The sequence below is a fragment of the Kineococcus rugosus genome, from assembly GCF_050871975.1.
Lineage (GTDB): Bacteria > Actinomycetota > Actinomycetes > Actinomycetales > Kineococcaceae > Kineococcus.
Map to the genome: position 1 here is coordinate 1 of NZ_JBJLSJ010000003.1, position 57,671 is coordinate 57,671.

Consider the following 57,671-nt stretch of genomic DNA (forward strand, 5'->3'; position numbering starts at 1 on the left):
CCCCTCGCGAGGGGCGGGCGGCCGCGGGACGGTGGGGCTCAGGCGCCGAGCAGGCGCGCCCCGAGCCACTGTGTGACCTGGGACAGCCCGACGCGCTCCTGCGCCATGGTGTCGCGCTCGCGGATCGTCACGGCCTGGTCCTCCAGGGTGTCGAAGTCGACCGTGATGCAGTACGGCGTGCCGACCTCGTCGTGGCGGCGGTACCGGCGGCCGATGGCGCCGGCGTCGTCGAACTCCACGTTCCAGTGCTTGCGCAGCTCGGCGGCCAGGTCCTTGGCCTTGGGCGAGAGCTGCTCGTTGCGCGACAGCGGGAACACCGCGGCCTTGACGGGGGCGAGCCGGTGGTCCAGGCGCAGCACGGTGCGCTTGTCGACGCCGCCCTTGGTGTTCGGCGCCTCGTCCTCGGTGTAGGCGTCGACGAGGAACGCCATGAGCGAGCGGGTCAGGCCGGCCGCGGGCTCGATGACGTAGGGCACCCAGCGCTCGCCCTTGGTCTGGTCGAAGTAGGACAGGTCGACCCCGGACTCCTTGGAGTGGGTGGTGAGGTCGTAGTCGGTGCGGTTGGCGATGCCCTCGAGCTCGCCCCACTCCGAGCCCTGGAACCCGAACCGGTACTCGATGTCGACGGTCCGCTTGGAGTAGTGCGACAGCTTCTCGGCCGCGTGCTCGTAGAAGCGCAGGTTGCCCGGGTCGATGCCCAGCCCGGTGTACCAGGACATGCGCTCGTCGAGCCAGTACTGGTGCCACTCCTCGTCGGTGCCGGGCTCGACGAAGAACTCCATCTCCATCTGCTCGAACTCGCGGGTGCGGAAGATGAAGTTGCCGGGGGTGATCTCGTTGCGGAAGCTCTTGCCGATCTGGCCGATGCCGAACGGCGGCTTCTTGCGGGCCGAGCCCATGACGTTCGCGAAGTTCACGAAGATGCCCTGGGCGGTCTCGGGGCGCAGGTAGTGCAGCCCCTCCTCGTTGTCGACCGCGCCGAGGTAGGTCTTCATGAGGCCGGAGAAGTCGCGCGGCTCGGTCCACTGGCCGCGGACGCCGGTGTCGGGGTCGGGCACGTCGGCCAGGCCGTTGACGGGCGGGTGCCCGTGCTTGGCCTCGTAGGCCTCCAGGAGGTGGTCGGCGCGGTAGCGCTTGTGCGTCTGCAGCGACTCCACCAGCGGGTCGGTGAAGACGGCGACGTGGCCGGAGGCCTCCCACACGCGGCGGGGCAGGATGACGGAGGAGTCCAGGCCGACGACGTCCTCGCGGGTGGAGACCATCGTGCGCCACCACTGGCGCTTGATGTTCTCCTTCAGCTCCACGCCGAGGGGTCCGTAGTCCCAGGCGGAGCGGGTGCCGCCGTAGATCTCCCCCGACGGGAACACGAACCCCCGCCGCTTGGCGAGGTTGATGACGGCGTCGAGGCGGGATGCGGCCACGCTGGGGTCTCCTGTCCGGCTGGGTGTCGGCGGTGCGCCCGCGCAGGGTCGGCGGACGCGGGCACGAGGTTACGCGCTGAGCGAGCACCGGCGTCGACCGGCCGCATCCGTTCGGCCCACGCCGATCGCCGGACGTAGGGTGTCCTGACCGCCCGGGCCCGTCCCGGGCCGACCTGAGGAGGAGGAGTCGTCGTGTCGGTCCCGGCCCGTCGATCCACCCGCCAGCGCTCGGCCGTCTCGGCCGCCCTCGACGAGGCCGACGCCTTCCTGTCCGCGCAGGACCTGCACGCGCGGCTGCGCGAGCGGGGCGAGAACGTGGGGCTGGCGACGGTCTACCGGGCGCTGCAGGTGCTCGCCGAGGACGGCGACGTCGACGTCCTGCGCACCGACGACGGCGGCGAGGCCGTCTACCGCCGGTGCAGCACCGGTCACCACCACCACCTGGTCTGCCGCCGGTGCGGGGCGACGGTGGAGGTCGAGGGGCCGCAGGTCGAGGCGTGGGCCCGGCGCGTGGGTTCCGAGCACGGCTTCACGGCCGTCCAGCACGTCGTGGAGGTCTTCGGCGTCTGCGCGGACTGCTCGGCGCGCGCCTGACCGCCCCGGCGGGGCTCAGCGGTCGCCCAGCCAGGGCTCGAGGCCGTCCTCCCGCGCGGTCCACCCGCGCGTCTCGGCCGGGGTGGCGAGGATCCGCGCGAAGGCGGCGCTGACGCGCTCGGCGTCGCCCTCGTCGACTCCGGTGACCACCAGCCGCGTGCGCGGCCGTTCCCCGCCCGGGGTGTCCCACTGCCCGATGGCGCCGATGCTGAGCTGCCCGCCGGCGCCGTCCCAGGCGCACGCGACGTCGGGCCGGGAGGGGACCCAGAACACGCCGCGGGCGCGCAGCCGGCCGGCCCCGACGGCCTCGATCTCGTCGAGCAGCCGCTGCGGGTGCAGCGGCGCCGGGGTGCGCAGGTCGAGGGTGAACACCCCCAGCCGGTCCCCCGCCCCGCTGGGCCGCACGGCGCGCAGGTCGCTGCGGCGCAGCGGTTCCGCCGTGGCCACCCGACGCGGGGCGAGCAGGTCGGCGGCGTCGGCGGCGAGCAGGTCGGCCACGGTGCAGCCGGGCGCGGTGACGTGGTCGAGCAGGACGGCGGAGCGCTGCGGCAGGGTCCCGTCGACCAGGACGAGGTCGGCCTCGTCGAGCTGGTGGGCCAGGACCTCCCCGACGGCCCGGTCGCCGTCGGCGAGCAGCTCGTCGCCCAGGAGGTCGTCCAGCAGCCCGGGGCCGCCGACGACCGACACGACGCCGCCGACGGTGACGAGGTCGGCGAGGTCGTCGCCGCCGTCGACGCCGTGGGCGAGGGCCTGCAGGGCGGCCAGCGGCTCGGCGGCGACGGGCAGGGCCAGCACGAGGCGGGTGAAGCGGCCGCTGCGGGCGATCGCCGCCACGGTGGGCAGGACGTCCTCGCGCAGCGCGCAGCCCAGGCAGGCGTGCTCGAGCGGGACCGTGACGTCCTCCACGACGCCGCCGAACTCGGTGACCAGGCGGTGCAGCGCGCCGGGCAGCAGGTCGTAGCGCAGCAGGGCGGTGCCGGGCTCGCCCCAGAGGGCGGCGGCGGTGGCGCTGTCGCGCAGCACGGGGTCCATCGACGTCAGGACGGTCACGGGAAGTCCCACGGAGCACTCCTTGTTGAGATTCATTCTCAGAATGCCGACCGTAGCAGACGCCTCGACGCGCCCCGACGCCCGCCACGTGCCGGGGACGAGCCGTGACCACGGGTAACGTCAGACCCCAACCACCGTCTTCGAGACAACGGGAGAAACCGTGAACCGCTCCGAACTGGTCACCGCCGTCGCCCAGCGCGCCGGTCTGACTCAGTCCGACACCGACTCCGTCCTCAACGCCTTCGGCGACGTGCTCGTCGAGGCCGTGAGCAAGGGCGAGGCCGTCAAGCTCCCCGGTCTGCTGACCGTCGAGCGCGTCGAGCGGGCCGCCCGCACCGGCCGCAACCCCCGCACGGGCGAGACCATGGAGATCGCCGCGTCCTTCGGCGCCAAGCTCACCGCCGGCTCCAAGCTCAAGGCCGCCGCGAACGGGAGCTGAGGCTCCCGCCTCCCCCCGTCCGCCCTCCGGTTTCGCATCGGAGGGCGGACGCGTCAGACTGCCCCCGCCGCTCGCCCGCGAGCGGTGCTGTGACAATGGCCACAGAGGAAGCAGTCAGCACGTGCACACGGAGTCAGCGTCGACGCCCGGGCACCCGGCAGGGAGGCGAGGCGTCGAATGAGCGCACAGACCGACGAGCAACTCCGAGGTGCGCCCGCGGCACCCGGTCCCCAGGAGGTCCCGGCCCGCGCGCAGGACGTCATGACGGTCGACGGGGTGTCCTCCGACGAGGGCCACGCGGCGCTGCGGGCCTCGGTCCGCAAGCTCGGCGAGCTCCTCGGGGAGTCCCTGACCCGCCACGAGGGCCGCGAGCTGCTCGACCTCGTCGAGCAGGTCCGCGCCCTGGCCCGCCGCCCCGACGACGGCGCCGAGCTGGCCCAGCTGCTGTCCGGCGTCGACGACGCGACCGCCATCAACCTGGCCCGCGCCTTCACCGCCTACTTCCAGCTCGCCAACGCCTCCGAGCAGCTGCACCGCGGCCTGGAGCTGTCGCGGGCCTCCACCGGCGGCGGCCTGGACGGGGCCCTGGAGCGGCTCGCCGCGGCCCTGGGGTCCGGCGACCTGGACCGCGACACCGCCCGGGAGATCCTCGGCCGCCTGCAGCTGCGCCCGGTGTTCACCGCGCACCCCACCGAGTCCAGCCGCCGCTCGGTCCTGGACCTGCTGCTGCGCATCACCACGATCGTGCAGGCCTCCGAGGACTCCTCCCAGCGGCCGCTGGACGCCCGGCGCGGCCAGCGCCGGCTCGCCGAGCTCGTCGACGAGCTGTGGCAGACCGACGAGCTGCGCGTCCTGCGCCCGCGGCCGGCCGACGAGGCCCGCTCCGCGCTGCACTACCTGCGCAACCTCACCTCCACCGTCCTGCCCGACCTGCTCGAGGACCTCGCCGTCGGCCTGGCCGACCTCGACCTCGACCTGCCCGCCGACGCCCAGCCGCTGCGCTTCGGCAACTGGGTCGGCGGTGACCGCGACGGCAACCCGAACGTCACCCCCGAGGTGACCGCCGAGGTCCTGGCCATGCAGCACGACGCGGCCCTGGACGTGCTGACCGCCGCCACCCGCGACCTCATGACCGAGCTGGCCGCCTCCACCCAGATCGTCGGGTTCTCCCCCGAGCTGCTGGCCTCCCTGGAGGCCGACGCCCAGGCCCTGCCCGAGGTGCGCGCGGCCCGCGCCCACCTCAACGGCGAGGAGCCGTACCGCTTCAAGCTGTCCTACGTCCTGGCCCGCCTCGAGGGCACCCGCGCGCGGCTGCACAGCGGCGCCGAGCACGTCGAGGGCCGCGACTACGCGAACGTCGAGCAGTTCACCGCCGAGATCCGGATGCTGCAGGACTCCCTGCGCGCCAACGAGGGCGACCTCGTCGCCGACGGGGCGGTGGCCCGGCTGCTGCGCGTGGTCCGCGCCGTCGGCTTCAGCCTGGCGACCCTGGACGTGCGCGAGGACGCCGGCAAGCACCACACCGCCCTCGCCGCGATCTACGACCGGCTCGGGGAGCTCATCACCCCGTACGCCGACCTGGACCGCACCGCCCGCACGAAGCTGCTGTCCAAGGAGCTGACCGGGCACCGCCCCCTCATCGGGGCCGCGGCGCGGACCCTGACGGGCACCCCCGCGAAGGTCGTGCAGCTGTTCTCCACGATCCGCGACTCGCTGGACCGCTACGGCGACGACGTCATCGAGACCTACATCGTCTCCATGACCAAGGGCATCGACGACCTGTTCGCCGTCGTCGTGCTGGCCCGCGAGGTGGGCCTGGTCGACCTGGCCGACACCGACGGCGCGCACGACGTCGCCCGCATCGGGTTCGCGCCGCTGTTCGAGACCGTCACGGAGCTGGAGAACGCCGAGGAGCTGCTGGAGGGGTTGCTCTCCGACCCCTCCTACCGCCGCGTGGTGGCCGCCCGCGGTGACGTGCAGGAGATCATGCTCGGCTACTCCGACTCCTCCAAGGACGCCGGGATCGCCGCCTCGCGCTGGCAGATCCACCGCGCCCAGCGCGCGCTGCGCGACGTCGCCCGCCGGCACGGGGTGACGCTGCGCCTGTTCCACGGCCGCGGCGGGTCCGTCGGGCGCGGCGGCGGCCCCACCGGCGAGGCGATCCTGGCCCAGCCGTACGGGACGCTGGACGGCCCCATCAAGGTCACCGAGCAGGGTGAGGTGATCTCCGACAAGTACGTCCAGCCGCGGCTGGCCCGGCACAACCTGGAGGTCGCCCTCTCGGCGGCGCTGGAGGCCTCCACGGTGCACCGGACCCCGCTGCAGTCCGGGGAGGTCCTCGACGGCTGGGACGAGACGATGTCCGTCGTGGCCGCCAAGGGCCAGGAGGCGTACCGGGCGCTGGTCCGCGACCCGGGCCTGGTGCCGTTCTTCCTCTCGGCCACCCCGGTCGAGGAGCTGGGCAACCTCAACATCGGGTCCCGCCCGGCGCGCCGCCCCGGCGGCACCGGCGGGCTGGAGGACCTGCGGGCCATCCCGTGGGTGTTCGGCTGGACCCAGAGCCGCATCAACGTCCCCGGCTGGTTCGGGGTGGGCTCGGGGCTGGCCGCGGCGCGCGCCGCCGGTCACGAGGACGACCTGCGCGCGATGGTCGCCGAGTGGGCGTTCTTCCGCAGCTTCATCTCCAACGTGCAGATGACCCTGGCCAAGACGGACCTGGGCATCGCCGCGCACTACGTCGAGGAGCTCGTCGCCCCCGAGTCCCGGGGCGCGTTCGAGACGATCCGCGCCGAGCACGCCCGCACGGTGGAGCAGGTGCTGTGGCTGACCGGGCAGGAGGAGCTGCTGGAGACCGCGCCGGTCCTGCGCCGGACCCTGGAGCTGCGCGACGCCTACCTCGCCCCGCTGCACGCGCTGCAGGTCTCGCTGCTGGGCCGCTCGCGGGCCAGCGGGGAGGACGTCGACCCGGCGCTGCGTCGCGCGCTGCTGCTGACGATCAACGGGATCGCCGCCGGGATGCGCAACACCGGCTGAGCCCCCGCCCGGGTCCGGGTCCTCGACCCGGACCCGGGCGGTCCTCAGGAGGAGGTGGTGGGGGTGTCGAGCGCACCGCCGTACCGCCGGTTCCGGGTCGCGTACGTCTCGATCGCCGCCCACAGCGCCCGCCGGTCCACGTCGGGCCACAGCACGTCGGAGAACACCATCTCCGCGTAGGTCGACTGCCAGGGCAGGAAACCCGACGTCCGCTGCTCGCCGGAGGAGCGCCAGAACAGGTCCACGTCGGGCATGTCGGGTTCGTCGAGGTAGCGGGCCAGGACCTTCTCGTCGACGCGGTCGGGGTTCACCTTCCCCGCCGCGACGTCCTGGGCCAGCGCGCGGGCGGCGTCGGCGATCTCGGCCCGGCCGCCGTAGTTCACGCACATCGTCAGGGTGCAGACGGTGTTGTCCCGGGTGAGTTCCTCGGCCGCCTCCAGCTCGTTGATCACGCTGCGCCACAGGCGGGGACGGCGGCCCGCCCAGCGGACGCGGACGCCCCAGGAGTTCATGACGTCGCGGCGGCGGCGGATCACGTCGCGGTTGAACCCCATGAGGAACTTGACCTCCTCGGGGCTGCGGCGCCAGTTCTCGGTGGAGAACGCGTACGCCGACACGTGCGTGACGCCGATCTCGACGGCGCCGGCGACGACGTCGAGCAGCGACGCCTCCCCCATCTTGTGACCCTCGATGCGCGACAGGCCGCGCTGGTTGGCCCAGCGGCCGTTGCCGTCCATGACGATCGCGACGTGCCGGGGGACCAGTTCCGCCGGCAGCTGCGGCGGCCGCGCGCCGGAGGGGTGCGGCGGCGGGGCGACGACCTCCCGGGGTTCGGGCAGACGGCTGGCGCGGCGGAGTCCTGGCACGGTGCCCAGGGTGCCAGGTGAGACGATGCGCCGGTGCACCCCCACGAACCCCTCCCGGTGACGGCACTGGTCCGGCACGGCCAGACCGACTGGAACCGCGACGGACGCCTGCAGGGACGCACCGACGTCCCGCTCAACGACACCGGCCGTGCGCAGGCGCTGGCCCTGGCCGCTCAGCTCGCCGGGCAGGGCTGGGCCGCGATCACGTCCTCGCCGCTGTCCCGGGCGCGCGAGACGGCGCAGATCGTCGCCGACCACCTGGGCCTGGAGCTGCTGCCCCCGCACGACGACCTGGTCGAGCGGGACTTCGGCGAGGCCGAGGGCGGCGACGCCGCGGACCTGCTGGCCCGGTACCCCGACGGCGAGCGACCGGGGCAGGAACCGTGGCCCGAGCTGACCGCCCGGGGCGCGGGGGCGCTGCGCCGGATCCGCGCCGAGCACGGCGACGTCCCGCTGGTCGTGGTCGCGCACGGCACGTTCCTGCGCGCCACGGTCGAGGGCCTGGCCGGGGTCGAGCTGCCCCGCATGGCGAACGCCTCCTCGGTCGTGGTGGAGGGCGCCGGCGACGCGTGGCGCCTGGTGCGCGAACCTCAGCAGGCGTAGGCGGCGAAGTCGTCCAGGAACGCCGGCGGCACCGGTGAGTCCAGGACCGTCTGGGTGAGCAGGACCGCGGTGGCGCCCGTCGCCGGGGTGACGTGGGCGCTGGTGCCCGTCCCGCCGACCCACCCGTAGCGGCCGGTGGCGGGGTCGACGGACCCGCCGAACCCCCAGCCGTGGCCGTCGAGGAACAGCTGCCCCTCCCCGGCCCGCTCCGGCCCGAGCTGGTCGGTCGTCATGCGCTGCAGCGACTCCGGGCTCAGCACCCGCCCGCCGCCGTGCAGCTCCCGCGCGAACGCGGCCTGGTCCCCCAGGGTGCCGACCAGGCCGCCGCCGCCGGAGGGGAAGCGCGGCGGGGCGCTCCACCGGCCGTCGACGCCGTCGAACAGCTCCAGCCCGGCGGGGGTGGCCCGGTACGCGGCGCAGAACCGGTCGCGCTGGTCGGCGCGGACGGCGAACCCGGTGTCGCGCATGCCGAGCGGGCCGGTGACCCGGTCGGCGACGACGTCGGGCAGCGGCCGCCCGGCGACCCGGGCGAGCAGGACGCCGAGCAGGTCGTAGCTGGTGCCGTAGAGGTACGTGGTGCCCGGCTGGTGGCGCAGCGGAACGGTGGCCAGCCCCGCGGTCCACTCCGGCGGCGGCGGCAGCCGGGTGATCTCCAGGCCGGTCTGCCACCGGGACAGGGCCTCGACCCACGCGCCGTCGAACCGGGACGGGAACCCCCAGCCGGTGCAGGAGACCAGGACGTCCTCGACGGTGATCGGCCGCTGCGGCGCGACGGTGTCGCGCAGGTCGGCGTCGGGGTCACGCAGGACGCGCACGTCGCGCAGCTCCGGCAGCCACCGCTCGACGGGGTCGCCGAGGCCGAGCGCGCCGTCCTGGACGAACGTCATCGCGGCGGCCGCCGTGACGGGTTTGGTGAGGGAGGCCCAGCGGAAGACGGTCGCGGGCGTCACGGGCCGCCCGGAGGCGAGGTCGGCGACCCCGGCGGCCGCGACCTCCCGGGTCCCGTCGCGCTCGAGGAGGGCGACGGCCCCCGCGACGGTCCCGGCGGCCACGTGGTGGTGCAGCAGGTCGGTCAGCACCCCCTGACGACCCGGCGGGGCCGCCGGACTCATCGCCCGGCTCAGCGGGCGGTGAGGGGTTCCGCGCGCTCGACGTGCTGCAGGGAGCGGATGCCGCGTTCGAGGTGCCACTGCAGGAACGCCGCGACCAGGCCGCTGCCCTCGCGGCGGCAGCGCTCCTCGGCCTCCTCGGCGACCGACCAGTCCCCGCTGAGCAGCGCGGCGAGCAGCGCGAGCGTGCGGGGGTCCGGGGCGGCCGACCCGGGGGGCCGGCACGAGGAGCAGACGGCTCCCCCGGCGGCGACGTTGAAGGAGCTGTGCGGGCCGGGTTCGGAGCAGCGGGCGCAGTCGGCGAAGCTCGCGGCGTACCCGGCGACCGCCAGGGACCGCAGCAGGAAGGCGTCGAGGACCAACGGACCGTCGTGCTCGCGGCGCGAGAGCGTGCGCAGCGCCCCGACGAGCAGCAGGTACTGCTGGGTGGCGTTCTCCCGCTCGACCTCGGTGAAGCGCTCGGCGGTCTCCAGGAGGGCGTGCCCGACGGTGTAGAGGCCGTAGTCGGTGGCCAGGACCTGCCCGTAGGGGGCGAGGACGTCGACCTGGGTGACGGTGTCGAGGGAGCGGCCGCGGTGCAGCTGGACGTCGACGCAGGTGAACGGTTCCAGGCGGGCCCCGAAGCGGGAGGAGGTGCGCCGCACGCCCTTGGCGACGGCGCGGACGCGGCCGTGGTGGCGGGTCAGCAGCGAGACGATGCGGTCGGCCTCGCCGAGCTTGGTGGTGCGCAGGACCACGGCCTCGTCCCGGTAGCTCTTGGCTCCCCCGATGCTCGAACCCCTCGACCGGCCAGTCACCGCTCCACCGTAGCCGCCGGCACCGACACGACCCCCCGCCCGGGCCGGCCCGGCTCAGGCGGTGACGAGCCGGTCGCGGCCGGAGCGCTGGGCCTCCAGCGCGGCCCGGTCGGCGGCGGCGACGGCCTCGGCGGCCGGGGCGGGCCCGGCCAGGCCCACCGACACGGTGACCCGCAGCCCGAGCGAGGTCTCCAGCCACGGCTCCTTGCGCACGACCTCGAGCAGCTTCTCGGCCGTCGCGCCGGCCCCGTGGCCGTCGGGGACGAGCACGACGAACTCGTCGGCGCCGTAGCGGACGACGGTGTCGTCGTCGGCGACGTTGCGCTGCACCAGGTCCGCGATGCGGCGCAGGACGGCGTCGCCGACCTCGGGCCCGTGCTCCTCGTTGACGGCGCGGAAGCGGTCGACGTCGAGCAGGACGGCGCTGAAGCGCTGGTCGGGGCGTTCGAGGAGCTGCTGCAGCCGGCGGCGGTTGCCGACCCCGGTCAGGGGGTCGACCAGGGAGGCTCGGCCGAGGCGTTCGTGCTGCTCGGCCATCGCGCGCTGCCGGATGCGGTCCTGCAGCGCCTCGAAGCGGCTCTCGCGGTCCTCCCAGAGCCGGGCCAGCGAGACCTGGGCGAGCAGTTCGAGGGCGTCGGCGGCCTCGCTGCGCCCGTCGTGCAGGACGGCGTTGCGGGCGCGGACGGCGAGCGCGGTCAGCCCCCACACGTCGAGCTGGGTGGCGGAGGAGACGCGCTGCACGGCGGTGAGCAGGTCGGCGGCGCCGGTGCGGTCGCCGGCGTCGGAGGTCGCCATGGCCAGGGCGATGCGGGCGATTTGGGTCTCGGCCAGCTCCTCGCGCAGCCGGAAGGCCTCCATGGCGGGCCGCAGGCGGCCCTGGGCGAGCTCGGTCTCGCCGGTGCGCTGCAGGACGAACGCCTCGATGGCCTCGGCGCGGGCGTGCATCTCGGGGTAGTCGGCCCGGGCGGCGAGGGTGCGCATGAGCGCGGCGCGGCTGAGGGCGACGGTGTAGTGCGGCCACGCCTCCTCGCGGCGTCCGGCGACCTCGAGCATGGAACCCCAGGACACCTGCAGGACGGCGGCTTCCTGCGCGACGTTGAGCTGGACGCGGGCGGGCGGGAAGGTGAGGGCGAGCATCTGCACCATGAGCTCGTCGGCCGGTTCGAACAGGGCGAGGGCGTTGAGGGCGAGCGCCACCGACATGGTCGCCGAGAGGTGGTCGTAGGTGCGGATGGGCTGGGCGGAGACGATGAGCTGGCCCTCGGCGAGGTGGTCCATGGCCAGGGCGGTCATGCCGAGGTCGACGCGGGACTCGGCGAGCAGGGCGAGGGCCTTGGCGCGCCAGACGGGGTCGGCGCCGGGGCCGAGGCGGCGCAGCAGCCGGCCGGCCTCCTCGCTGGCCTCGGCGGCGCGGCCGAGCTGGTGGAGGGCGACCCCGCAGATGAACTGCAGGTAGCGGGCGGTGCGCTCGTCGCCGGCGGCCTCGCAGAAGGCGAGGGCTTCGCGGCTGACGTCGATGGCGCGTTCGCCGTAGCCGTCGAGGTAGAGCTTGTGGGACCACTCGGCGAGGGCGTCGAACGGTCCGAACGGTCCGACGGCCTCGAGCTGCGTGCCCACGTCCAACCCCCTTCGTCCCGACACCCACCCCCCGCTGCGATCACAGGTGGTGACTGATCTTAACGGTCCGCACTGCACATCGGGAGGCGAGATCGGCGGGAACGCGCTCGCCCCGTGATCACGGACGGTACACCGTCCATGATCACGGGGCGAGGCCCGGTCCGGGGAGGGGTCAGCGCCGGGCGCGGTTGACCGCCGAGACGATCGCCTTCAGGGAGGCGGTGGTGATGTTGTGGTCGATCCCCACGCCCCACAGGACGCGGCCGTCGACGGCGCACTCCACGTAGGCCGCGGCCTGCGCGTCGCCACCGGCGGACAGCGCGTGCTCGGCGTAGTCCAGGACGCGCACGTCGACGCCCTGCTCCCCCAGCGCCGAGCAGAACGCCGCGATGGGGCCGTTGCCGGTGCCCTGCACGGTGCTCACCGCGCCGGCGTCCCAGAGGTCGACCTCCAGGGTGTCCGCCCCGTCCACCACGCTCACCGAGCGGGTGCCGCGCAGCGCGAACCGGCCCCACTCCGGGGTGCCCGTCGGGGAGGGCAGGTACTCGTCGGAGAACACCTCGAAGATCTGCTTCGAGGACACCTCCCCGCCCTGGGCGTCGGTGCGCTCCTGGATGACGCGGGAGAACTCGATCTGCAGGCGCCGCGGCAGGTCCAGCTGGTGCTCGGCCTTCAGCAGGTACGCGACCCCGCCCTTGCCGGACTGGGAGTTCACCCGGATCACGGCCTCGTAGGAACGGCCCACGTCCTTGGGGTCGATCGGCAGGTACGGCACCGCCCACGGGATCTCGTCGACGGTCTTCCCGGCGGCGGCGGCGTCGCGCTCCATCGCCTCCAGGCCCTTCTTGATGGCGTCCTGGTGCGAGCCGGAGAACGCGGTGAAGACGAGGTCGCCGCCGTAGGGGACGCGCTCGCCGACGGGCAGCTGGTTGCAGTGCTCGACGGTGCGCCGCACGTGGTCGATGTCGGAGAAGTCGATCTGCGGGTCGATGCCCTGGCTGAACAGGTTCATCCCCAGCGTCACCAGGTCCACGTTGCCGGTGCGCTCGCCGTTGCCGAACAGGCAGCCCTCGATGCGGTCCGCCCCGGCCAGGTAGCCCAGCTCGGCGGCCGCGACGCCGGTCCCGCGGTCGTTGTGCGGGTGCAGGGACAGGATCACGTGCTCGCGGTGGTCCAGGTGCCGCGACATCCACTCGATCGAGTCGGCGTAGACGTTCGGGGTCGCCATCTCGACGGTGGCGGGCAGGTTCACGATGACGTTGCGCTCGGCGGTCGGCTCGAACACCTCGAGGACCGCGTTGCAGATGCGGGCGGCGAACTCCAGCTCGGTGCCGGTGTACGACTCGGGGCTGTACTCGTAGTAGACGGTCGTCTCGGGGATGGTCTCCTCGAACTTCCGGCACAGCCGCGCGCCCTGCAGCGCCAGGTCGACGATGCCGTCCTCGTCGGAGCCGAAGACCACGCGCCGCTGCAGCACCGAGGTGGAGTTGTACAGGTGGACGATCGCCTGCTTCGCCCCGCGCAGCGACTCGTAGGTGCGCTCGATGAGGTGCTCGCGGGCCTGGGTCAGCACCTGGATGCGCACGTCGTCGGGGATGAGGTCGTTCTCGATCAGGGTGCGGACGAAGTCGAAGTCCGTCTGGGAGGCCGAGGGGAACCCGACCTCGATGTCCTTGTAGCCCATCTGCACCAGCAGGGTGAACATCCGCAGCTTGCGCTCGGAGTTCATCGGGTCGATGAGGGCCTGGTTACCGTCGCGCAGGTCGACCGCGCACCAGCGGGGCGCCTTCTCGATGCGCTTGGTCGGCCAGGTGCGGTCGGGCAGGTCCACGGTGATCTGCTCGTGGAACGGCAGGTACTTGTGGAACGGCATCGGGCTGGCGGTCTGGGGGTTGTCCACGTCATCTCCTCGTGAGCGGGTCGGTGTGGCGGCCGGCACGCACGACGAGGTCCCGCGACGGGGAGACCGGCCTAGCTGGCCCCGCCGCGGCGACGAAGGAGGAGGTTCTCCAGACGAGCCACGCCGCCACCGTACCCCCACCGGCGACCGGCGCGCGCGGGCGTCGGTGCGGGCGTCGGTGCGGGCGCCGGCCCGCACCGCTGGATCGCCACGTCTGCGGTCATTGTCCGCGCATGTGGACGTGTGACACACTGCCGACACCTCCTGCCGACGACGAAGGACGGGTCATGACCAGCCGGATCACGGACGTCACCACCACCCCGGTCGCCTTCCGCGACCTGCCCCTGCTCAACAACGTCGGCGTCCACGAGCCCTTCGCCCTGCGCAGCGTCGTGGAGGTCCGCACCGAGGACGGGCTCAGCGGCCTCGGGGAGAGCTACGGCGACGCCGCCCACCTCGACCGGCTGCGGGCCGCCGCGCAGCGGCTGCGCGGCGTCGACGTGTTCGACCTGCACGCGATGGGCCGCGCGGTCGCCGCCTCGTTGCCGGGGGACACCAGCGGCGGCCACGGCATGGGGTTGCAGATCACCACCTCCAACACCGCCGACCGTGTCTTCTCCCCCTTCGAGGTCGCCGCCCTGGACGTGCAGGGCAAGCTGCTGGGCCGTCCCGTGAGCGACCTGCTCGGCGGCGCGGTCCGCGACGAGGTCGCCTACAGCGCCTACGCGTTCTACAAGTGGGCCGGGCACCCGGGGCAACCCGACGACGAGTGGGGCGCGGCGCTGGACCCGGCCGGGATCGTGGCGCAGGTCCGCCGCATGGTCGACGAGTTCGGGTTCACCGCGGTCAAGCTCAAGGGCGGCGCGTTCCCGCCCGAGGAGGAGGTCGAGGCGATCCGGGCGCTGCGCGCGGAGTTCCCCGACCTGCCGCTGCGGCTGGACCCCAACGGCGCGTGGACCGTCGAGACCTCCCTGTGGGTCGCCGACCAGCTCGACGGGGTCCTGGAGTACCTGGAGGACCCGACCCCCGGCATCGAGGGCATGGCCGCGGTCGCCGCGAAGCTGGAGGGCCGGGTGCCGCTGGCGACGAACATGTGCGTCGTCGCGTTCGGGCACCTGCCCCCCGCGATCGCGGCCGACGCCGTCCAGGTCGTCCTGTCCGACCACCACTTCTGGGGCGGGCTGCGCCGCTCGCAGGACCTCGCGCGGATCTGCGAGGTGTTCGGCAAGGGGTTGTCCATGCACTCCAACTCCCACCTCGGCATCAGCCTGGCCGCCATGACGCACCTGGCCGCCGCCACCCCGAACCTCGACTACGCCTGCGACACGCACTGGCCGTGGAAACGTCCCGAGGACGACGTCGTCGTCCCGGGGGTGCTGGGTTTCACGCACGGTGCCGTAAAGGTCCCGACGACTCCCGGCCTCGGCGTGGAGCTCGACCGCGACGCCCTGGCCCGCCTGCACGAGCAGTACCTGCGCACCGACGTCCGCGAGCGCGACGACACCGGGTACATGCGCCGGTTCGACCCGCAGTTCGCCCCGCGGTCGGCGCGCTGGTGAGCGCGCTGGAGGTCCTCGTCACCGAGCCCGTCCTCGGGCGGTTCACCGACGTCCTCACCCGCGACGGCGCGAGCCCGCACCGGTGGACGTTCGGGGCCGGCCCCGAGCGCAGCCCCGACGTCCTGGTCTGCTCGGCCGCGACGCCCGCGCAGATCGCCGCGCTGCCGGACCTGAGGCTGGTGCAGGTCACCGGCGCCGGCGTCGACAAGGTCCCCGCCCTGCCCCCGGACGTGCTGCTGGCCAACACGTCCCACCACGGTCGGTCCATCGCCGAGCACGTCCTCACCGTCACGTCGGTGCTGCGCCGCGGGCTCCTCACCTCCGACCGGGAAGTGCGCGAGGGCCGGTGGCGCAACGCCGTCGTCACCGACGGGTTCCCCTTCGGCCGGCTGTGGGCCGGGGCCCGGGTGGGGATCGTGGGGTTCGGCGGGATCGGCCGCGAGGTCGCCCGCCTCGCCCTGGCCGTGGGGATGAGCGTCCGCGCCGTCCGCCGCGACCCGCACGCCCCGCGACCGGACGACCTGCGCGCGGTCCGGGTCGAGGGGGACGACGCCCTGCACGACCTGCTGGCCGGTTCCGACGTCGTCGTCGTGACCGTCCCGCTGGACGAGAGCACCCGCGGCCTGGTCGGTGCGGCCGAACTGGCCGCCATGCCCGGCGACGCCGTGCTGGTCAACGTCGCCCGCGGGCCCGTCGTCGACGAGCAGGCCCTGCACGACGCGCTGCGCGACGGCACCATCGGCGGCGCCGCGATCGACGTGTGGTGGCGCGACCCGCGCGACCGCGACGCTCCCCCGCCCTCGCACCTGGACTTCACCGGTTTCGGCAACGTCGTCCTCACCCCCCACCAGTCCGGGCACACCGAGGAGACGTTCCGCGCCCGCGCGCAGGACGTCACCGACAACGTCGACGCCCTCGCCGCGGGCCGGCCGCTGCGGAACCTGGTCGTCCGCTGAGCCTCGGGGACCGTGCCACCATGAGGCGGTGTCGAAGTACGTCGCGCTGCCCAAGGTCGAGCTCCACCTGCACGCCGAGGGGACGCTGGAACCCGAGCTCGCGTTCGCCCTCGCCGCCCGCAACGGGGTGAGCCTGCCGTTCGCCACCGAGGAGGACCTGCGGGCGGCCTACGACTTCACCGACCTGCAGTCGTTCCTCGACCTCTACTACGCCACGACGGCCGTGCTGCGCACCCGCGCCGACTTCCACGACCTGCTCTGGGCCTACCTGGAACGCTCTGCGGCGCAGGGGTTGCAGCACGTCGAGGTGTTCTTCGACCCGCAGGCCCACACCACCCGTGGCGTCGCGTTCACCGACGTCGTCGACGGCCTGCACGACGCCCTGGAGCGGGCGCGGACGGAACTCGGGATCACCGGCGGGCTCATCCTGTGCTTCCTGCGCGACCGGCCCGTCGCCGAGGCCGCGCAGACCCTGAAGGCGGCCCGCGAGCGGCTCGACGTGCTGCTCGGGGTGGGCCTGGACTCCGCCGAGGTCGGTTTCCCGCCCGGCCCGTTCGCCGGCGTCTTCGCCCGCGCCGCCGAGCTGGGCCTGCGGCGGGTCGCGCACGCCGGCGAGGAGGCCCCCGCGTCGTCGGTCACCGAGGCGCTGGACGCCCTCGGCGTCGAACGCATCGACCACGGGGTGCGGTCCCTGGACGACCCGGGGCTGGTCGCGCGGCTGGTGCGCGAGGAGGTCCCGCTGACGGTGTGCCCGCTGTCGAACCTGCGGCTGCGCGTCGTCGACGACCTCGCCACCCACCCGCTGCCGGCGATGCTCGCCGCGGGCCTGAAGGTCAGCCTGCACTCCGACGACCCCGCCTACTTCGGCGGGTACGTGGGCGACACGTTCGACGCCGTGGACGGCGCCGGGCACCTGGACGACGAGACCGCCGCGCTGCTGGCCCGCAACGCCGTCGACGGCTCGTTCGCGAGCGAGCAGCGCAAGGCGGAGCTGCGGGCCGGGATCGAGGAGTGGCTGGCGGCGCGCGGCTGAGGTCGTGCGCTCGGGCGGTCCAGGAGGCAGCTCGCACCGCTCACCGGCCAGCCCGCTCCCACGGGTCGTCCGCCTCGTCGGCACCCCAGGCCTCGCGGGTGTCCTGCTCCCACCGCTCACGCTCCTCCCGGCTCAGCAGAGGGAGGCCGGCGAACACCTGCTTCGTGTCCGTGGCGGGAACGAACCGCCGAGGTAGCGCCGGGAGCGGGTCCACGAGGGACGAGCGTACCGAGGGCTCGGTGCGCCGGCCAGGTCGTCGCACGACGCACCCCACCCGGTGCCCCGGCGCCGGCGCCCGCCGCCGTGGGGTGTGGCGGGGGCCGGCGCAGGACTCAGACCGCGACCGGCGCGCTCGGCACCAGGGGGTGGAAGCACTCCGCGACGTGCTCCCCGCCGCGCGCGTCGCGCACCAGCGGGGGCGCGGCGACGGCGCACTCGTCGGTCGCCTTCCAGCACCGGGTCCGGAACCGGCAGCCCGACGGCGGGTCCAGCGGGGAGGGGACCTCCCCGGACAGCACGATCCGTTCCCGGCGGTGCTCGGGGTCCAGGGTCGGGGCGGCCGACAGCAGCGCCGCAGCGTAGGGGTGCTGGGGGTGGTCGTACACGTCGTCGGTGCCGCCGGACTCCACGATGCGCCCCAGGTACATGACGACGACGCGGTCGGCGACGTGCCGCACCACGGACAGGTCGTGGGAGATGAACACGTAGCTGACCCCCAGCTCGGCCTGCAGGTCGGCCAGCAGGTTCAGCACCTGGGCCTGCACGGACAGGTCGAGGGCGGACACCGGTTCGTCGCAGACGACGACGTCGGGCCTCAGCGCCAGGGCACGGGCGATCCCCAGGCGCTGGCGCTGGCCGCCGGAGAACTCCGACGGGAACTTCCCGGCATCGCTGGGCCGCAGGCCGACCAGGTGCAGCAGCTCGCGCACCCGGGCCGCGCGGTCGCGGGCGGTCCGGTACACGTCGCGGTGCGTCCGCCAGGGTTCGGCGACGATGTCGGCGGCGCTCATCCGCGCGTCGAGCGAGGCGAAGGGGTCCTGGAACACCATCTGCACGCGGCGGCGGAACGCCAGCAGGTCCTTGCCGCGCAACGTCCACGGGTCGACGCCGTCGAACCGGACGGTCCCGGCGTCGGGGCGTTCGAGCATCAGCAGGGTCCGCGCGAGCGTCGACTTGCCGCACCCGGACTCCCCCACCAGGCCCAGGGTCTCGCCCCGGCCGAGGTCGAGGTCGATGCCGTCCAGGGCCCGCAGGGTCCGCGTCCCCGCGCCGGAGCCGACCGCGAAGGTCTTGGTCAGCCCGCGGACCTGCAGCAGCGGATCGTTCACGAGGGCACCTCCTGGAAACCGAGTTCTCCCGCCCGGTGGCACGCGACCCGGCGGCCGGTGGCGTCGGCCCGCTCGGCCGGGCGCCGGGCCCGGCACACGTCCTGCACGAGCGGGCAGCGGTCCTGGTAGACGCAGGCGGCCGGGATCGCCCGCAGCTCGGGGGGTGAACCGCCGATGGAGGCCAGCGGGACCCCCTTGGGGACGCGTGCCGGCACGGAGTCCAGCAGCCCCCGCGTGTAGGGGTGGTGGGGCCGGGAGAACACCTCGGCCACCGGCCCGGCCTCCACGACGGTCCCGGCGTACATGACGACGACGTCGTCGGCCTCCTCGGCGACCAGGGCGAGGTCGTGGGTGATGAGGACGACCGCCATGTCCCGCTCGGTCCGCAGTTCCCGCAGCAGCTGCATGATCTGCGCCTGGACGGTGACGTCGAGCGCGGTGGTGGGCTCGTCGGCCAGCAGCACCGCGGGGTTCAGCGCGACGGCCATCGCGATGAGCAGCCGCTGGCGCATCCCGCCGGAGAACTGGTGCGGGTAGGCGTCGACCCGCGTCTCGGGGCTGGGGATCCCCACCCGCCCCATCAGCCGGACGGCCTCGGCGCGGGCGGCCCTCCTCGACATCCCGGAGTGGATGCGGAACGGCTCGGCCAGCTGGGTGCCGACGGTGTAGACGGGGTTCAGGGCGGTCAGCGCGTCCTGGAACACGATGGCCAGGCCGGGGCCGGCGAGCCTGCGGCGGGCCGCGCGCCCGGCGGTCACCAGGTCGGTCCCCGCGAGCCGGACGGCCCCGCCGGACACCGAGGCCACGGGTTCGAGCAGCCCGACGAGGGCCTGGGCGGTGAGGGACTTCCCGCAGCCCGATTCACCGAGCAGGGCCAGGGTCCGGCCCGACCGGGCGCCGAAGCTCACCCCGTCGACGGCGCGGACGGTCCCGGACGGGGTGCGGATGTCGACCGTGAGCCCGTCGACGTCCAGCGCGGGTGCGTGCGTCACGACGGTCACGAGTCCTCCTGGGGGCGGGCGGCGGCGAGCTCGGCGGCGCGCCGCGGGCGGCGGCGCTGGGCGCGGGGCAGGGTGAGCCGCCACCGCTGGGCGGGGTCGGTCGCCAGCCGCGCCCAGGCGGCCAGGACCGTCGCCGACACGGTGGTGACGACGATGCACAACCCGGGGAAGAACGACAGCCACCAGGCCGTGGCCAGGTAGGCGCGGCCCTGGGCGACCATCAGGCCCCAGCTGACGTCCGGCGGCTGGATGCCGATGCCCAGGAAGCTGAGGGAGGACTCGCTGAGCATCACGAAGCAGAACTCCAGCGTCGCGACGGTCAGCAGGGTGGGCAGCACGACCGGGAAGACGTGCCGGCGGATGATCTGCCGGCTGGGGGTCCCGAAGGTGCGGGCGGCGTCGACGAACAGCCGGGTCGACAGTTCCGCCGACTCCGCGCGGGCGGTCCGCAGGTAGACGGGGATGCGGGTGATCGCCAGGACGGCGACGATGTTCGCCGCGCTGGGGTTGAACACGAACAGCACGACGACGGCCATCAGGAGCGAGGGGAAGCTCATGACGACGTCGGCGACGCGCAGGGCGACGGTCTCGCGGCGGCCGCGGTGGTACCCGGCCCACATCCCGACGAGGGTCCCGACCACGAGGGCGATCAGGACGGCGGGGACGGCGACGGAGAACGTGGTGCGGGCGGCCAGCACGAGGCGCACCAGGACGCTGCGGCCCAGCTGGTCCGTCCCGAGCCACCCGGCGACGCCGTGGTCCAGCGACGGGGGCCGCCGGGCTTCGCGCAGGTCCAGGTCGCCGGCGTCGTCCGGCAGCAGCCACGGCCCGACCACGGCGGTGGCGGTGACGAGCGCCAGCACCAGGGCCGCGCCGAGCGCGACCCGGTCGCGCCGCAGCATCCGCCACAGGGAGGTCTTCTCCGGCCGCGGGCGGGCCGGGGCCTCCACGGGTCGTTCTTCCAAGGCGCTCACGTCACACCGCGACCTTCTCGCGCACCCGCGCGTCGAGCAGCGCGTACCCGATGTCGATGAGGATGTTCAGGGCGAAGATCGTCACGGCCGTCAGCAGGACCGCGGCCTGCAGGACGGCGAAGTCGCGGCCGAGGATCGAGTCGATCATGAGCTTCCCGATGCCGGGCCAGCCGAAGATCGTCTCGACGACCACCGCGCCGTTGACCAGGCCGACGGTGAGGTCGCCGGCGACGGTGAGGGCGGGCGCGGCGGCGTTGCGCAGCGCGTGGTGGGTGACGACCCGCAGGTCGTCGGCGCCCTTGCTGCGCGCCAGCCGGACGTAGGGGGCGGACAGCGCCGAGACCATCGCCCCGCGCACCACCTGCGTCAGCACCCCGACGGGGCGGATGACGAGGGTGAGGATCGGCAGGACCCAGCTCGCGGCCCCGGCGTCCACGCCGGAGGTGGGCAGCCAGCCGAGCACGACCGCGAACACCAGCACGCCGGTGATGGCGAACCAGAAGTCCGGCACGCTGGCGGCGGTCATGGACAGGAACGAGGAGATCCGGTCGGCGACCGAGTTGGGCCGGAACGCGGCCCAGCTGCCGATGACGACGGCGGCGAGGACGGCGAGGAGCATCGTCGTGGCCGCCAGCTGCAGCGTCGCGGGGAAGGCCCGCAACGCCATGGCCGCGGCCTCCTCGCCGGTGCGCAGCGAGGTGCCGAAGTCCAGCTGGAGCACCCCGGCGAGGTAGTCCAGCAGCTGCCGCCACCAGGGGTCGTCGAAACCGTTGGCCGCGGCGAACTCGGCGCGCTGCTCGGCGGTCGCCGACTCGGGCAGGTACAGCGCGGTCGGGTCGCCCGTCAGCCGGGCCAGCAGGAACACGCCGAGCAGGACGACGAACAGCGGGACCAGGCTCGTCAGCGCCCGGCGGGCGGCGAAGCGCAGCACTCGGCTCACCTCCCGGTGGGTCTCATGGCGGCGAGGTGCATCTCGTCGCCGGTGGCGGACGTGGGTTCGTAGTCGACGCGGTCGGACCGGGCGATCGCGCCGGTCATGTGCGCGATGTACGCGAACTGGCCGACGAGGTCGGGTTCGTCGGCGAACACCTGCGCGAGGGCGTCCTGGCGGTCCCGCCCGGACAGCGCCTCGGCCGCCCGGACCCGCTCGTCGAGCTCGGGGCTGCCGCCGGAGCTCTGCTGCCCCTGGCTGAGCAGGTACTGGTCGACGCTGAAGGCGGCGTCGCCGGCCTGGTTGCCGTGCTGGATGACGAGGAGGTAGGGGCCGGGGTCCTCGGGGAAGGGCCGTTGCTGGTACTCGATGGACTGGACGGTGTCGACCATGCGGATCGAGACGTCGAGCCCGAGGTCGGACAGTTCCTGCTGGATCACCTGGGTCGTCTCCTCGACCATCGGGAACAGGCCGGTCCGGGCGATGAGCCGGATCGGCACGTCGAGGTCGACGCCGTCGGCGCGGGCCTGCGCGAGCAGTTCCGCGGCCTGCGCGGGGTCGTAGGGCGCCGGGCGCAGGTCGGCATTGAACCCGACGATGCCCTCGGGGACGAGCTGGGCGGCCGGTTCGGCGCCGTTGCCGTAGAGGACCTCGGCCAGGCCGGCGCGGTCGACGGCGAGGTCGACGGCCCGCCGCACGCGCGGGTCGTCCAGCGGGGGTTCGGCCAGCTGCATGCGGATCGCGGTGGTCTCGTTGTTCCGGTAGTCGACCTCGGTGGCCCCGGCGCCGTCCTCGGGGCCGATGGAGGTCGCGATCTCGGCCTCGCCGCCGACGACCATGGCGGCGCGGACGCTGCCCTCGCTGCGCCACTCGTACTCGGCCTCGCGGTAGGCGGGGGCGGCGCCCCAGTAGGTGTCGTTGCGGGTGAGGACCAGGCGCTGCCCGGCGTCCCAGCGCTCGACGCGGTAGGGGCCGGTCCCGACGGGTTCGCGCACCTTCGCGGTGGTGTCGGTGCTGGTGGGGACCACCTCGACGAACGACAGGCGCAGCGGGAGGATCGGGTCGGGTTCGGGGGTGGTGACGACGAGGGTCAGCGGGTCCACGACCCGGGTGCCCAGGTCGACGTCGCCGAAGACGTACCCCTCGACGTCGCAGCTGACGTCGGAGTCGAGGGTGCGCTGGATCGAGAACGCGGCGGCCTGCGCGTCGAAGGGGGTGCCGTCGCTGAAGGTGACGCCGGGGCGCAGGTGGAACGTCCAGCTGGTGGGCGCGTCCTGCTCCCAGGCGGTGGCCAGCAGCGGCAGCAGCTCGCCGGTGGCGGGGTCGCGCTCGGCGAGGGGCTCGGTGATGTTGGAGCGGACCACGACGCCGGTGGAGGTCAGCGAGGCGTCGCAGGGTTCGAGGGTGGGCGGTTCCTGGGGCAGCACGATGCGGACGGTGTCCGGTGCGGCCGGCGACCCGCTGCCGGAGTTGGCCACCGAGCAGGCCCCGAGCAGCAGCACGGCGGCGCCCGCGGCGAGCGGCCGGACGGAGTGGTGCGTCATTGCGGCTCCTCCACCGATGGACATCAATGTCTACGGATGTGGATGGGGTCTATCGACTGGGACGAATCTAGGGTCCACCTCCCACAGCGTCAAGCACGTCACCAATGTCCACCCACGTAGACACTGTTCCCACTCGTGAGCAGAGCTGTTACGGTCGGCACCTGTCGCGCGGCACCGCCGCCCCGCCCGCTCCACGTCGCAGGCCACGCCCCCACACCGGAGAGACCATGAGCAGCCAGAGCAGCTACGCACCAGACGACCTCCGCCGGGCCCTGGGCTCGGGACTGCTGTCGTTCCCGGTGACGCACACCCGCGCCGACCTGTCCTTCGACGAGGACGCCTACCGCGACCACGTCGCTCACCTGTCCGGGTTCGGCGCCGCGGGCCTGTTCGCCGCCGGCGGGACCGGGGAGTTCCCCGCCCTGACCCCCGGCGAGGTGCAGCGGATCGTCGTCGCGACCGTCGAGGCCAACGGCGGCACGAGCCCGGTCGTCGGCCCCGTCGGCTACGGCACGGCCACCGCCGTCGCGATGGCGCGCGAGGTCGAGGCCGCCGGCGCCGACGGCGTCTTCGTGCTGCCGCCCTACCTCAGCGAGCTCACCCAGGACGGCCTGTACGAGCACGTCGCCGCCGTCTGCCGCGCCACCTCCCTCGGCGTCGTCGTCTACCACCGCGCCAACGCGCGCTTCACCGCCCGCACCGTCGCCCGGCTCGTGGAGGAGTTCGACAACTTCATCGGGTTCAAGGACGGCGTCTGCGACATCGACCTGCTCGCGACGCTCTACGCCACCCACGGCGACCGCCTGCTGTACGTCGGCGGCCTGCCCACCGCCGAGACCTACGCGCTGCCGTACCTGGAACTGGGCGCCACCACCTACTCCTCGGCCATCTTCAACTTCGCCCCCGAGTGGGCCCGGGCGTTCTACGACGACGTCGTCGCCCGCGACCGGACCGCGGTGTACGACCGGCTGCGCGAGTTCGTCATCCCCTACCTGGACATCCGCAACCGGGCGGCGGGGTACCCCGTGTCCATCGTCAAGGCGGGGATGACGGCCGTCGGCCGCAGCGCCGGCCCGGTCCGCCCGCCCCTGACCGACCTGACCGACAGCGAACTGGCCGAACTGACCGACCTCGTCAAGAAGGTGGTGTGACGGTGGACCTCACCGGAGAGCTGTTCCTGGCCGGCGAACGCGTCCGGGGCACCGGCGCCGAGCTGCGCGCCACCGACCCCCGCACGGGCGACACCCTCGAACCGGTGTACCGGCTGGGCACGACTGACGACGTCGACCGCGCCGCGACCGCCGCCGCGCAGGCGTTCCGCCCCTACCGCCGCACCGACCCCAAGGTGCGCGCGGAGTTCCTCGACAGCATCGCCGACGGGCTCGCCGCGCTCGGGGAGGAGATCGTCGAGCGCGTGCAGCGCGAGACCGGCATCGCCGAGCCGCGCGTGCGCGGGGAACTGGCCCGCACCGTGAACCAGCTGCGGTTGTTCGCCGGGGTCGTCCGCGACGGCTCGTACACCGGTGCCCGCGTCGAGACCGCCCTGCCCGACCGGAAGCCGCTGCCGCGCCCGGACCTGCGCCAGCACAAGGTGCCGCTCGGGCCGGTCGCCGTGTTCGGGGCCAGCAACTTCCCGCTCGCGTTCTCGGTGGCCGGGGGCGACACCGCCTCCGCGCTGGCCGCCGGGTGCCCCGTCGTCGTCAAGGCGCACTCCTCGCACCCGGGCACCTCCGAGCTCGTCGCCGGGGTCGTCACCGCCGCCGTCGCCGCGCACGACCTGCCCGCCGGCACGTTCTCCCTGCTGTACGGCGAGGGCCGCGAGGTGGGCACCGCGCTCGTCGCGCACCCGGCGATCGCCGCCGTCGGGTTCACCGGGTCCCGCGCCGGCGGCACCGCGCTGGTCGCCGTCGCCAACGCCCGGCCGCGGCCGATCCCGGTCTACGCCGAGATGTCGAGCATCAACCCCGTCGTCCTGCTCCCCGCGGCCCTGCGCGAGCGGGGCCGGGCCGTCGGGGAGGGTTTCGTCGCCTCCCTGACCACCGGCGTCGGGCAGCTGTGCACCAGCCCCGGCCTCGTGCTGGCCGTGGACTCCCCCGGCCTGCAGGACTTCCTCGACGGCGCCGCCGCCGCGGTCCGCGCCTCCGCCGCCGCGCCCATGCTCTCGGCGGGGATCTGCACCGCCTACGACCGCGGCGTGCAGGCGCTGCGGGACAACCCCGCCGTCGAGGAGATCGCCACCGGCGCCGACGACGACTCCCTCGCCGCCGCCGGGACGACCCACCTGTTCACCACCACCGCCGAGGCGTTCCTGCGCGACGACAGCCTCGCCGAGGAGGTGTTCGGCGCCTCCTCCCTGGTGGTCCGCGTCCCCGGCCCCGAAGCGCTGCCGGAGGTCCTGGACCGCATCGAGGGCCAGCTCACCGCGACCGTCCACCTCGGCGCCGGGGACGAACCCACCGCCGCCGACCTGCTGCCCGCGCTGGAGGAGAAGGTCGGGCGCATCGTCGTCAACGGCTGGCCCACCGGCGTCGACGTCGGCGAGGCGATCGTCCACGGCGGCCCGTTCCCCGCCACCAGCGACGGCCGCTCCACCTCCGTCGGCACCCTGGCGATCGAGCGCTTCCTGCGGCCCGTCGCCTACCAGGACGTCCCGGCGTCGCTGCTGCCCGCCGACCTCGGGCAGGTCCCGTGAGCGACACCCCCGTCGTCGTCGGCGTCCGGGTCGTCCCGGTCGCCGGCCACGACGACATGCTGCTGAACCTGTCCGGGGCCCACGCCCCGTTCTTCACCCGCAACGTCGTCGTCCTCACCGACTCCGACGGCCGCACCGGCGTCGGGGAGGTCCCCGGCGGGGAGGCGATCCGGCAGACCCTCACCGAGGCCGGGGAACTGCTCACCGGTCAGCCCGTGGCCCGCCACCGCGAACTGCTGCAACGGGTCCAGCGGACGTTCGCAGGCCGCGACGCCGCCGGCCGGGGCCTGCAGACGTTCGACCTGCGCACCACCGTCCACGTCGTGACCGCCCTGGAGGCGGCGCTGCTGGACCTGCTCGGGAAGTTCCTGGAAGTGCCCGTCGCCGACCTGATCGGCGAGGGCCGCCAGCGCGACCGGGTGCAGGCCCTGGGGTACCTGTTCTTCGTCGGCGACCGCACCCGGACCGACCTGCCGTACCGCGGCGAACCCGACGGCGACGACTGGACCCGGCTGCGGCACGAACCGGCCCTGAACGCCGCCTCCGTCGTCCGGCTCGCCGAGGCCGCGCAGGCCAGGTACGGGTTCACCGACTTCAAGCTCAAGGGGGGCGTCCTGCCCGGCGAGGAGGAGGTCGAGGTCGTCACCGCGCTGGCGCGGCGGTTCCCCGACGCGCGCATCACCCTGGACCCCAACGGCGGCTGGCTGCTGGCCGACGCGGTCCGGCACGGGCGGGCGCTGCGCGACGTCGTCGCCTACGCCGAGGACCCCTGCGGCGCCGAGGGCGGCTACTCCGGCCGCGAGGTCATGGCCGAGTTCAAGCGCGCCACCGGCCTGCGGACGGCGACGAACATGATCGCCACCGACTGGCGCCAGCTCGGGCACGCGGTCCGCGCGAACGCCGTCGACATCCCGCTGGCCGACCCGCACTTCTGGACGATGGCCGGCTCGGTGCGGGTCGCGCAGCTGTGCCAGGCGTGGGGCCTGACCTGGGGCTCGCACTCCAACAACCACTTCGACGTCTCGCTGGCGATGTTCACCCACGTCGCGGCGGCCGCCCCCGGCGACGTCACCGCCATCGACACCCACTGGATCTGGCAGGACGGGCAGCGCCTGACGAAGGACCCGCTGCAGATCCGCGACGGGTTCCTCGACGTCCCCACCACCCCCGGCCTGGGCGTGGAGCTGGACGAGGAACGGCTCGCCGCCGCGCACGAGCTGTACCTGCGCGAGGGCCTCGGCGCCCGCGACGACGCCGTCGCCATGCAGCACCTGGTCCCCGGGTGGACGTTCGACCCCAAGCGACCCGCCCTGGAGCGACCGTGACCGTCCTCGTCGTGGGGGACCTCAAACCCTCCCTCGTGCAGACCCTGCGGACCCGGTACGGGGCCGTGGGCGAACCCTCCCCCGACGTCGCCGGCGACGTCGACGTGGTGGTGACCTCGGGGCGGTTCGGCGTCGACGCCGGCCTCATGGCCCGGCTGCCCGCGCTGCGGGCCGTCCTGAACTTCGGCGTCGGGTACGACACCACCGACGTCGCCGAGGCGAACCGGCGCGGCGTCGTCGTCACGAACACCCCCGACGTCCTCACCGACTGCGTCGCCGACACCGCCGCGGCGCTGGTGCTGGACGTCCTGCGGGGTTTCAGCGCCGCGGACCGCTGGGTGCGGGCCGGGAACTGGTCCGCGGCGGCGAACTACCCGCTGACCCGCCGCGTGCGCGGGACCCGCGTCGGGATCCTCGGCCTGGGCCGGATCGGGCGGGCGATCGCGCACCGCCTGGAGGGTTTCGGCGTGAGCACCGCCTACCACAACCGGCGCGAGCTGCCCGGCGCCGGCTACCGGTACCTGCCCGACGCGCGGTCGCTGGCCGCCGCGTCCGACGTGCTCGTCGTCGCCGCCTCCGGGGGCGCGGACTCCGCCGGGCTGGTCTCGGCGGAGGTCCTGACGGCGCTGGGGCCTCAGGGGTACCTGGTGAACGTCGCCCGCGGCAGCGTCGTCGACGAGGACGCGCTGGTGGAGGCGCTGCGGGAGGGCCGGATCGCCGGGGCCGGGCTCGACGTGTTCGCCCACGAGCCCCACGTCCCCGCCGCCCTGCTCGAGCGCGACGACGTGGTCCTGCTGCCCCACCTGGGCAGCGGGACGGTCCAGACGAGGGACGCCATGGAACGGCTCGTGCTGGACAACCTCGACGCGTTCCTGGCCGACGGCCGGGTCCTCACCCCGGTCCCGGAGACGGCGCCGTGAGCGTCGTGGTGGGCTGGGTGCCCACCGAGGCCGGGCGCGCCGCCCTGCAGCACGCCGCGCGCGAGGCGGAGCTGCGTTCCACCGACCTCGTCGTCCTGGGGACGGCCCCCGGGTCGAAGGACGAGGCGGAGCTGCACGCCGACGTCGAGCTGCTGCGCGCCTCCACCACCCGGCCGGTCTCGGTCCGCCCCCTCACCGGCGACCGCGACGCCGCCGACGAGCTCGTCGACCTGTCGTTCGAGGAGTCGACCGAGCTCATCGTGCTCGGGGTCCGCCGCCGCTCCCCCGTCGGGAAGCTGCTCCTGGGCAGCACGTCCCAGCGCGTGCTGCTGGAGGCGCAGTGCCCGGTGACGGCGGTCAAGCCCCCGCTGCCCGGCTGAGGACGGTGTCGCGCCGGTCCGTTGGTAGCGTCCGCCCATGCCTCCCGGCGCGAACCTGGCCGCCTTCGCCCTCGCCGCTGCCGTCCTCATCGCGGTCCCCGGACCGAGCGTGCTGTTCGTCGTCGGCCGGTCCCTGTCCGCCGGCCGGCGCGTGGGCCTGCTCACCGTGCTCGGGAACGCCCTGGGGATGCTGCCGCAGGTCCTGGCCGTTGCCGCCGGCGTCGGGGCGCTGCTCGCGCAGTCCGCGGTCGCCTTCACCGTCCTGAAGACGGTCGGGGCCCTCTACCTCGTGCACCTCGGGGTCCAGGCGATCCGGCACCGCCACCGCACCACGGCCACGGCCACGGCCACGGACGCGGCGACCGGCCCGCGCCGGCCCGCCGGGGTCCCCGCGGGCAGGTCGCTGCGCGAGGGGTTCCTCGTGGGCGTCACCAACCCCAAGTCGGCGGTCTTCTTCGTCGCGGTCCTGCCGCAGTTCACCGACCCGGCCACCGGGCCGGTCTGGAGCCAGGTCCTCGTCCTAGGGGCGCTCCACGTCCTCATCGGGCTGGCCTTCGACGCCGCCTGGGCGCTGACCGCCGGCGCCGCCCGCGGCTGGCTCACCCGCGACCCGCGCCGCCTGCCCCGCCTCGGCGCCACCGGTGGCGTGATGATGATCGGCGTCGGCGGCACCCTCGCGCTCACCGACCGCCACCTCTGAGGGACCGCGGGTCCAGCCCCCGCCCCCGGGGTACGTTGCGGACGTGGACGCGCTGACGTGGGACCCCGACCAGTACGCCCGGTTCTCCGCCCCGCGGGCCCGCCCGTTCCACGACCTGGTGGACCGGGTGGGGGCGCGCGACCCCGGCGTCGTCGTCGACGTCGGCTGCGGGCCCGGTGACCTCACCCTGGACCTGGCCCGCCGCTGGCCGGGCGCGCGGGTGCGCGGGTTCGACTCCTCCCCCGAGATGATCGCCCAGGCCCCCGCGGCCCGCGGGGTCGAGTTCTCCGTCGCCGCGGCCGAGGAGTTCGACGCCACCGGGGTGGACGTCGTGGTGAGCAACGCCGTCCTGCAGTGGATTCCCGGGCACCTGGACGTGCTGCGCCGCTGGGCCTCCCAGCTGCGACCCGGGGCCTGGCTCGCGTTCCAGGTCCCGGCGAACTTCGACGCCCCCTCGCACCGGCTGATGCGCGACCTGGCCGCCTCCCCGCCGTGGCGGCACCGCCTGGCCGGGGTGCTGCGCGGGACCGAGTCGGTCGCCGCACCGGCGGAGTACCTCGACGTCCTGGCCGGTTCCGGCCTGCTCGCCGACGTGTGGCAGACCGAGTACCAGCACGTCCTGGCCGGGACCGACCCCGTGCTGGAGTGGGTGCGCGGCACCGCGCTGCGGCCCGTGCTCGGGGCCCTGGACGCCGCCTCGGCCGCGGAGTTCGAGCGGGAGTACGCCGCGCTGCTGCGGGAGGCCTACCCCGCCCGCGGCTACGGCACGCCGTTCGCGTTCCGGCGCACGTTCGCCGTCGGCGTGGTCCCCAGCTGAGTCCCCAGCTGAGTCCCGGGCTGGGCGCCCTCCAGCAGTTCCAGCAGGTACGGCGCGGGTGAACCCCCCGCCGACGTCACGACCGACACCACCCACGCGGGGGTGTCGTCCGGCAGCGCCACGACCCGCAACCGCGCCGCCTCGGGTTTGGCCGCGACGTGCCGGGGCACGATCGCGACGCCCAGCCCGCGGCCGACGAGGTCGAGCAGCGCGTGGACGTCCCCGACGCTGAACCGCACCCGCCGGTGCACGCCGTGCCCCGCGCACGCGGCGTCGGTCGTCGTCCGCACCCCCCACGAGGGCACGAAGTCGATGAACGGCGAGGCCGTGAGCTCGGCCCAGTCCACGACCGCCCGCGCGGCCAGCGGGTGGTCCGGCGGGGTCAGCAGGACGAGCGGTTCCCGGCCCAGCTCCGTGGCGGACAGCGCGCTGAGGTGCTCGGTCGTGGCGACGAAGGCGAGGTCGAGCTCGCCCTCGCGGACCCGGCCGACGAGGTCGTGGGAGCCGGCCTGCTCGAAGTGGACCTCGACCTGCGGGTACCGGCGGTGGAAGCGTTCCAGCAGCGTGGAGACGTCCACGACGCCCAGGCACTGCTCGGCCCCCACCCGCAGCGTCCCCGACAGCCGCTGGGTCGCCTGGACGACGGCGTCGCGGGCGGCGGTGGCCTGGGCCAGGAGGGTGCGGGCGAACGGCAGCAGCGCCAGGCCCGCGGGCGTGGGCTGCACCAGCCGGGGGCTGCGGTCGAACAGCGCCGTCCCGAGCTCGTCCTCCAGGGTGCGGATCGCCGCGGACAGCCCGGACTGCGACACCCCGCTCAGCGCCGCCGCGCGGGTGAACTGGCGCTCGTCGGCCAGGGCGACGACGTACTGCATCTGACGCAGGTCCATGCATGAACCCTACTTCTGCCGACGAGAAGGACCAGTTGTTGGACTTCTGCGGAGGGGGTTCCTAGGCTCGCCGCGTGAAGCAGCGCAGCCTCGGACGCCCCGACTCCCCCACCACCCGGCAGGTCTCCGCCATCGGCCTCGGCGCCATGCCGCTGAGCATCGAGGGCCGCCCCGACACCGACCGGGCCATCGCCACGATCCACGCCGCCCTCGACGCCGGCGTCACCCTCATCGACACCGCCGACGCCTACCACCGCGACGCCGCGGAGGTCGGGCACAACGAGGAGCTCATCGCCCGCGCCCTGCGCGAGTACGCCGGCTCCACCGACGACGTCGTCGTCGCCACCAAGGGCGGCCACCTGCGCCCCGGCGACGGCACCTGGACCAAGAACGGCGACCCGGCCTACCTCAAGGAGGCCGCGAAGGCCTCCGCGCGGCGCCTGGGCGTCGAGGCCATCGGCCTCTACCAGTTCCACCGCCCCGACCCCGACGTCCCCTACGCCGACTCCGTGGGCGCGCTGGCCGAGCTCCTCGACGAGGGCGTCATCGTGCGCGCCGGCATCTCCAACGCCGACGTCGCCCAGATCGACGAGGCCGACCGGGTCCTGGGCGGCCGCCTCACCTCCGTGCAGAACCAGTTCTCCCCCGCGTTCCGCAGCAGCCAGGGCGAGCTGGAGCACTGCGCGCAGCTCGGCGTCTCGTTCCTCCCGTGGTCCCCGCTGGGCGGCATCTCCAACGCCGCCGACCTCGGGAACCGGCACGCGGTGTTCGCCGAGGTCGCCGCCGCGCACGGCGTCAGCCCGCAGCAGGTCACGCTGGCCTGGGAACTCGCCCTCGCCGAGCAGGTCCTGCCCATCCCCGGCTCCTCCCGGCCGGCGAGCATCCAGGACTCCCTGGCCGCGGCCGACCTGGAACTGACCACCGACGAGATCGCCCGCCTGTCCGCCGGGAGCGCCTCGTGAGGACCTTCCCCCTCGGCGGCAGCGACCTGCAGGTCCCCAACGTCGTCCTCGGCCTCATGCGCATCGCCGAGATGGACGACGAGGACATCCGCACCCTCATCGCCGCCGGCCGCGAGGCCGGGATCACGATGCTCGACCACGCCGACGTCTACGGCGGGTCGATGCACAGGTGCGAGGAGCGGTTCGCGGAGGCCGTGACCCTCAGCTCCTCCGAGCGCGAGAGCACGATCATCCAGACCAAGGCCGGGATCGTCCCCGACGGCCCGTACTTCGACTTCTCGCACGAGCGCATCACCTCCTCGGTGGACGGGTCGCTGCGGGCGCTGCGCACCGACTACCTCGACGTGCTGCTGCTGCACCGCCCCGACGCCCTCGTCGAACCCGAGGAGGTCGCGAAGGCGTTCGACGAGCTGCACGCCGCGGGCAAGGTCCGCCACTTCGGGGTCTCCAACCAGACGCCGGGCCAGATCGAGCTGCTGCGCAAGCACGTGCGCCAGCCCCTGGTCGCCAACCAGCTGCAGCTGTCCATCACGCACGCCCCGCTCGTCGCGCAGGGCGTCGCGGCGAACATGCAGGGCCTGGACCAGTCGATCTCCCGCGACTCCGGGACCCTCGACTACTGCCGCCTGCACGACATCACCGTCCAGGCCTGGTCGCCGTTCCAGGCCGGTTTCTTCGACGGGGTGTTCCTCGACGACGACCGCTACCCCGAGCTGAACGCCGTCCTGGACCGGCTCGCCGCGCAGTACGACGTGCCGAAGCTCGCGATCGCGACCGCGTGGATCACCCGCCACCCGGCGAACATCCAGGTCGTCCTGGGCACCACGAACCCCGAGCGGGTCCGCGCCGCGGCCCAGGGCTCGGAGCTGCCGCTGACCCGGGCGGAGTGGTACGAGCTGTTCCGCGCCGCCGGGTACCGGGTGCCCTGACCCACCGACCGCGCCCGGCCCGCCGACCCGTCCCCCCGCCCGTCCCCCCGAGGGCGGCGGGCCGGGCGCACCCCACCGACCTCCCGAGGAGACACCGTGGAACACACCCACCTGGGCTCGACCGGCCTGACCGTCAGCCGGATCGTCCTCGGCTGCATGAGCTTCGGCGACGGCAACGAGCAGCAGACCTGGACCCTGGACGCGGAGGCCGCCGAACCGGTGTTCCGCGAGGCCGTCGAACTGGGCATCACGTTCTGGGACACCGCCAACGTCTACGGTCGCGGCAGTTCCGAGCGCGTCACCGGCGAGGCGATCAGGAAGTACACCCGCCGCGAGGACGTCGTCCTGGCGACCAAGGTGTTCGGGGAGATGGGCCCCGGCCCGGGGCAGTCCGGCCTCTCCCGCCGCGCGATCCTCGAACAGGTCGACGCGTCCCTGCAGCGCCTGGGCACCGACTGGATCGACCTGTACCAGATCCACCGCTTCGACCCCACCACCCCGGTGGAGGAGACGATGGAGGCCCTGCACGACGTCGTGAAGGCCGGCAAGGTCCGCTACCTCGGCGCCTCCAGCATGTGGGCCTGGCAGTTCGCGAAGCTGCAGACCGCCGCCGACCTCGGGGGCTGGACGCGCTTCGTGTCGATGCAGAACCAGTACAGCCTCGCCCAGCGCGAGGAGGAGCGGGAGATGTTCCCCCTCCTGGCCGACCAGGGCGTCGGGTCCATCCCCTGGGGGCCGCTGCAGGCCGGGAAGATGGCCCGCCCCTGGAGCGAGCAGAACACGGCCCGCGCCGGTGACGAGCCGCAGACCGACCCCCAGGGCAACCCCGTCCGCCTCGACTCCGACAAGGGCATCGTCGACGCGATCGAGCGGATCGCGGGCGAGCGGGGGGTGTCGATGGCGCAGGTCGCCCTCGCGTGGGTGCTGCGCAACCCCGTCGTCGACGCCCCCATCGTCGGGGCGACGAAGGTGAACCACCTGCGCGACGCCGTCGCGGCCCTCGACCTCGACCTGACCGACGAGGAGGTCACCGCGCTGGAGGAGCACTACGTGCCGCGCCGGCCGACGTTCTTCTGACCGGCCCCGGCGGCGCCCTCACAGGGTCAGCGACCCCCCGATCGGCAGCTGCACCGCACCGGGGACCCCCAGCCGCGAGGCCTCGGTGACGAAGCGGCGACCGGGTTCGACGAACCGGTCGCCCATGGTGGCGCCCAGCGCGATCGGGTGCAGCGTCCCCCAGTGCACCGGCACCGAGACCCCCGGCCGGACCCGCGCGACGAGCTCGGCGGCCTGCCGGGGGTCGAGGTGGTGCGGGCCCAGCGTGTGCCCCCACCCCCCGACCGGGACCAGCGCGACGTCGGGCGCGCGCCCGGCGGCGGCGAGCACCGCGTCGGACCCCTCGAACTCGCCGGTGTCCCCGATCGCCCACAGCAGCAGGTCGTCGGGGCCGGTGCCGCCGAACGCGCCGGGGACCCGCACGAGGTGCTGCACCGCGCGGGCGTCGGCCGGGGCCCGGGAGGCCCAGGACAGCGTGCGGTGACCGGCGTGGTGGGCGGGCAGCGCGGTCACCCGCACCGGTCCGGAGGCGAACGGCAGCTCCAGGCTCTCCCCGACCGCCACCTCGACGACGCGGGTCGACGGCACCCGCAACCTCCAGCGCACCCAGTCCGAGGACCCCGGCGGCGTCACGAGCACCGCGGGCCGCAACCGGCGCAGCGACGGCATGTCGAGGTGGTCGTGGTGCAGGTGCGAGACCAGCGCCAGGTCGCACCCGGCCGAGGCCGCCGGGGCGGGGGTGCGCGGGCGCCGGCGCAGGTGCGCCAGACCGGCACGCAGGACCGGGTCGGTCACCACCCGCAGGTCCCCCGCCGCCCCGCGCACGTCGACCGTCACGGTCGAGTGCCCCAGCCACGTCACCTCGACGCCCACGCGCCCCACCTCTCCTCGGTCCTCGGGGTCACGACCGCAACCCCACCTGCTGCATCCACCGCACCAGCTGCTCGTGGACCGTCGCGGCACCCACCAGGGGCGCCTCCCCCGGCACCGACCGGTCGCGCAGCTCCTCGTCGACCTTCCACTCCGCCGGGTGCACGAGCACCGCCTCGTTCTGGCCGCCGCCGAGGCCGCCGTGCGAGCCGACCTGCTCCTCGAAGGCGTGCACCTCGCCCGTCACCGCCTCCACCGTGGAGTGCACGAACAGCGCCGGGGCGTTGCCGAACCGCATGACCCGCAGCAGGTCGGTGGCCGCGCGCGGGCCGACGGCCTCCAGCGGGTCGGCGCCCCGGACCCGGCCCGAGACGAGGTCGCGCTCCCCCTGCGCCCCCAGGACGACGACCTCGTCGCCCCGGTGACCCGCGACGAACCCGACCCCGCGGGTCGCCAGCAGCCCCGGCACCAGCGCCGGCCAGCGGCGGTCGAACTCGGTCAGGTCGATGCGGCCCGACGGCGCGTCCGGGACCGACAGCAGCGCCGTGCACCCCGACGTCGCGACGACCACGGCGTCCCGCCCGGCCGCCGGTTCCTCCTCCTCGTGCCGGGCGCTGACCCGCTCGGACCTCGCGTGCGGGGCGAACTCGCGGACCAGGACGTCGACGCGCCCGCGCATCTCCTCCCCGGCCGCCGTCGCGACCACCGGGTGGGTGGGGCCCTCGGCGTCCAGCAGGTCCGCGACGACGTCCTTGAACGAGCGCCCGCCCAGCTGCGCGAACGTCGGGCCCTGCGCCTGCCCGTGGTCGGAGACGACGACCACCCGGTAGTCGCGCGGCGCCACCGCCGCGACGTCCGCGAGGGTCTGCAGCACCCGGTCGATCCCGGCCAGGGCGTCCAGCGACTCCGGCCGGGCGACCCCGGCGTGGTGGGCGACCTCGTCGTAGTCGAGGAAGTCGACGAACACGACGGCGCGGCCGTCGGCGAGCTCCTGCGCCACGAGGGCCACGTTCAGGTCGCGCAGCAGCGCGTTCGTCAGCGCGCGCAGCAGGACGTACCACCCGCGCCGCGGGATGCGCGGCTCGATGCGCCGCACCCGCTGCTGCCACCCCTGGTAGAACTCCTTGACGATCTCGCCCAGGGTCAGGATCAGGCTGCGCACCAGCACGAACGGCCGCGCGACGTACCGCAGGTAGGGCCGCCCGGACCCCCCGGCCCGTGAGGTGGAGACCACCAGGTGCGCGTGCCCGGCCTCCCCGGCGAACAGGTTCCCGATGCTCGCCCCGTCGTCGGCGAGCAGCCCCCGGCGGCCCGCAGCGCGCGCGGCCTCGACCGCGCGGCGCTCGATGACGGCCGCGTCGGCGGGGCGGTTGGCGACCAGCACCCGCCGCAGCTCGGGGTCCCACCAGCGGAAGGCGGGGATCTCCTCGGTGGTGCCGTGCAGGAACCCCGCCTGGCTCGCCGGGGTCGTCGACGGCAGCTGCGCCCGCCACCCCTCGGCCAGGTGCGTCCCCTGCCGCAGCCAGCGGGCGATCGTCGTGAGCGTCCCGGAGTGCAGGCCGAACTGCAGCAGCGGCATCGACAGCCCGTCGACCTGCACGACCAGCAGCCCCGGCGGCCGGGTCGTGCCGGGGTCCCGGGGCCGGTGGCGCAGCAGCCCGCGCACGACCCAGCGGCTGTCGTTCGAGCCCACCAGCCAGCGGACGGCGACCCCGACCAGGCCCGTCCACAGGTACACCTGCCACAGCGCGTTGAGGGAGCGCAGGTCCAGCCCCGGCACCGCGGTCAGCGCGGTGTGCAGCAGCAGCAGCTGCACCGCGACGCCGACGACGACCGTGGCCAGGGGGCCGACGAGCGCGCTCAGCGGCCCCAGCAGCGGCCGGACGAGCAGGTCCCCGACGGCCAGCACGGCGGCCGAGGCCAGCAGCCAGAACGGCGACTCGTACTGCACCCCGGTGACCAGGTGCGCGCTGATCCACAGGGCGAACGCCGTCGGCAGCAGCGACAGCAGCAGGTCCCGCGCGTCGCGGGCGGACAGGACGAACCAGGCGCGCACGGGACCGGCTCAGAAACCGAGGCGCTGCAACTGCTTCGGGTCGCGCTGCCAGTCCTTGGCCACCTTCACCCGCAGGTCCAGGTGGACCCGGGCGCCCAGCAGCGCCTCGATCTGCCGGCGGGCGCGGGTCCCGACGTCCTTGAGCCGCGCACCGCCCTTGCCGATGACGATGCCCTTCTGGGAGTCGCGCTCGACGTACAGCCAGACGAAGACCGTCAGGACCCCGTTCTCGCCCTGGGTCACCTCCTCGACCACGACGGCCAGGGAGTGCGGCAGCTCGTCGCGCACGCCCTCCAGCGCGGCCTCGCGGACCAGCTCGGCGATCATGACGGTCTCGGGCTCGTCGGTGAGCTCGCCGTCGGGGTACAGCCGCGGTCCCTCGGGCAGGTGCGACAGCAGGACGTCGGCGACGGTGTCGACCTGCTCGCCGGTCAGCGCCGAGGCCGGCACGACGTCGCTGAACCCGCCCAGCACCTCCTCGCCCAGCGCCGAGACGGCCAGCAGCTGCTCGGCGACCTGCTGCCGGGACGCCTTGTCGGTCTTGGTGACCAGCGCCACCTTCGTCGAGCGCGGGACGGCCGCGAGCGCCTCGGCGATGAACTTGTCGCCGGGGCCGATCTTCTCGTCGGCGGGGATCGTGAGGGCCACGACGTCGACCTCGGCGAGGGTCTCGTGGACGAGGTCGTTGAGCCGCTGCCCCAGCAGGGTGCGGGGGCGGTGCAGCCCGGGGGTGTCGACGAGGACGAGCTGGGCGTCGGGGCGGTGGACGATGCCGCGCACGGTGTGCCGGGTCGTCTGGGGCCGGGAGCTGGTGATGGCGACCTTCTGGCCCACGAGCGCGTTCGTCAGGGTGGACTTGCCGGCGTTGGGGCGGCCCACGAAGCAGGCGAACCCCGAGCGGTGGGGCCGGGGGGTGGGGTTCTCAGTCATGGTCTCGCCCTCCGGCGCGGTCGTCGACGAGCACCGGGTCGGTGTCGTCCGGGGTTTCGGGCAGGCGGTGCACGAGGACGGTGCGGACCTGGTTGCGCCGGCCCTCGCGGGCGTCGGCCTCCAGCCGCAGGCCGTGGACCTCCCCGACGGCGCCGGGGACGAGGACCTCACCGAGCGTCTTGGCGAGCAGGCCGCCGACGGTGTCGACGTCCTCGTCCTCGATCTCCTTGCCGAACAGCTCCCCGAGGTCCTCCACGTGCAGCCGCGACGAGACGCGGAACCCGCCGTCGTCGAGGGGCTCGACCTCGGGGCGGGCGCGGTCGTACTCGTCGGAGATGTCGCCGACGATCTCCTCGATGATGTCCTCGATGGTGACCAGCCCGGCGGTGCCGCCGTACTCGTCGACGACGACGGCGACGTGGACGTTGTCGCGCTGCATCTGCCGCATGAGGTCGTCGACGGGCAGGCTGTCGGGGACGAAGACGGCGGGGCGGGCCACGTCCTCGACCCGTTCGCCGCGGGCGCGGGCGGGGTCGGCGTGGAACCGGCGGGCGATGTCCTTGAGGTAGACGACGCCGAGGACCTCGTCGGCGTCCTCGCCGATGACGGGCATCCGGGAGAACCCCGAGCGCAGGAACAGCGCCTGGGCGTCGTGCAGGCCGCTGCCGCGGCGCACGGTCACCACGTCGGTGCGGGGCACCATGACCTCGCGGGCCAGGGTGTCGCCGAGCTCGAAGACGGAGTGGATCATCCGCTGCTCGCCGGCCTCGATGACGGACGTCTCCCCGGCGAGGTCGACGATCTCGCGCAGCTCGGCCTCGGAGCCGAACGGCCCGTGCCGCATGCCGCGGCCGGGGGTGACGGCGTTGCCGACGGCGACCAGCGCGCGGGCCAGCGGCCCCAGGACGGTGGTGAGGGGGGCCAGGACGGGGGCGGCGAGCAGACCGACGGTCTCGGCGTGCAGGCGCCCCAGCGTCCGCGGCCCCACGCCGACGAGGACGAAGTCGAGGGCGGACATGCCCAGGCCGGCCAGGACGAGGACGGCGAACCAGGAGTCGAACCAGCTGGCGACGACGACGGTGACGCACACGGCGGCGAGGGTCTCGAAGACGACCCGCAGCAGCGTGCACACCGCGATGACCGAGGAGGCCCGCTCCAGGACGCGGGCCAGGGCGGCGGCGTTCTTGCGGCCGTCGTCCTGCAGGTCGCGGGCCCGGCGCCGGGAGGTCCCGGCGACGGCGGCCTCGGCCGCGGCGACCAGGCCGGCGGCCACGACGAGGACGAGGGCCAGCGCGAGCAGCGGCGCGGCGGGGGCGCCCACCCTCAGTCCCCCGACGGCAGCGCGCGGTGCCCGACCGTGGGGGTCGGGTCGCCCGGGCGGCCGATGCGGGCCAGGAAGCCCAGCACCAGCCCGCGCTGCAGGGTGAACATCTCGCGCTCGGAGTCGGGGTCTGCGTGGTCGTACCCGAGCAGGTGCAGGATGCCGTGGGTGACGAGCAGCAGGACCTCGTCGGCGGTGGCGTGGCCGGACGCCTTGGCCTGCGCGGCGGCCACCTCGGGGCACACGACGACGTCCCCGAGCAGCCCCGGCTCCGACGTGCCGCCCTCGCGGCCCGGGCGCAGCTGGTCCATCGGGAAGGACATGACGTCGGTCGGGCCCTCCTCGTCCATCCACTGCACGTGCAGCCGGGACATGGCCTCGACGTCGACCATGAGGATCGACAGCTCGGCCAGGGGGTGGACCCGCATCTCGTCCAGGACGTACCGGGCCAGCTGGGACACCTCGACGGTGTCGACGCCGCGGCCCTGCGCGAACGAGCTCTCGTCGGCGACCTCGATGCTCACCGCTTGCGCCCCCCGGCCGCGCCCGCGGCCCGCGGTCGGGCCTCCTCCCAGCGGCCGTACGCGTCGACGATCTCGCCGACGAGGCGGTGCCGGACGACGTCGCCGGAGGTGAGGCGGGAGAAGTGGACGTCCTCGATGCCCTCGAGGATGTCCTGCACGACGCGCAGCCCGGAGTCGGTGCCGCTGGGCAGGTCGACCTGGGTGACGTCGCCGGTCACGACGATCTTGGACCCGAACCCGAGGCGGGTCAGGAACATCTTCATCTGCTCGGGGGAGGTGTTCTGCGCCTCGTCGAGGATGATGAACGCGTCGTTGAGGGTGCGCCCGCGCATGTACGCCAGCGGCGCGACCTCGATGGTCCCGGCCGCCATGAGCCGCGGGATGGAGTCGGGGTCGAGCATGTCGTGCAGCGCGTCGTACAGCGGCCGCAGGTACGGGTCGATCTTGTCGGTGAGGGTGCCGGGCAGGAAGCCGAGCCGCTCACCGGCCTCCACCGCGGGCCGGGTCAGGACGATGCGGTTGACCTGCTTGGCCTGCAGCGCCTGCACGGCCTTGGCCATCGCCAGGTAGGTCTTGCCCGTCCCGGCGGGGCCGATGCCGAACACGACGGTGTGGGCGTCGATGGCCTCGACGTAGTTCTTCTGGTTCACCGTCTTGGGCCGGATGGTGCGCCCGCGGCTGGACAGGATGTTCATCGTCAGGACGTCGGCGGGGCGGTCGGCGCCGGTGCCGTTGGCCTGGGCCCGCAGCATGGCGACGGACCGCTCGACGGCGTCGGGCGACAGCGGCTGCCCGGCGGCCAGGACGGCGGTCATCTGGTCGACGAGGCGCTCCAGGAGCGCGACCTCACCGGCGGCCCCGGTGACGGTGATCTCGTTGCCGCGCACGAGCACGTCGACCGAGGTGAAGGCGCGCTCGAGGACGCGCAGCAGTTCGTCGCGGGCGCCGAGGAGCCCGACCATCGGGACGTCGGGCGGCACGACGATGACGTGCCGGGTCGGTCCGTGCGCGGGTCCGGTCGCGGCGGCCGGGGCGTCGGGGGTCTCGGGGGTGGGGTCGGTGCTGGCCATGATCGCCCCGGGGGGCCGTTCGCCTCCGTGCTGAGGGGGTGCGGCTCAGGGTCCGCGCTGTCGCCCCGATCCTAACGAGCGGGGCGCGCGAGGGCGCGCCTGTTCTCGCTCGGCTGACCGGCGGCCGGCCGGCGGCGCGGGCCGCGGTCCGGGCTACGGTCGTCGCCGTGGACGCTCCCGCGCGACTGGCGCTGACCGGAGGCGGCTGGACGGGCCGGGCCGAACCCCGGCCACGGACCACGACGATCGCGACGTCCGACGTCGGCGACGGCGACGGCCGCAGCGCGCTGCACGACTCCACCGGCACGCAGACCCGCGACCCGCTGCGGACCCGGCGGACCGTGGTGCGCGGCAGCCTCGGCGAGCGCGTCGACGACACCGTCGTCCGGCTCGTCGACGCCCGCACGGTCGTGACGTCGCGGATCGAGCGCCGCCAGACGGGGCACCACCAGGACGTCCAGGGCGCCGACCTGGACCACCTGTCCTCCGAGGGCGGGGTGGTGTTCCGCAACCCCTTCGTCGGGGCCCGGCTGGACGACCAGGAGATCGCGCCGGCCGTGCTGCTGCAGCGCACCGCCGCCCGGGCCCGCGGGCAGAGTCCCGGGCCGTACCCGCTGGCCGAGGCCGCCCAGGACCAGCTGCTGGCGCCGGCCGTCGGGCGGTCGCCGGCGACCGGCGGACCCGTCACCACCGGCGTCGAGGCGTGGGGCCGGGTGTGAGCGGCGTGCGCGCCCGCACGGTCGTGCGCGGCGTCGGGGAGGTCGCGGCCGACGCCCCGGTCGCCACCGCCGACGACCCGGGGCTGCGCGGGGACGGGTTCTTCGAGACCCTGCTGGTCCGCGACGGGATCGTGCGGCTGGACGCGCACCTGGACCGGTTCGAGCGGTCCGCGGCCGCCTTCGGGGTCCGGGTGGACCGGCGGGAGTGGGCCGCGCTGGCCGCCCGGCTCGCGGCGGACGTCCCCGCGGGCGCCGAGGCGGTCCTGCGGCTGACCGTGGCCCGCGGCGGGGTCGAGTTCGCCACCGTGCGACCGCTGCCCGCGGGCGTCGTGCGGGGCCGTGCGGGCGTGCGGGCGATCACCCTGGCCCGGGGGACGGCCACCGTCCCGGACGCGCCGTGGCTGCTGGCCGCGGCGAAGACGTCCTCGTACGCGGTGAACTCCGCCGCGCTGCGCGAGGCGGCCCGGCGCGGAGCCGACGACGCCGTGCTCGTCGACGCCGACGGGTTCGTCCTGGAGGCCCCGACGGCGAACGTCCTGTGGCGCCGGGACGGGCGCTGGCACACCCCGCCGCAGGCCGGTCGCGCCGTGCTGCCCGGCACGACGCTGGCCGCGGTCGCGGCGCGGGTGGGGGTCACCGAGGCCCCGGTCCGGCCGGGGGACCTGCCGGGGAGCGAGGGCGTCTGGCTGCTGTCGAGCCTGCGCGGCGCGGCGCCCGTGCTGACCCTCGACGGCCGGGCCGTGGGCACCGACGCGGCGGCGACGGCCCTGCTGGCCGCGATCGCCCTCGGGACACGCGACGGCTCGGCGGGCCCGGCGCCCGGTGGGACCATCGCAGGGTGAGCACCTCGTACGAGGACGGCCGGCTCACCGTCGTGCTGGCCACGGAGTCCGAGCAGGAGCAGCAGTGCCTGCGGGTCCTGCGCGCCGCGGGGCTGCACGCGGCGATCGAACGGGTCACCCCCACCGGCGACGACCCCGTCGTGGTCGTCGAGGTCCCCTGCCCGCACCGCCCCACGGCCGCCGACGTCACCGCCGCGACCCGGCGGATCACCGCCGAGCTGCACGCCGCGGGGCTGCGCACCGACGTCCGCGGGACCGGGTTCCGCGCCCCGTCGGCCTGAACCCGGCGCGCGGGTCAGAACAGCGGCTGCGGGCGGCCGCTGTCGTCCAGCAACGCCGCCTCCAGGACGGGCAGCGGTACCCGGCACACGTTCGCGAACCGGCGTTCGGCTCCGAGACGGAACCGCCCGGCGGTCACCGTGCGACCGTCCTCAGCCGTCCACGACAGCGAGACGTACCAGGAGGATTCGGGGCGCACGTCGAACCCTTCCGGAACCGAGGGGTACTGGTCGGTCAGCACGATCGGCAACCGGTGGCGTAGACGCCACGACTCACCGATGTCGACCAGCAGGTACCGGTTCAGAGCCTCCGCGTCGTCGGTGGTGAAGTCGATCCGGGGTTCGTCCCGCTCGAGAGAGGTGATGACGAAGCGGCCCGCCTGCACCGTCACCGTCTGCACCACGTCGAGGTCTCCCCACACCGCCACGCCGTCCGCGAGCCGGATCGGCCGATCCTCGCGCTCGGCCATCCGCAGGACGGTCTCGTCCACCACCACGTTCACGCTGTCGGCACTCCCTCCCGGTCAGAACAACGGCTGCGGGCGGCCGCTGTCGTCCAGCAACGCCGCCTCCAGGACGGGCAGCGGCACCCGGCACACGTTCGCGAACCGGCGCTCGGCCCCGAACGAGAACTCACCGGCGGTGACCCTACGACCATCTTCAGCGGTCCAGACGATCTCGACGTCCCCCACGGGGTTCTCCCGCACCTCGAACTCATCCGGGACCGGCGGGTACTGGTCGGTCAGCACGATCGGTAGCCCACGACTCGTGCGCAGCGACTCACCGAGGTCCACCAGCAGGTACCGGTTCAGAGCCCCCGCGTCATCGGTGGTGACGTGGACGCGGGGCTCGTCCCGCTCGACGGAGGTGACGACGAAGCGGCCCCCCTCCACCGTCAGCCGGTATGTCACGTCGAGGTCCCCCCACAGTGCTCCCTCGTCCGTGAGCCGGATCGGTCGCCCTCGCGACTGCGCCATCCGCGGGACGCTCTCATCCAGGACCACGACCATCGCGCCAGCCCACCCCTCGGTCAGAACAACGGCTGCGGTCGGCCGCTGTCGTCCAACAGCGTCGCTTCAAGAACGGGCAGCGGAACCCGGCACACGTTCGCCAGCCGGCGCTCGGACTCGAACCGCAGGTTCCCCGCGGTGACCGTGCGACCGTCGTCGGCGGTCCAGGACATCTCGACGTCACCGCGGGGATCAGCCCGCACCTCGAACCCGGCCGGGACCGGCGGGTACAGGCGGGTCACCACGATCGGCAGACCACGCCGAAGACGCCACGACTCACCGAACTGGACGAGCAGGTAGTGGTTCAGAACCCCTACGTCGTCGGTGCTGAAGTCGGTCCGGGTCTTGCCCCGCTCGGTGGTCGTGACGACGAAACGGTCCCCCTCCACCGACACCTGCCGCGTCACATCGAGATCTCCCCACTCGACACCCTCGGGCGTGGGTCGGACCGGCTGCTCCCCGAGCTCCGCGAACCGAACGACGGTCTCGTCCAGGTCGATCACCGTCACTTCAGCACCTCCATCCTCTTGAGGTCCTCGACAGACACTTCCGCATCGTTCCGAGTGTCCATGAACCGCACCTGCCGCCCACCGCCGGGCTGCCCGAACGCGGGGGCGATCTCCGAGACTTCGATGCGCATCCAGTCCGGCATCTCCCCACCCAGCGAGTACTCGTGCAGGTCGGCTCCCATCGTGTACGGCGGCAGGGCCCTGTCGCCGTACGGCGTCCCCGGCGGGATCCCCAGGTACCCCCCGGTGGGGGGACCGATCCGGTCGAACCGGCTGCCGAACGTGTCCTTGAAGGCGGCGAGGTCGTCGTAGAGGATCTTCGTCCCGGGCACGGCGCCGTCGTTCGGCGGCCACCGCCTGGAGCCGTCCTGGTGCAGGTACCGCGCGGCCCACTCCTCCTGCGTCAAGGGTGCGCCGGTGACGGGGTCCTTCCCCCACGGGTGGGCGGGGTCGGCGCCGAGGTCGGTGGCCCAGGGCTGGGTCTGCTTCGCCAGGTACCCCTGGGCCTGCTCGGCGGTGCCGCCGTCCCCGACGTCGTGGCCGTACTGCTTCTCGCGGGCGGTGAGTTCCTCCTCCACCGCCCGCGTCCAGCCGCGCCCGGCGGCCTGACCGCCGACCGTGGGGTACGTCCCGGTGGGGTGCAGGTACCGGTCGAGGAACCGGTCGATCTCCTGCCGCCACGGCGTCGGGAGGTGCTTGAACAGCTTCTGCCCGCCCTTGGCGATCGCCCCGACGCCGATCAGGGAGGTGGCGGCCATCGCGAGTTCGCCCGCGCCGCGCTGCATGAGGTCCTGGCCGTCGATGGTGCCCTCGCCCCAGTCGGCGAGGACGTCGAGGAAGTCGCCGGCGGACACGAGCGTGAACCCCGCCCCCACGACGAGCATCCCCGCCTGCGCCCCGGCCAGCGCCCCGGCCAGGCCGCCCGGCACGGCCCCGACGCCGAACGTGCCCGCGCCGACGACGACGCCGACCCCGAGGGCCCCGGCGACGGCGAGCGCGACGGTGAGGACCGCGCCGATCGCGACGACGACCCAGCCGACGATCCGCAGCGCCTTCGCGACCCAGCGGAACGCGCCGACGTGCTCGCCGATCCAGTCGCGGACGCCCGCGAGGTGCCCGTCGACCCACTCCCCGGCCTCCCCGGTCACCTCGTCCCAGCGTCGCCCGGCGTCGGCGACGGCGGCCACGACGGCGTGGGGGGCGGCGTCCCACAGGGCCGCGGCGACGTCCGGGGCGGCGTGCCAGGCCGTCGTGGCGGTCGTGCGGACGGTGTCCCACGTCTGCTCGGCCAGGACGGGGGCGATCGTCGCGGCGGCCCGCAGGGTGGCCTCGACCCGGTCGCGGGCGACGTCGGCGACGGCGGCGCCGGTGCGCCAGGCGGTGGTGACGTCGTGGGCGACGCGCTCGAACCCCTCGCGCACGGCGTGCTCGGCCCGCTCGACGGTGCCGCCGAGCCAGTCGGTGACCGACCGGGCCGCGGCCGCGACCCGGTCGTCGAGGTCGAGCTCGTCGTCGCTACCGGGCGCCCAGGTCACGCGGGTGGTGGTCCCGGCGGGTTCGAACGCGGGGCTCAGCCCGGCCGGGGCGGGGGCGGCGGTGCCGTCGACGACGGTGAGGGTCTGGCCGAACCGCCCGGAGTACCGCAGCGCGGCGAGGTCCTCGGCGCGGCGGCGGTGCTCGGCGACGACGGGCAGGACCCGCTGGTCGAGGCCGTCGGCCAGCACGAGCAGGTCGTCGAAGGCGTCGGGGGCGACGCCCAGGGACCGGGCGCGGGTCCGCAGGCCGGACCAGGTGCCGAGGAGTTCGTCGCGGGTCGCCCGGACGTCGCGCTCGACCCCGCGCACGGCGTCGGGGTTGATCTCGACCAGGCGCACGCTTCGACCTCCGTGGGGGACGCCGACCCGTCGCGGCACTGCCGCCCACGGTAGGGACGTCCCGGCGACGGGAACCGCCGGCAGCGCCCGATCGGCCGACGGCCCGGTCCCCTCAGGTCCCCCGTTCGGCCCCGGAGGGGGCACGGGTGGTGAGCGCGGCCAGCGGGGCGCGCAGCTTCAGCAGCACCTCGTCGACCTCGGCGTCGGGGTCGGAGTCGAGGACGATCGCGCCACCGGCCCCGACCCGCCACTCCCCGCCGGCCCGCACGGCGGTGCGGATGACGACGGCGAGGTCGGCGGCGCCGGTGAGGGAGAACCAGCCGATCGTCCCGGAGTAGATCCCCCGGGGACGCTGCTCGAGGGCGTCGATGATCTGCGTGGTGCGCAGCTTCGGCGCCCCCGTCATCGACCCGGGCGGGAAGCACGCCCGCAGGCAGTCGACGGCGCCCACGTCCGGCCGCAACCGGCCGCGGACGGTCGTCACGAGCTGGTGCACGGTCGGCAGGGTCTCGACCTCCATGAGGTGCGGCACCGTGACGGTCCCGGGGGCGCAGACCCGCCCGAGGTCGTTGCGCAGCAGGTCCACGACCATGAGGTTCTCGGCGCGGGTCTTCGGGTCGGACTGCAGGGCAGCGGGATCGGTGTCGACGGCGGCGGTCCCCTTAATGGGCCGGGTCTCGACCTGACCGGTGCCGGTGACGTGCAGGAACCGTTCAGGGGAACTGCCGACGACCTCGACCCCGGCGGCGCGCAGGTACGCCGCGTAGGGGGCGGGGTTGTCCCGCCGCAACCGGCGGTACGCCGCGAACCCGGCTCCCGGGTCCGGGGTCGCGGGCACGCGGGCGCCGGTGGTCAGGCAGATCTCGTAGCTCTCCCCCGCGCGCAGCTGCCCCTGGGCGGCGACGACGTCGCGGCGGTACCGCGCCGGGGAGGTCTCCAGGGTCACCGGCAGGTCCGGCGGTGGCGGGGGGTCCGGCAGCGGCGGCGGGTCCGCCACCGCGGCGGCCGTGCGCTCCACCCAGGCGGGGTCGTCGAGGGCGACGACCCAGGTGTGGTCGGTGTCGTGGTCGATCCCGACGAAGCGGTCCACGAACACCCAGTGCGCGGCGGGGGTGCCGTCCCCGGCACCGGTGGGGAACCCGCACTCGCCCTTCGCCTCGTAGCCGGCCCAGCCGACCCAGCCGCCGGTGAACTCGAACGGCAGCGCGTCGGCGCCGTCGACCCCGGTCGCCGCGAGCCGCGTGGACAGTTCCGCCAGCGAGCCGACGGCGGGACCGTCCAGCGGCCCCAGGAAGGAGAACCGCCCCGACCCGGCGCCGCGGGCGGCGGAGTCCAGCCAGAACGCCTCGCCGCCGAACAGGTGGGCCAGGACCCGTTCGCCGTCGGCGGCGCCGGGCAGCCGCCGGGCGTGCACCCGGTGCCGCACGGGGTGGCCGAACCGGCGGCACCAGCGGACGAAGTTCTCCACGATCCGCGCGCCGGTGGTGCTGGCGACCGACTCGGGGTGGAACTGCACCCCCACCTGCGGCCGGTGCCGGTGCCGCAGCGCCATGAGGACGCCGTCGTCGGCCCAGGCGAGGGGTTCGAGGTCGTCCGGCAGGGGTTCGGCGACGCGGAAGGAGTGGTAGCGGGTCGCGGCGAAACCCGGCGGCAGCCCCGCCAGCACGGAGGTCCCGGTGTGCCGGACCCGGTCGACGAACCCGTGCCGCGGCTGCGGGGCGGCGTCGACGACCGCCCCGGCGGCCAGCGCGATGCCCTGCATCCCCAGGCACACCCCCAGCACGGGGACCTGCGCGCGGGCCAGCACGTCGGCCGACAGCGCGAAGTCGCGGGCCACCGCGGGGTGACCGGGTCCCGGGGAGACGACGATCCCGGCGAACCCGTCCAGGTCGAGCTCGCCGGGGGCCACGTCGTCGTCGCTGACGACCACCGGGTCGGTGCCGGTGGCCACGGCCAGGAGCTGGACGAGGTTGTGGGTGTAGGAGTCGTGGTTGTCCACGACGAGCCAGCGCACCCCCGGATTGTCCTACGCCTTGCGCAGGTCCCGGGCCAGTCCGGCCTGCGCGACGACCTCGGCCAGCCCGGCCCCGATGGAGGCGGTGACGACCGCGGCGACGGCCCCCTCCAGGAACGGGGCGTCGACCAGGGCCACCGGGGCGTCGTCGAGGTCGGCCAGGACGGTCTTCGCGGTGAGCACGGCGCTGCCCAGGTCCACCAGCAGCGCCACCTCGTCCCCGGCCGAGACCGCCTGCCGCACCGCGCGCTCCAGGGCGTCGGCGTCGGTGCCCAGCCGCCCGTCGGCCGTCCCGCCGACCGCGAGGACCGTCGCCGACGGGGCCATCTGGCCGGCGAGGTCGGCCACGCCGCGCGCCACGGCCGCGCTGTGCGAGAGCAGCACCACGGTGACGCTCACGCGACCGCCGCCAGCGCCCGCACCAGCAGCACGACCGACTGCGCCCCCGGGTCCCGGTGGCCGGTGCCGCGCTCGCCGAGGTAGCTGGCCCGGCCCTTGCGCGCCACGAGCGGTTCGGTGGACGCCGCGCCCGCCTCGGCCGCGGCGGCGGCCTCGGCGACCGTGCGCCCGGCCTCCAGGGCCTCGACCGCCGGGGTGAGGGCGTCCACGAGCGTCGCGTCGCCCACCTGCGCCCCGCCGAGCTTCACGACCCCGTCGAGCCCGGCGCGCAGCGCGGCCGCCAGCGCGGGCCCGTCGGCGTCCTCCGTCTCGCCCAGCGCCTTGCCGGCGCGGCGCAGCAGGGTCCCGAACAGCGGTCCGCTGGCGCCGCCGACGGTGCTGACGAGGGTCGAGCCGGCGGTGGTGAGCACGGCCCCGGGGGTGGCGGGGGCCTGGGCGTCGAGGGCCTCCAGGACGGCGTGCACCCCGCGCTGGAGGTTCACGCCGTGGTCGGAGTCCCCGATGGGCCGGTCGAGGTCGGTGAGGGCGGCGGCGTGCTCGTCGACGGCGGCCGCGAACGCCCGCAGCCAGGCGGTCGCGGTGGCGGTGTTCACGCGCCCCACCGCAGGGCGGGGGTGCGGACCGGGGCGTCCCACAGGGCGAGCAGCTCGGGGGTGGCGCGGCAGACGCTGACCATGGCCCCGGCCATCTCCAGGCTCGTGACGTGGTTGCCGACCAGGAACCGGACCGGGCGGGCGCCGCGGGCGGTGAGCTCGTCCACGACGTCGGCGGCCAGGACCTGCAGTTCCAGCAGCGGCGTCCCGCCCATGCCGTTGACGAGCAGGAGGAGGTCCTCCCCGTCCAGCGGCAGGTCCTCGTCGATCGCGGCGACGGAGGTGCGGGCGACCTCGCGGGCCACCCCGGTGGCCGGGACGGGGACGCGGCGGCGGCCGGGTTCGCCGTGGATGCCGATGCCCAGTTCCATCTCCCCCGCGGGCAGGTCGAACCCGGGCCGGTCCGATCCCGGTGTGGTGCAGGCGCTCAGCGCCACCCCGAAGCTGCGGCTGCGGGCGACGACGTCGCGGCCGAGGGCGGCGACCTCGGCCAGCGGGCGGCCCTGCTCGGCGGCCGCGCCGAGGAGCTTCTCCACGAACAGGGTGCCGCCGGTGCCGCGGCGGCCGGCGGTGTAGAGGCTGTCGGTGACGGCGACGTCGTCGTCGACCAGGACGGTGGCCACCTCGATGCCGTCGTCGTCGGCGAGCTCGGCGGCCATCTGGAAGTTCAGGACGTCGCCGGTGTAGTTCTTCACGACGTGCACGACCCCGCCGCCGCTGGAGGCGGCGGTGGTCGCGGCGAGGACCTGGTCGGGCACCGGTGAGGTGAACACGGCCCCGCAGGCGGCGGCGTCGAGCATCCCGAGGCCGACGAACCCGGCGTGCAGCGGTTCGTGGCCCGAGCCGCCGCCGGAGACGAGGCCGACCTTGCCGGGGCGGCGGTCGGGGTCGGCGCGGGCGACGACGCCGCGCTCGGGGTCGACGGCGAGCTCGGGGTGGACCGCGGCCAGCCCGCGCAGCGCGTCGGTGACGGCGCGCGCGGGGTCGTCGAGCAGCTTGGGGGTGGTCATCGCAGAGCTCCTTCGCCCGGGGAGCGCCCAAAGTATCCTCAGTCGGCGAAGTTCGGAACCGCCTCCCGGGCGTCGGGGACGCGGTCGTGCGGTTCCTGCCACGCCTCCTGCCGGCCCAGGGCCGTCATGTCGAGGAACGCGTACGCGCCGCCGAGCTGCTCGGTGCCCCGCGCGAACGTCGAGTACGTGTGGAACACGCGCCCGCCGGTGGTCAGGAAGCAGCTGTAGCCGGGCACCTCGCCGGGGTTCTCCAGCGCCCACCCCATCCCGGCCCCGCGCAGCTCGTCGGCGTCGCGGTAGTTCAGTTCCACCGGGGCCACGGCGGGGTCGAGGGTGGCGTGGAACTCGTGGTTGAAGGACCCCCCGAACGAGCTGACCCACGGGAACGTCCAGCCCCGTTCCCGGGCCGCGCGGGCCAGCTCCTCCCAGGGCGCGCGGGAGACGGCGACGAACGTGGTGCGGCGGGCGTGCAGGTGCTCCAGCAGACCGTCGCTCAGCTCGTCCAGCGCCGCCGAGCAGGACGGGCACGGGGCGTCCCACCCGGGGCCGAACATGACGTGCTGGACGACGAGCTGGTCACGCCCGGCGAACAGGTCCGCGAGGCCGACCTCGCCGTCGGGTCCGGTGAACCGGTGGTCGGTGGTGACCTCGACCATCGGCAACCGGCGCCGGTCCGCGGCGAGGGCGTCCTGGGCGCGGGTCAGCTCCTTCTCGCGCCTCAGCAGGTCCTTGCGGGCCCGCAGCCACTCCTCACGGGTGGTGACCTCCGGCAGAGCCACGGCGTCCTCCTCGTCCTCACGGGTTCCCGGGTGGTTCCCGGTGACGAGGGGTGGACCCCGCCGGGGGCGGGAACTCACCGGTCAGTCGGCGGGCCGTTCCACGACGGTCCGGTCGAGGGGTTCGAGGTCGGCCGGCTGCACGCTGAGGCTGGGGAACTCGGCCAGCGGGCCGGACTCCGCCTGGTCCCAGTCGTCGAAGGTCAGGCCGCTCTGCAGGTAGACGACGAGCAGCCGGGCCAGGGCGACGAGGCCGTCGACGTGGGCGCGCTCGTGGCCGTGGCTGGAGTCCAGGCCGAAGCCGAGCAGCGCGTGCCGCGCCTCGATGCCCGCCTCCAGGGCGGGGGCGGCGTCGGAGCGGTAGTGCCGGTAGACGTCGCGGACCGCGGGGATGCCGTGCTCGCGGGCCAGGCCGTGCAGCCGCCGGGACAGGTGGTAGTCGAAGGGCCCGGTCATGTCGAGCATCGCGACGCTGACCATCTCCTCGCGGGAGTTCTGCCCCTCGGCGACCACCGCGTTGTCGACGGCGACCAGCTCGGCGACGTCGGGGGCCAGCCCGTGGGTCGCGCCGAACCCGACCTCCTCGCCGATGGTGACGAGGAACTGGGCGCTGACGGCCAGCGGCAGGTCGGCGTCGCGCAGCGCCTTGAGGGCGGTCAGGCAGGCGGCCAGCCCAGCCTTGTCGTCGAGGTGGCGGGACTTCACGTACCCGTGGCGGGTCAGCTGCGGGGCGGCGTCGAGCGCGACGTAGTCGCCGACCTCGACGCCGAGGGCGCGGACGTCGGCCGCGGACGCGACGGGTTCGTCGATGCGGACCTCGACGTAGGGCCAGCCCACGCCCTGGGTGTCGATCTCGTCGCCGAAGGTGTGCCCGCTGCTCTTCAGCGGCAGGACCGTCCCGGTGTACGTGCGGTCGTGGTCGTCGGTGAAGATCGTGACGTGGGCGCCCTCGGAGAACCGGGCGCTGTGGCTGCCGACGGGCACGACCTCGAGGCGGCCGGACGCCTTCACCTGCTTGACCATCAGCCCGATCGTGTCGGCGTGCACGACGACGGCCCGGCGCACCTTCTCCGAGCGGCCCCTCAGGGTGGCCCGCAGGATGCCGCGGCGGGTCAGGTCGAACGGCAGGCCGAGGGCCGCGACGTGGTCGCCGACGGCCTGCATGACGGCGTCGGTGCGCCCCGAGGGGCTGGGGATGCGCAGCATCTCCATGAGCGTGCTCGTGAGGTACTCGACGTCGATCGGGACGTCCACGGGGACGGGTGCGGGCTGGGGGTTCGGGTTCGCGCTCATCACCGGCGATGCTGCCAGGGAACGCGGGAGGATGTCCCGGTGGACCTCACGGACGTGCTCGACGACCTGTACGGCTCCCCGCCGGCGGAGTTCACCGCGACCCGGGACGCCTACGCCCGGCAGGCCCGGGACGCCGGCGAGCGCGACCTCGCCGCCCGCATCGGCGGCCTGCGCCGGCCGCTGGTCCCGGCGTGGGCGGTGAACCTGCTGCGGCGCGAGCGCGCCGGGGACGTCGAGCGGCTGCTGGAGCTCGGCGCGGCCATGCGGGAGGCGACGGCGTCGCTGGCCGGGCCGGAGCTGCGCGCGCTGAGCGTGCAGCAGCACCAGGTCCTGGAGGCCCTGCGGGTGCAGGCGGGCCGGCTGACCCGCGACGCCGGGGTGCGGTTGTCCCCCGAGGCCGGGGAGAAGGTGGTGGCCACGCTGCGCGCCGGGATGAGCGACCCCGCGGCCGCGGACGCCGTGCGGTCCGGGACCCTGGTGCGGCCGCTGGAGGCCACCGGGTTCGGCGGCGTGGACCTCGAGGGGGCCACCGCCGTCGACGCGCCCCCGGCCCCGCGCCGGCCCCCCGCCCGGCGCGCCCCGGCCCCCCGCGACGAGCTGACGGCGCGGCGGGAGGAGAAGGCCGCCCGGGCGGCCGAGCGCGAGCGCGCCGAGGCCGAGCGCCGCGAGCGGGAGCGGGCCGAGCTGGCGGCCGCGGTGGAGGCGGCGCGGGAAGAGCTGCGCGAGGCCCGCGACGAGGCGGCCTCCACGTCCGGGGACCTGGCGTCGGCGCAGCGCCGGCACCGGGACCTGACGCGGCGCCGCGACGACCTGCGGGCCCGGCTCGACGCCGTCACCGGGCAGCTGGCGGCCGCCGGGGAGGACCTGCGCGGGGCCGAGCGCGCCGCGCACGCCGCCGGGGAGCGGGTGGGGGCCGCCGAGCGGGAGCTGGAGCACCTGCGCTCCCGCGCGGGCGACTGACCCCCGGGGGGGATCAGCGCTGGTCGCGGGGGCAGGCGTAGGCCGTGCGGCCGGCCAGCGTCCACGTCCGCACCGGCTCCCCGCAGCGCCGGCAGGTGGGCCGCTTGTAGACCCACCGCTCGTCCGGGGCGCCCGGGTCGGACACGACCTGCCCCGCGTCCACCCCCAGCCGCAGGTGCCGCACCGCGAGGTCCCACAGCGTCGCCGCCTCGTCCGGCCCGGCGCGGCGGGCGGGGTCGAGGCCGGCGAGGAACAGCAGCTCGGCGCGCCAGGCGTTGCCGATGCCCGCCCACACGGACTGGTCCAGCAGCGCGGCGCCGACGGCCGACCGGGACCGCCCCAGCCGCCGCGCCGCCTCGTCCCGGCCCGCCTCCCCGACCCGCAGCGGGTCCGGTCCCAGCGTCGCCAGCAGCGCCTCCCGGCCCGCCGCGTCCAGCGCCTCGCACCGGCTGGGCGCGATGAGGGAGAACGCCTCCCGCTCCCCCGCCAGCCGCAGGCGCGTCCCGGCCCGCGGCGCCAGCCCGAGGTCGGCGGTCCGCAGGTAGACGCCCTTCATCCCCAGGTGGACGTGCACGTCGGGGGCGTCCTCGAAGGAGTACAGCAGGTGCTTGCCGTACGCCTGGACGTCCAGCAGCCGGTGCCCGTCGAACGGGCGCGTCTCGAACCGGCCCTGCGGGCTCGTCACGGACAGCACCTGCCCCGCCAGCGCCTCGCGCTGGTCGCGGGCGTGGCGGTGCAGGGAGTGCGCCTCGGGCACCTAGACCTGCGTGCGGGTCTCGGGGAACAGCAGGTCCAGGAACCGCTGCGCCGTCGGGCGCGGGGAGTGGTTGGCCAGGCCGGGCCGCTCGTTGGCCTCGATGACGACGTGCTCGGGACCGGACACGTCCGGCACCAGGAGGTCCAGGCCCGTCACCGGGATCCCCAGGGCCCGGCTGGCCGCGACGGCCGCGTCGACGAGGTCGGGGTGCAGGTCGTCGGTGACGTCGTCGATCGTCCCGCCGGTGTGCAGGTTCGCGGTGCGGCGCACCTCCAGCCGCTGCCCGCGCGGCAGCACGTCGCCCAGGCCGAACCCGGCGTCGGCCACGACGGCCTCGGTCGTCGCGTCCAGCGGGATGCTCGACTCCCCGCCGGTGGCGGCCTCGCGGCGGCGGCTCTGCTTGGTGACCAGGGTGCGGATGTCGTCGGCACCGGTCCCGATGACGGCGGCCGGGCGGCGCACCGCGGCGGCGACGACCTCGTGGTCGATGACGACGATCCGCAGGTCCTGCCCGGGCACGAGCTCCTCGACGAGGACGTCGGGGCAGTGCGCGGCGGCCTCGGCGACCGCCGCGCGCAGCGCGTCGCCGCCGCCGACCCCGACGGTGATCCCCTTGCCCTGCTCCCCCCGCGCCGGTTTCACCACCACGGGGCCGGTCTCGGCGACCAGGCGCTCGCAGGCGGCCAGGCCCTCGGTGTCGCGCAACGGGTCCGGGGCCAGTTCCACCGCGCGCGGCACCCGCACCCCGCGCGCGGCCAGCAGCCGCCGCGTCACCCGCTTGTCGTCGCAGCGGCTCATCGCGACCGCGTTGGTGAGCTCGGACAGCGATTCGCGCGTCAGCAGCGACCGGCCCGCGTACGTCAGCCGCATCTCCCCGCTGAGGGCGTCGGTGACCTCCACCCGCACCCCGCGCCGCAGGGCCTCGTCGGCGATGATCCGCGCGTACGGGTTGAGGTCGGCCAGCCCCTCGGGCTGGGGGGAGAACAGCGGCCGGTTGATGGGGTTCTTCCGCTTGACCACGACGGGCGCCGCGGGCCGGAAACCCAGCCGCCGGTACAGCGCGATCGCGCCGTGGTTGTCGTGCATCACCGACAGGTCCAGGATGGCCCGGCCCCGGGCCACGTACCGCTCGGCCAGCACCCGCACCAGGGCCTCGCCCACCCCGCGCGGGGCGGCCTGCGGGTCCGCGGCCAGGCACCACAGGCTCGCGCCCTGGTCGGGGTCGCCGAAGGCCAGGACGTGGTCGACACCGGTGACGGTGCCGACGATCTCGCGGGTGCGGGTGTCCTCGGCGACGAGGTAGGTGAAGGTGCGGGTCCGGTGGTTGGCCCACATGACGTCGACGTCGGAGGTGACCATCCCGCACGCGGCGTAGATGCGGTTCACCTCGTCCAGCTCGTCGCGGTCGCGGACCATCCGGACGAAGACGTCGGGGTTGCGGTCGCGCGGAGCCCGGTAGCGGGCCAGCGGCAGCCGGAACGTGATCGAGGGGTCCAGGAACAGCTCGTGCGGGGCCATCCCCACCAGGACCTGCGGTTCGCGGACGTACATCGCGATGTCCCGCTCGCCGGTCTCCTCCGCGCGCAGGGCGTCGACGATGGCGGACTGGTCGGTGAACGTCTGGCCGAACACCAGCCGGCCCCACCCCATGTCCAGGACCACGTCGTCGTTCATGTCGTCGGTGAACCACTGCGGGGGCCGCTGCCACGTCCGGCTGGAGATGGTGGGCGCGTCCAGCGCCCGGTGGCGCAGCCCGGCCAGCGTGCTGCGGCGCTTCGTGCTCGAGGTCATCGTGAACCCCCGCTCAGGCGATCCCGTGCTGCTGCAACCACATCTCCAGCAGACCCAGCTGCCACAGCTTGTTGCCCCGCAGCGGGGTGAGTTCCCCGTTGGGGTCGGCGAGCAGCCCGTCCACGTACCCGGGGCGGAACAGCGCGCGCTCGCGCGCCGCCCGGCTGGACAGGGCGTCCTTGACCAGGCCGAGGACCTTCCCCTCCAGGTGCGTGATGGCCGGCACCGGGAAGTACCCCTTGGGCCGGTCGATGACCTCGCGCGGGATCACCCGGTAGCCGACCTGCTTGAGGATCCCCTTGCCGCCGTTCGCCAGCTGGAGCTCCGGCGGGACCGCCGCGGCGAGCTCGACGAGCTCGTGGTCCAGGAACGGGACGCGCGCCTCCAGCCCCCACGCCATCGACGTGTTGTCGACCCGCTTGACGGGGTCGTCGACGAGCATGACCTCGGTGTCCAGGCGCAGGGCGGCGTCGACGGCGGTGTCGGCGCCGGGGCGGGCGAAGTGCTCGCGCACGAACTCGCGCGAGACGTCGGTGGCCGTCAGCCACTGCGGGTTCAGCACCTGCCCCACCTGCGCGTGGTCGCGGTCGAAGAACGCGGCGGCGTAGGCGTCGACGCCCTGCGCGGGCGTCAGGCCCGTCAGCGGCGGGTACCAGTGGTACCCGCCGAACACCTCGTCGGCGCCCTGCCCGGACTGCACGACCTTGATGCTCTGCGAGACCTGCTGGCAGAGCAGGTCGAACGCGACGACGTCGTGGCTGACCATGGGTTCGCTCATGGCGCCCACGGCGTGCCCGAGGGCGCCGACGAGCTCGTCGCCGGTGACGCGGATGCGGTGGTGGTTCGTGCCGAACCGCTCGGCGATGACGTCGGAGTAGGCGAACTCGTCGCCCTCGCGGCCCCCGACGGACTCGAAGCCGATCGAGTACGTCGCCAGGTCGGTCTGCCCCTGCTCGGCGAGCAGGGCGGTGATGAGGCTGGAGTCCAGCCCCCCGGACAGCAGGACGCCCACGGGCACGTCGGCGACGGTGCGGCGCTTCACCGCCGTCCGCAGGGACTCCAGGACGGCGTCCTCCCAGTCCCGCTCGCTGAACCCGGCGAACTCCTCGCGCCGCACGTGGTCCGGCGACCAGTACCGGTGCTCCCTGGACGTCCCGTCGGCCTCGACCACCCGGACCGTCGCGGGCGGCAGCTTGCGGACGCCCGTCAGGACGGTGTGCGGGGCGGGCACGACGGCGTGCCACGTCAGGTAGTGGTGCAGCGCGACCGGGTCGATCGTCGTGTCGACGTCGCCCGCGGCCAGCAGCGCCGGCAGGCTGGAGGCGAACCGCAGCCGGCCCGGCGTCTCGGCCAGGTACAGCGGCTTGATCCCGAGGCGGTCGCGCATGAGGACGACCCGGCCGGTGTCGCGCTCGTGGACGACGACGGCGAACATGCCGATGAGGTGGTCCACGACGTCGGTGCCCCACCGGTGGTAGCCCTTGACGATGACCTCGGTGTCGGAGGTCGACACGAACCGGTAGCCGTACCCGATGAGCTCCTCGCGCAGCTGCGGGTAGTTGTAGACGCAGCCGTTGAACACGGCGGTCAGCCCCAGCTCGGGGTCGGTCATCGGCTGGGCGCCGCACGCGGACAGGTCGATGATCGACAGCCGCCGGTGCCCGAACGCGACCGGGCCCTGCGCCCAGACCCCCTCGCCGTCGGGTCCGCGGGGGGCGAGCGTCTGCGACATCCGCTGGACCGCCGCGACGTCCGCCGCGCGCCCGTCGAACCTGACCTCACCGCACAGACCGCACATGGCGGTACATGCAACCGCAGGATCAGCCCGGCGGCCAGGTGAAGTCGCGCCCGCCGAGCACGTGGCCGTGCACGTGGAAGACCGACTGCCCCACCGCGGTGCCGGTGTTGAACACCAGCCGGTACTCCCCGCCGCAGCGCTCGTCGGCGATGCGCTGGGCGACCTCGACGAGCCGGGCCAGGGTGGCCGGGGCCGCCGCCGCGAGCTCGGCGACGTTCTCGTACCGCTCGCGCGGGATGACCAGGACGTGGGTGGGGGCCTGCGGGGCGATGTCCTCGAAGGCGACGACCAGGTCGTCGGAGTGGACGATCGTGGCCGGCACGTCCCCGGCCACGATCTTGAGGAACAGGTCGTCGGGGGCGCGTTCGACGCGGGAGACCTCGGCCATGCCCCGCACGCTACCGGGGCGCGGGGCGCGGCGGACGGACCGCGAAGATCTCCGGGTCGGGTGTCAACCGTGACCCCGCGCGGCACGTCTACGGGGTGTGAGGGTGGTGGAGGAGCTCGTGGTCGGCGCTGACGACCCCCGCTCGTGGTCGGCCGACGAGGCCGTCGGCGCGTTGTACGCGGCGCACTGGCAGCGGTTCGTCGCGCTCGCGACGTCCCTGCTGGGCGGGTCCGCGAGCGCCGAGGAGGTCGTCGCCGACGCCTTCGTCACCCTGCACCGGCGGTGGGGGGGTCTGGCGGACAAGGGGTCCGCGGTCGCCTACCTGCGCACGAGCGTGGTGAACGGGGCGCGCGACGTCCTGCGGCACCGCGTGGTGGCCGACCGCCGCCGCCCGCTGCCCGACCCGGCGCCGGAGGGCCCCGAGGAGCACGCGGTGCGGGCCAGCGAGCACCGCACGGTGCTGGCG

General features: G+C 74.7%; 55 protein-coding genes (1 of these 55 running past the window's edge). 22 read left to right on the top strand and 33 right to left on the bottom strand.

The annotated features are described in order from the left end of the window. Positions 1-38 precede the first annotated feature (38 nt). A complete protein-coding gene (locus ACRYM6_RS02060; RefSeq protein ID WP_432540788.1) occupies positions 39-1,421 on the bottom strand; it encodes a glycine--tRNA ligase in 1,383 nt (460 codons plus the stop codon). A gap of 192 nt (positions 1,422-1,613) precedes the next feature. Between ACRYM6_RS02060 and ACRYM6_RS02065 the strand changes: the two genes are divergently transcribed. Continuing rightward, entirely contained in the window at positions 1,614-2,015 is a 402-nt protein-coding gene (locus ACRYM6_RS02065; RefSeq protein WP_432540790.1) for a Fur family transcriptional regulator, read from the top strand. A gap of 15 nt (positions 2,016-2,030) precedes the next feature. Here the strand turns inward: ACRYM6_RS02065 and ACRYM6_RS02070 are convergent, their stop codons facing one another. After that, positions 2,031-3,077: a GTP-binding protein gene (locus ACRYM6_RS02070; RefSeq protein ID WP_432540791.1), complete on the bottom strand. Its 1,047-nt coding sequence runs from the start codon at positions 3,075-3,077 to the stop codon at positions 2,031-2,033. 148 nt (positions 3,078-3,225) lie between these two features. Here ACRYM6_RS02070 and ACRYM6_RS02075 point away from each other — a divergent pair, with 148 nt between their 5' ends. Further along, a complete protein-coding gene (locus ACRYM6_RS02075) occupies positions 3,226-3,504 on the top strand; it encodes an HU family DNA-binding protein (protein WP_432514097.1) in 279 nt (92 codons plus the stop codon). 177 nt (positions 3,505-3,681) lie between these two features. Next, entirely contained in the window at positions 3,682-6,537 is a 2,856-nt protein-coding gene (gene ppc / locus ACRYM6_RS02080) for a phosphoenolpyruvate carboxylase (RefSeq protein ID WP_432540793.1), read from the top strand. A gap of 44 nt (positions 6,538-6,581) precedes the next feature. Here the strand turns inward: ppc and ACRYM6_RS02085 are convergent, their stop codons facing one another. After that, complete coding sequence (locus ACRYM6_RS02085; RefSeq protein ID WP_432540795.1) at positions 6,582-7,403, bottom strand: isoprenyl transferase; 822 nt, start codon at positions 7,401-7,403, stop codon at positions 6,582-6,584. Positions 7,404-7,460: 57 nt separating this feature from the next. On the opposite strand from ACRYM6_RS02085, the gene ACRYM6_RS02090 reads away from it, so the two are divergent. Beyond that, positions 7,461-8,006 (top strand): histidine phosphatase family protein, encoded by a 546-nt coding sequence (locus ACRYM6_RS02090; protein WP_432540796.1) that lies wholly within the window; start codon positions 7,461-7,463, stop codon positions 8,004-8,006. On the opposite strand, the gene ACRYM6_RS02095 is transcribed toward ACRYM6_RS02090, so the two are convergent. The 4 genes from ACRYM6_RS02095 to leuA form a co-directional block, all read right to left on the bottom strand. Beyond that, positions 7,994-9,085 (bottom strand): serine hydrolase domain-containing protein, encoded by a 1,092-nt coding sequence (locus tag ACRYM6_RS02095; protein WP_432540797.1) that lies wholly within the window; start codon positions 9,083-9,085, stop codon positions 7,994-7,996. The genes ACRYM6_RS02090 and ACRYM6_RS02095 overlap by 13 nt on opposite strands. A 41-nt stretch (positions 9,086-9,126) precedes the next feature. Next, positions 9,127-9,912 carry a DNA repair protein RecO gene (gene recO / locus ACRYM6_RS02100; protein ID WP_432540798.1) on the bottom strand — a complete coding sequence of 262 codons (786 nt, stop codon included), beginning with the start codon at positions 9,910-9,912 and terminating at the stop codon, positions 9,127-9,129. 54 nt (positions 9,913-9,966) lie between these two features. Next, on the bottom strand, positions 9,967-11,529 hold the full coding sequence (locus ACRYM6_RS02105; protein WP_432540799.1) for a GGDEF domain-containing protein: 1,563 nt from the start codon (positions 11,527-11,529) through the stop codon (positions 9,967-9,969). A 172-nt stretch (positions 11,530-11,701) separates the two neighbouring features. After that, positions 11,702-13,402, bottom strand: a complete 1,701-nt coding sequence (leuA, locus tag ACRYM6_RS02110) for a 2-isopropylmalate synthase (protein WP_432541003.1) — start codon at positions 13,400-13,402, stop codon at positions 11,702-11,704. A 314-nt stretch (positions 13,403-13,716) separates the two neighbouring features. On the opposite strand from leuA, the gene ACRYM6_RS02115 reads away from it, so the two are divergent. From ACRYM6_RS02115 to ACRYM6_RS02125, 3 genes are read left to right on the top strand one after another with little or no spacing between them, the layout of a single operon-like run. After that, positions 13,717-14,988 carry a glucarate dehydratase family protein gene (locus ACRYM6_RS02115; protein ID WP_432540801.1) on the top strand — a complete coding sequence of 424 codons (1,272 nt, stop codon included), beginning with the start codon at positions 13,717-13,719 and terminating at the stop codon, positions 14,986-14,988. After that, positions 14,985-15,944, top strand: coding sequence for a 2-hydroxyacid dehydrogenase (locus tag ACRYM6_RS02120; RefSeq protein WP_432540802.1), 960 nt, complete (start codon positions 14,985-14,987; stop codon positions 15,942-15,944). The genes ACRYM6_RS02115 and ACRYM6_RS02120 overlap by 4 nt, the downstream gene beginning before the upstream one ends. A 28-nt stretch (positions 15,945-15,972) precedes the next feature. Further along, entirely contained in the window at positions 15,973-16,977 is a 1,005-nt protein-coding gene (locus ACRYM6_RS02125) for an adenosine deaminase (protein ID WP_432540804.1), read from the top strand. Between the two features lie 332 nt (positions 16,978-17,309). Here ACRYM6_RS02125 and ACRYM6_RS02130 read toward each other — a convergent pair whose 3' ends face one another. The 5 genes from ACRYM6_RS02130 to ACRYM6_RS02150 are packed head-to-tail and all read right to left on the bottom strand — an operon-like array spanning position 17,310 to position 22,755. Continuing rightward, on the bottom strand, positions 17,310-18,305 hold the full coding sequence (locus ACRYM6_RS02130) for an ABC transporter ATP-binding protein (RefSeq protein WP_432540805.1): 996 nt from the start codon (positions 18,303-18,305) through the stop codon (positions 17,310-17,312). Further along, a complete protein-coding gene (locus tag ACRYM6_RS02135) occupies positions 18,302-19,306 on the bottom strand; it encodes an ABC transporter ATP-binding protein (protein ID WP_432540806.1) in 1,005 nt (334 codons plus the stop codon). The genes ACRYM6_RS02130 and ACRYM6_RS02135 overlap by 4 nt, the downstream gene beginning before the upstream one ends. After that, on the bottom strand, positions 19,303-20,280 hold the full coding sequence (locus tag ACRYM6_RS02140; RefSeq protein WP_432540807.1) for an ABC transporter permease: 978 nt from the start codon (positions 20,278-20,280) through the stop codon (positions 19,303-19,305). Before ACRYM6_RS02140 ends, ACRYM6_RS02135 begins: the two co-directional genes overlap by 4 nt. 1 nt (position 20,281) lies before the next feature. After that, a complete protein-coding gene (locus tag ACRYM6_RS02145) occupies positions 20,282-21,211 on the bottom strand; it encodes an ABC transporter permease (protein WP_432540808.1) in 930 nt (309 codons plus the stop codon). A 5-nt stretch (positions 21,212-21,216) separates the two neighbouring features. Next, positions 21,217-22,755: an ABC transporter substrate-binding protein gene (locus ACRYM6_RS02150; protein ID WP_432540809.1), complete on the bottom strand. Its 1,539-nt coding sequence runs from the start codon at positions 22,753-22,755 to the stop codon at positions 21,217-21,219. Between the two features lie 227 nt (positions 22,756-22,982). On the opposite strand from ACRYM6_RS02150, the gene kdgD reads away from it, so the two are divergent. From kdgD to ACRYM6_RS02185, 7 genes are read left to right on the top strand one after another with little or no spacing between them, the layout of a single operon-like run. Further along, positions 22,983-23,906, top strand: a complete 924-nt coding sequence (gene kdgD, locus ACRYM6_RS02155) for a 5-dehydro-4-deoxyglucarate dehydratase (protein ID WP_432540811.1) — start codon at positions 22,983-22,985, stop codon at positions 23,904-23,906. A gap of 2 nt (positions 23,907-23,908) precedes the next feature. Then, complete coding sequence (locus ACRYM6_RS02160) at positions 23,909-25,447, top strand: aldehyde dehydrogenase (NADP(+)) (protein WP_432540812.1); 1,539 nt, start codon at positions 23,909-23,911, stop codon at positions 25,445-25,447. A gap of 56 nt (positions 25,448-25,503) precedes the next feature. Next, positions 25,504-26,772: an enolase C-terminal domain-like protein gene (locus tag ACRYM6_RS02165; protein WP_432541004.1), complete on the top strand. Its 1,269-nt coding sequence runs from the start codon at positions 25,504-25,506 to the stop codon at positions 26,770-26,772. Further along, entirely contained in the window at positions 26,769-27,692 is a 924-nt protein-coding gene (locus ACRYM6_RS02170; RefSeq protein WP_432540814.1) for a 2-hydroxyacid dehydrogenase, read from the top strand. Before ACRYM6_RS02165 ends, ACRYM6_RS02170 begins: the two co-directional genes overlap by 4 nt. Further along, positions 27,689-28,072, top strand: a complete 384-nt coding sequence (locus tag ACRYM6_RS02175) for a universal stress protein (RefSeq protein ID WP_432540815.1) — start codon at positions 27,689-27,691, stop codon at positions 28,070-28,072. Before ACRYM6_RS02170 ends, ACRYM6_RS02175 begins: the two co-directional genes overlap by 4 nt. A 37-nt stretch (positions 28,073-28,109) precedes the next feature. After that, positions 28,110-28,772 (top strand): LysE family translocator, encoded by a 663-nt coding sequence (locus ACRYM6_RS02180; RefSeq protein WP_432540816.1) that lies wholly within the window; start codon positions 28,110-28,112, stop codon positions 28,770-28,772. Between the two features lie 43 nt (positions 28,773-28,815). Further along, positions 28,816-29,589 (top strand): trans-aconitate 2-methyltransferase, encoded by a 774-nt coding sequence (locus ACRYM6_RS02185; protein WP_432540818.1) that lies wholly within the window; start codon positions 28,816-28,818, stop codon positions 29,587-29,589. Here the strand turns inward: ACRYM6_RS02185 and ACRYM6_RS02190 are convergent. Then, the gene (locus tag ACRYM6_RS02190) at positions 29,532-30,476 is read right to left on the bottom strand and encodes a LysR family transcriptional regulator (protein WP_432540820.1); all 945 of its coding nucleotides are present in this window, start codon (positions 30,474-30,476) and stop codon (positions 29,532-29,534) included. The genes ACRYM6_RS02185 and ACRYM6_RS02190 overlap by 58 nt on opposite strands. Positions 30,477-30,550: 74 nt before the next feature. On the opposite strand from ACRYM6_RS02190, the gene ACRYM6_RS02195 reads away from it, so the two are divergent. The 3 genes from ACRYM6_RS02195 (at position 30,551) to ACRYM6_RS02205 (ending at position 33,444) form a co-directional block, all read left to right on the top strand. Then, positions 30,551-31,438: an aldo/keto reductase gene (locus ACRYM6_RS02195; RefSeq protein WP_432540822.1), complete on the top strand. Its 888-nt coding sequence runs from the start codon at positions 30,551-30,553 to the stop codon at positions 31,436-31,438. After that, positions 31,435-32,367 carry an aldo/keto reductase gene (locus ACRYM6_RS02200; RefSeq protein WP_432540824.1) on the top strand — a complete coding sequence of 311 codons (933 nt, stop codon included), beginning with the start codon at positions 31,435-31,437 and terminating at the stop codon, positions 32,365-32,367. Before ACRYM6_RS02195 ends, ACRYM6_RS02200 begins: the two co-directional genes overlap by 4 nt. A 96-nt stretch (positions 32,368-32,463) precedes the next feature. Then, entirely contained in the window at positions 32,464-33,444 is a 981-nt protein-coding gene (locus tag ACRYM6_RS02205) for an aldo/keto reductase (RefSeq protein ID WP_432540826.1), read from the top strand. Positions 33,445-33,462: 18 nt separating this feature from the next. On the opposite strand, the gene ACRYM6_RS02210 is transcribed toward ACRYM6_RS02205, so the two are convergent. Genes ACRYM6_RS02210 through ACRYM6_RS02235 form a run of 6 tightly spaced genes read right to left on the bottom strand, consistent with a single transcriptional unit; the run spans position 33,463 to position 40,194 of the window. Beyond that, positions 33,463-34,296 carry an MBL fold metallo-hydrolase gene (locus ACRYM6_RS02210; RefSeq protein ID WP_432540828.1) on the bottom strand — a complete coding sequence of 278 codons (834 nt, stop codon included), beginning with the start codon at positions 34,294-34,296 and terminating at the stop codon, positions 33,463-33,465. Between the two features lie 28 nt (positions 34,297-34,324). Next, a complete protein-coding gene (locus tag ACRYM6_RS02215; RefSeq protein WP_432540829.1) occupies positions 34,325-36,349 on the bottom strand; it encodes an alkaline phosphatase family protein in 2,025 nt (674 codons plus the stop codon). Positions 36,350-36,358: 9 nt separating this feature from the next. Then, complete coding sequence (gene era, locus ACRYM6_RS02220; protein WP_432540830.1) at positions 36,359-37,279, bottom strand: GTPase Era; 921 nt, start codon at positions 37,277-37,279, stop codon at positions 36,359-36,361. After that, positions 37,272-38,600 (bottom strand): hemolysin family protein, encoded by a 1,329-nt coding sequence (locus tag ACRYM6_RS02225; RefSeq protein ID WP_432540831.1) that lies wholly within the window; start codon positions 38,598-38,600, stop codon positions 37,272-37,274. Before ACRYM6_RS02225 ends, era begins: the two co-directional genes overlap by 8 nt. A gap of 2 nt (positions 38,601-38,602) precedes the next feature. Next, positions 38,603-39,124, bottom strand: coding sequence for an rRNA maturation RNase YbeY (gene ybeY, locus ACRYM6_RS02230; protein ID WP_432540832.1), 522 nt, complete (start codon positions 39,122-39,124; stop codon positions 38,603-38,605). Beyond that, positions 39,121-40,194, bottom strand: a complete 1,074-nt coding sequence (locus ACRYM6_RS02235; RefSeq protein WP_432540833.1) for a PhoH family protein — start codon at positions 40,192-40,194, stop codon at positions 39,121-39,123. The genes ybeY and ACRYM6_RS02235 overlap by 4 nt, the downstream gene beginning before the upstream one ends. Positions 40,195-40,361: 167 nt before the next feature. Between ACRYM6_RS02235 and ACRYM6_RS02240 the strand changes: the two genes are divergently transcribed. Genes ACRYM6_RS02240 through ACRYM6_RS02250 form a run of 3 tightly spaced genes read left to right on the top strand, consistent with a single transcriptional unit; the run spans position 40,362 to position 42,036 of the window. Further along, on the top strand, positions 40,362-40,913 hold the full coding sequence (locus ACRYM6_RS02240; RefSeq protein ID WP_432540834.1) for a hypothetical protein: 552 nt from the start codon (positions 40,362-40,364) through the stop codon (positions 40,911-40,913). A 5-nt stretch (positions 40,914-40,918) separates the two neighbouring features. Further along, positions 40,919-41,755: an aminotransferase class IV gene (locus ACRYM6_RS02245; protein ID WP_432540836.1), complete on the top strand. Its 837-nt coding sequence runs from the start codon at positions 40,919-40,921 to the stop codon at positions 41,753-41,755. Beyond that, positions 41,752-42,036, top strand: coding sequence for a hypothetical protein (locus ACRYM6_RS02250; RefSeq protein ID WP_432540837.1), 285 nt, complete (start codon positions 41,752-41,754; stop codon positions 42,034-42,036). Before ACRYM6_RS02245 ends, ACRYM6_RS02250 begins: the two co-directional genes overlap by 4 nt. Positions 42,037-42,050: 14 nt before the next feature. Here the strand turns inward: ACRYM6_RS02250 and ACRYM6_RS02255 are convergent, their stop codons facing one another. The 10 genes from ACRYM6_RS02255 to ACRYM6_RS02300 form a co-directional block, all read right to left on the bottom strand. Next, positions 42,051-42,524 (bottom strand): hypothetical protein, encoded by a 474-nt coding sequence (locus ACRYM6_RS02255; protein ID WP_432540838.1) that lies wholly within the window; start codon positions 42,522-42,524, stop codon positions 42,051-42,053. Between the two features lie 33 nt (positions 42,525-42,557). After that, positions 42,558-42,944, bottom strand: coding sequence for a hypothetical protein (locus tag ACRYM6_RS02260; protein WP_432540839.1), 387 nt, complete (start codon positions 42,942-42,944; stop codon positions 42,558-42,560). A gap of 119 nt (positions 42,945-43,063) precedes the next feature. Further along, complete coding sequence (locus ACRYM6_RS02265) at positions 43,064-43,432, bottom strand: hypothetical protein (protein ID WP_432540841.1); 369 nt, start codon at positions 43,430-43,432, stop codon at positions 43,064-43,066. 116 nt (positions 43,433-43,548) lie between these two features. Next, positions 43,549-45,426 carry a TNT domain-containing protein gene (locus ACRYM6_RS02270; RefSeq protein WP_432540843.1) on the bottom strand — a complete coding sequence of 626 codons (1,878 nt, stop codon included), beginning with the start codon at positions 45,424-45,426 and terminating at the stop codon, positions 43,549-43,551. A gap of 112 nt (positions 45,427-45,538) precedes the next feature. After that, positions 45,539-47,440 carry a chorismate-binding protein gene (locus ACRYM6_RS02275; RefSeq protein ID WP_432540845.1) on the bottom strand — a complete coding sequence of 634 codons (1,902 nt, stop codon included), beginning with the start codon at positions 47,438-47,440 and terminating at the stop codon, positions 45,539-45,541. 12 nt (positions 47,441-47,452) lie between these two features. Next, a complete protein-coding gene (gene dhaM, locus ACRYM6_RS02280; RefSeq protein ID WP_432540846.1) occupies positions 47,453-47,839 on the bottom strand; it encodes a dihydroxyacetone kinase phosphoryl donor subunit DhaM in 387 nt (128 codons plus the stop codon). Next, entirely contained in the window at positions 47,836-48,432 is a 597-nt protein-coding gene (gene dhaL / locus ACRYM6_RS02285) for a dihydroxyacetone kinase subunit DhaL (RefSeq protein ID WP_432540847.1), read from the bottom strand. The genes dhaM and dhaL overlap by 4 nt, the downstream gene beginning before the upstream one ends. After that, entirely contained in the window at positions 48,429-49,442 is a 1,014-nt protein-coding gene (dhaK, locus tag ACRYM6_RS02290) for a dihydroxyacetone kinase subunit DhaK (RefSeq protein ID WP_432540848.1), read from the bottom strand. Before dhaK ends, dhaL begins: the two co-directional genes overlap by 4 nt. Positions 49,443-49,480: 38 nt before the next feature. Then, the gene (locus ACRYM6_RS02295; protein ID WP_432540849.1) at positions 49,481-50,221 is read right to left on the bottom strand and encodes a DUF899 domain-containing protein; all 741 of its coding nucleotides are present in this window, start codon (positions 50,219-50,221) and stop codon (positions 49,481-49,483) included. A gap of 81 nt (positions 50,222-50,302) precedes the next feature. Then, the gene (locus tag ACRYM6_RS02300) at positions 50,303-51,511 is read right to left on the bottom strand and encodes an osmoprotectant NAGGN system M42 family peptidase (RefSeq protein WP_432540851.1); all 1,209 of its coding nucleotides are present in this window, start codon (positions 51,509-51,511) and stop codon (positions 50,303-50,305) included. A gap of 39 nt (positions 51,512-51,550) precedes the next feature. Between ACRYM6_RS02300 and ACRYM6_RS02305 the strand changes: the two genes are divergently transcribed. After that, positions 51,551-52,471, top strand: coding sequence for a hypothetical protein (locus tag ACRYM6_RS02305; RefSeq protein WP_432540852.1), 921 nt, complete (start codon positions 51,551-51,553; stop codon positions 52,469-52,471). Between the two features lie 13 nt (positions 52,472-52,484). Here the strand turns inward: ACRYM6_RS02305 and ACRYM6_RS02310 are convergent, their stop codons facing one another. Genes ACRYM6_RS02310 through ACRYM6_RS02325 form a run of 4 tightly spaced genes read right to left on the bottom strand, consistent with a single transcriptional unit; the run spans position 52,485 to position 57,205 of the window. Further along, positions 52,485-53,228, bottom strand: a complete 744-nt coding sequence (locus tag ACRYM6_RS02310) for a DNA-formamidopyrimidine glycosylase family protein (protein ID WP_432540853.1) — start codon at positions 53,226-53,228, stop codon at positions 52,485-52,487. Beyond that, positions 53,229-55,019, bottom strand: a complete 1,791-nt coding sequence (gene ngg, locus ACRYM6_RS02315; RefSeq protein ID WP_432540854.1) for an N-acetylglutaminylglutamine synthetase — start codon at positions 55,017-55,019, stop codon at positions 53,229-53,231. Positions 55,020-55,032: 13 nt separating this feature from the next. After that, complete coding sequence (locus tag ACRYM6_RS02320; RefSeq protein WP_432540856.1) at positions 55,033-56,817, bottom strand: N-acetylglutaminylglutamine amidotransferase; 1,785 nt, start codon at positions 56,815-56,817, stop codon at positions 55,033-55,035. 22 nt (positions 56,818-56,839) lie between these two features. Further along, entirely contained in the window at positions 56,840-57,205 is a 366-nt protein-coding gene (locus tag ACRYM6_RS02325) for an HIT domain-containing protein (RefSeq protein ID WP_432540858.1), read from the bottom strand. Between the two features lie 106 nt (positions 57,206-57,311). Here ACRYM6_RS02325 and ACRYM6_RS02330 point away from each other — a divergent pair, with 106 nt between their 5' ends. Further along, on the top strand, positions 57,312-57,671 hold the 5' portion of the coding sequence (locus ACRYM6_RS02330; protein WP_432540860.1) for an RNA polymerase sigma factor. The gene runs 177 nt beyond the window's last position; the window shows 360 of its 537 coding nt (coding positions 1-360); it begins with the start codon at positions 57,312-57,314; its stop codon lies beyond the right edge, outside the window.

Bases quoted from the DNA above. Each gene is read 5' to 3' on its own strand.
- ppc (WP_432540793.1), top strand. From the start codon at position 3,682: ATGAGCGCACAGACCGACGAGCAACTCCGAGGTGCGCCCGCGGCACCC.
- leuA (WP_432541003.1), bottom strand. From the start codon at position 13,402: ATGCCGTTCCACAAGTACCTGCCGTTCCACGAGCAGATCACCGTGGAC.
- ACRYM6_RS02115 (WP_432540801.1), top strand. From the start codon at position 13,717: ATGACCAGCCGGATCACGGACGTCACCACCACCCCGGTCGCCTTCCGC.
- ACRYM6_RS02150 (WP_432540809.1), bottom strand. From the start codon at position 22,755: ATGACGCACCACTCCGTCCGGCCGCTCGCCGCGGGCGCCGCCGTGCTG.
- kdgD (WP_432540811.1), top strand. From the start codon at position 22,983: ATGAGCAGCCAGAGCAGCTACGCACCAGACGACCTCCGCCGGGCCCTG.
- ACRYM6_RS02165 (WP_432541004.1), top strand. From the start codon at position 25,504: ATGCTGCTGAACCTGTCCGGGGCCCACGCCCCGTTCTTCACCCGCAAC.
- ACRYM6_RS02180 (WP_432540816.1), top strand. From the start codon at position 28,110: ATGCCTCCCGGCGCGAACCTGGCCGCCTTCGCCCTCGCCGCTGCCGTC.
- ACRYM6_RS02190 (WP_432540820.1), bottom strand. From the start codon at position 30,476: ATGGACCTGCGTCAGATGCAGTACGTCGTCGCCCTGGCCGACGAGCGC.
- era (WP_432540830.1), bottom strand. From the start codon at position 37,279: ATGACTGAGAACCCCACCCCCCGGCCCCACCGCTCGGGGTTCGCCTGC.
- ACRYM6_RS02235 (WP_432540833.1), bottom strand. From the start codon at position 40,194: ATGGCCAGCACCGACCCCACCCCCGAGACCCCCGACGCCCCGGCCGCC.
- dhaK (WP_432540848.1), bottom strand. From the start codon at position 49,442: ATGACCACCCCCAAGCTGCTCGACGACCCCGCGCGCGCCGTCACCGAC.
- ACRYM6_RS02300 (WP_432540851.1), bottom strand. From the start codon at position 51,511: ATGAGCGCGAACCCGAACCCCCAGCCCGCACCCGTCCCCGTGGACGTC.
- ngg (WP_432540854.1), bottom strand. From the start codon at position 55,019: ATGACCTCGAGCACGAAGCGCCGCAGCACGCTGGCCGGGCTGCGCCAC.
- ACRYM6_RS02320 (WP_432540856.1), bottom strand. From the start codon at position 56,817: ATGTGCGGTCTGTGCGGTGAGGTCAGGTTCGACGGGCGCGCGGCGGAC.
- ACRYM6_RS02325 (WP_432540858.1), bottom strand. From the start codon at position 57,205: ATGGCCGAGGTCTCCCGCGTCGAACGCGCCCCCGACGACCTGTTCCTC.